Here is a 52,383-nt window from a genome sequence, read left to right as displayed (position 1 = left end):
AAGACCTTCCTTTCCGCCATCGCCCTCGCCGCAACCGTCCTGTTCTGGCTTTGACGATCAATGAGTCTGGAGCCTAGGGCCTGGACAGGCAAGTGCGACACCAAGTGGAGCACAAGGCCCATGAAACTGTCCGCCTGCCGCTCGCCCTCTCGGCATGGCGTCTATTGCTTCCGCTGGCCGCTTCCCCGGTCTGAACAACGCCCGCGCACAACCTCCGGGTTTCCTGTGACGGGCCTCCGGTCGGGACGATTGTCTCGGCGGCATCCGTGAACTCAAAGCGGGCGGATTTCATGTGGTGGCGATAGACCACACCCCGCGCTTGGCCGTTCTGGCCTTGAGCGGTTGATCCCGGGCATGGCGCCGGTGATCGGAAGCCTGCGGATGTCAGCCTGGCCGGACTTCGAGAACCGACCCAGGCCCGTAGATTTCCGGCGGCAAGGCCGAAGGTCGGGGGCAGCGCCCCCTATGCGGTTCAGTCCCTGAGCGTCGCCAGCGCTTCGGCAAGGTCGAGCGCCCCGTCATAAAGTGCGCGCCCCGAGATTGCCCCGGCAATCACGCCGGTCCCCCGCAGCGCGACCAGATCGGCCAGCGACGACACCCCGCCCGAGGCGATTACCGGGATCGACACGGCGCGGGCCAGTGCTTCGGTGGCGGCGATGTTCGGGCCCTCCATCGCGCCGTCGCGGTCGATATCGGTGTAGATGATCGCCGCAACCCCGGCATCCTCGAAGGCGCGGGCCAGATCGGTTGCCATCATATCGGTTTCCTCGGCCCAGCCGCGGGTGGCAACGCGGCCCTGGCGCGCGTCGATGCCGACCGCCACGCGGCCCGGAAAGGCGCGCGCCGCCTCGTGCACCAGCGCGGGGTTTTCGACCGCGACGGTGCCGAGGATCACCCGCCTGACGCCGCGCGACAGCCAGCTTTCGATCGTGGCCATGTCGCGGATGCCGCCGCCAAGCTGGGCAGGCACGCTGATCGCCGCCAGGATCGCCTCGACCGCGGCGGCGTTGACCGGGCGTCCGGCAAAGGCGCCGTTCAGGTCGACCAGATGCAGCCATTCGCAGCCCGCCTGCTGGAAGGCCAGCGCCTGCGCGGCCGGGTCGTTGCCGAAGACGGTGGCCTTGTCCATCTCGCCGCGCAACAGCCGCACGCATTGGCCGTCCTTCAGGTCGATGGCGGGGTAGAGGATCATGGGCAGGCTCCGGGTGCTGTTGCGGCTGGCGCGCCGGTTATGCCCGAAAGCGGGCGGAATGCAACGCAGCCCGCTATCGCTCGATCCGGACGGTCTGGCGCAGCGCGCCGGTTCCGGCGTCGAAGATCAGGATGCGGTCATCCGCGGTGACCACCGCCACCCAGTCGCGCCCGCGGGTAAAGGCCGTGGCGGTCGCGCCCTCGGGCATGCTGAGCGCTTCGGGCAGCGGCAGCGAGCCGCCCCCCGGCATGCGGATGACAAACAACGCGACGATGACTAGAAAGCCTGCGATCATCGTCACCAGAAGCAGGGTGACCAGCACGCGCAGGAGTTTCAGGTTCGGGGGCAGGGCCTCCGGCCTTGGGGAATCGTTCATGTCCACGCCCATTTCCACGCCGCGGCGGCTGACGGTCATCATCGGACCGAACCCGCCCGACCGCCTTGATAAGGCGCTGGTCCGCGATACGCCAGAGGCCGAGGGGCTGACCCGCTCGCGTCTGGCCAAGCTGATCGCCGCGGGGGGCGTTGCGCGGCGCGGCGAGCCGCTGACCGAGCCGCGCGCGCGGGTGGCCGAGGGCGACGAGATCGAGATCGCCTTTGCCGAACCGGCCGAGGTGGCGACCGCGCCGCAGGCGATCCCGCTCAGCATCGTCCATGAGGATGACGAGTTGGTGGTGATCGACAAGCCCGCGGGCATGGTGGTTCATCCCGCGCCCGGTGCGCCCTCGGGCACGCTGGTCAACGCGCTTCTGGCCCATTGCGGCGACAGCCTGTCGGGGATCGGCGGCGAAAAGCGGCCGGGCATCGTGCACCGGATCGACAAGGAGACAAGCGGCCTGCTGGTCGTGGCCAAGACCGACCGGGCGCATGCCGCGCTGGCCGCGCAATTCGCGGCCCACAGCGTCGAGCGGCAATATTGCGCCATCGTCTTCGGGCTGCCCGATGCGGGCGATCCGCGGCTGCATGGCCTTGCCGGGCTGTCCTTCGAGCCGGGCGGGGTGCTGCGGATCGCCACCAGGATCGGCCGCCATCCCACCGACCGCCAGCGTCAGGCGGTGCTGGCCTCGGGCGGGCGGCATGCGGTCACGCGGGTTCGGGTGGTCGAGGCTTTCGGCCAGCCGCCGGCCGCCGCACTGGTGGAATGCTGGCTGGAAACCGGCCGCACCCATCAAATCCGGGTGCATCTGGCCCATGCCGGGCATGGTCTGATCGGCGATCCGGTCTATGGCGGGCGGCGGCGCCTGTCCGAGCGGGCGGTGGGGGCGGCGGCCGTCGAGGCGGCGGCGGCATTTCCGCGCCAGGCGCTGCATGCCGCGACGCTGGGCTTCGTGCATCCGGCCACCGGCGAGACGCTGCGCTTCTCGTCGCCGCTGCCCGATGACATGGTCCGGCTGCTTGCGACGCTGCGAGGCTGAAACATCCGCGCAAACCTGCGTGATCCGCTGACATCTTTACCGGATCTTTACCCGTTTTCGCCGGAATCCGGTCCATTCTGCGTGCAAGGCAAGTCGGGAAGTGAATCGGCGTAACTTGAACCGAACGGTTCATTTCCTAGATCGAAAAGATAAGCACGAGGGAGCAACAGGGATAATCATGAGCACATATGCCAACCTTCCCGCCCCGTCTCCGGAGCAGGGGCTGAACCGCTATCTTCAGGAGATCCGCAAGTTTCCGCTGCTGGAACCCGAAGAGGAATACATGCTGGCCAAGCGCTGGGTCGACCATCAGGATGCCGAGGCGGCGCATCGCATGGTGACCAGCCACCTGCGGCTTGCGGCCAAGATCGCCATGGGCTATCGCGGCTACGGGCTGCCGCAGGCCGAGGTGATCTCCGAGGCGAATGTGGGCCTGATGCAGGCGGTCAAGCGGTTCGATCCCGAAAAGGGCTTTCGCCTTGCGACCTATGCGATGTGGTGGATCCGCGCCGCTATCCAGGAATACATCCTTCGGTCCTGGAGCCTTGTGAAACTGGGCACGACAAGCGCGCAGAAGAAGCTGTTCTTCAACCTGCGCAAGGCCAAGGCGCGAATCGGTGCCCTGGAGGAGGGCGACCTGCGCCCCGAGAATGTGGCGCGAATCGCCCATGACCTGAACGTGACCGAGGAAGAGGTCATTGCCATGAACCGCCGCCTGTCGGGCGGCGATGCCTCGCTGAACGCGATGGTGGGCAGCGATGGCGATACCTCGACCGAGTGGCAGGACTGGCTTGAGGACGAGGATGCCGACCAGGCCCAGGCCTATGCCGAGCGCGACGAGCTGGAAAGCCGCCGGGCGCTTCTGGTGCAGGCGATGGACGTTCTGAACGAGCGCGAAAAGGACATCCTGCTGCAACGGCGGTTGCAGGACCAGCCGGTGACGCTGGAGGATCTGTCCGCCGTCTATGATGTCAGCCGCGAGCGCATCCGCCAGATCGAGGTGCGGGCCTTCGAGAAATTGCAGAAGCGGATGACCGATCTGGCGCGCGAAAAGGGCATGCTGACGCCGGTCTGACCGAACAAAACGCCTAAAATTCGTCTCAGTTCGATAGCAAATCGGCCAGAATCCACAACTAGAGCGAATGCACGTGGGGCGTGTGTTCGTTTATATGTGGTGGATGGTATGAGTAACGATCTGGCCGGGTTTCTGTCGGCGCTTGAGGATGCGGCCCGCAGGGGCGCATTCGACGAGTTCGAGACGCTTGTCATACGGGCCGAGGCGGCAATTACCGCGCTGACGCCCGATCTGGCACGCGAGGCGGGCGCGGCGCGGCGCACGATTTCCGCGCTGCGCGGGGAACTGGTCCGCAGCCCGGGTTTCATCGACGAAAGCGCGCGGCTCAGCGCGGCGCTGGCCGCGGCCGAGGGGATGGGCGACACCCTGCAAGCCCACCGCCTGTCCGAGGCGCTTTACCGGCGCGGCAAGGCGATCATGGCGACGCTGCGCCTCCCCGAAGACGATGCAGCGCCGCTGGATGAACCCACCCGCGCGCTGTTCGCGGCGATCGAGGCGGGCGATATCGAGCGGGTGCGCGCCTGCCTTGCCGGAACCGATATCGACGCCCGGCAGGGGCCGTTGCAGGAAACCGCGCTTTATCATGCGCTGTCGGTCGAGGGGCGCTCCCCCGCGATGGTCGCGTTCCTGCTGTCCGAAGGGGCCGATCCGAACGCGGGTATGGAGGGCGGCTATCGCCCGCTGCATGCCATAGCGGCCTATCCCTGGGGCGGGGAGGCGCCATCGACCTCGGCCCGGCTTGCGCAGATGCTGGTCGAGGCGGGCGGCGATATCGAGGCGCGGACCGAAAGCTGGGGCTGGACGCCGCTGCATCGCGCCATTCTCGAAGGCTCTGACGACGAGCTTGAGGCGCTGTTGCAGGCGGGGGCCGATCCCAACATTCCCTTCGATGACCGTTCCGAGCCGTGGTTTACCCCCGGTCGTCTGCCGCTTCAGATTGCTGGACATGATACGGGCCGGGTGCGGCTTTTGCTCGACTACGGTGCCGATCCGCGCAAGACCGATGCCCTGGGCGAGGACACGGCCAGCTATCTGCGCATGCTGATCGACGAGCATCTGGCCCGCCGCGCCGAGGAAGACGCCCATCGCGCGGGGCTGGAACGCTCGCTGGCGCTGGTGCGCGACTGGCCGGCGCGGTCCTGACGCCGGTCAGGGCAGCACCGCCAGCCACAGCCACGCGGTCAGGATAGAGGCGGCCGTTCCCATCAGCACCGAGGACGCCGCGACCCGCCGCGCCGCGCCATACATGTTGGCAAAGATATAGGCGTTGACGCCGGGCGCCATCGCGGCGGTCACCACGGCCGAACGGAACTGCCCGGTCTCAAGTTGCAGCTGCGTGCCCAGCATCCAGACCACGGCGGGGTGGATCACCAGCGAGATCGCGCAGGCATAGGCGATCACGCGCAGATCGCCCTCGGGCCGGTAGCGGTAAAGAACGCCGCCCAGCCCGAACAGCGCCGCCGGAAGGGCGGCGCGGATCATCAGATCCAGCGCATCCGTCAGCACGCCGGGCAGCGCCAGTCCGGTCAGGTTCACCACCAGCCCCAGCGCGATCCCGATCACCAGCGCGTTGCGGAACATCGCCTTGAGGATCGCGCCCGCGGTGCCCAGGACGCCCGCGCCGCGATTGCGCACGATCTCCATCGCGGTCAGCCCCAGCCCGTAGCAAAAGGGCGAATGCATCGCGATGATCGCATAGTTCGGCGCCAGCGCATCCGCGCCATAGGCCCGTTCGGTGATCGGCAGGCCCAGCAGCAGCGAATTGGAAAAGAGCCCGACAAAGCCGATGGCGACGCTGTCTTCCCAGCTTCGGCGGAACAGGAGCCGCGCGCCGAACAATCCCAGAAAGAACCCGATGGTCGCCCCGGCATAGAAGCTCGACAACAGCCGCCAGTCGAATTCCTGCCCCAGATCCAGCGTCGAGACGGCGCGAAACAGCAGGCAGGGAATGGCGAAGTTCTGGGTGAACTTCATCAGCCCGTCGACGCCCGCCTCGGAGAACAGCCCGCGCCAAACCGCGACATAGCCGAAGCCCAGAACCAGAAAGACCGGCAGGATGACATCGAGCAGCGCCTGCATCAGACCGGCAGGCTCAGCACCATCCCGTCATGGGCGGGGGTGACATGGGCGGGCGTCTCGGCCGCCACCGTCTCGTAATCGAGGTCGATATGCATGTTGGTCAGCACCGCGCGCGCGGGCGCCAGGCGTGCGATCCAGTCAAGCGTGCGCTCCAGATGGAAATGCGTGGGATGCGGCGTCCGTCGCAGCGCGTCGATCACGAGGATATCGAGCCCCTGAAGCATCGGCAGGCTTTCGGCATAGATCTCGGCCACATCGGGCAGATAGGCCAGCCCCTCGATGCGAAAGCCCAGCGCGTCGATGGCACCGTGATTGACCCGGAACGGCATCAGCGTCACCCGCCCGCCCGCGCCGTCCACATGCACCGGCCCGTCGATCGTGTGCATGGTCAGGATCGGCGGATAGGGCGAGCCCTCGGGTTGGGTGAAGGCATAGCCGAAACGGGCATAAAGCGCGTCCTGCGTCGCGCCATCGGCCCAGACCGCCAGCCGCTTGCGGGTGTTGAACACGATCTGGCGCAGATCGTCGATGCCATGGACATGATCGGCATGGGAATGGGTATAGACCACCGCATCCAGTTCGCCGATCCCCGCGCGCAGAAGCTGGATGCGCAGGTCGGGCGAGGTGTCGATCAGCACCCGCGTCACGCCCTCGGGGGTTTCGCGCTCGACCAGCATCGAACAGCGCAGCCGCCGGTTGCGCGGGTTGTCGGGGTCGCAGGCGCCCCATTGCCCGCCCAGCCGCGGCACGCCGCCCGACGAGCCGCAACCCAGAATGGTGAACCTGAGCGCGCCGCTCACGCGGCCTCCTGCCAACGGGCGGCCTTCCAGAACAGCCGGTCGAAATTCGCCTGCGTCTGCGCGGCAAAGGCGGCGTAGTCCAGGCCGAAAAGCTCTGCGCCGACCCGGGCGGTATGGACGGTATAGGCCGGTTCGTTGCGTCGCCCGCGATGGGGCGGGGGGGCCAGATAGGGGGCGTCGGTTTCCAGAAGGATCCGGTCCAGCGGGGCGGCGGCAAAGATCTCGCGCAGCTCCTGCGATTTCGGGAAGGCCGCAATCCCCGACATCGACAGGTAGAACCCCAGATCGAGCGCCGTGCGGGCCAGATCAGCGCTGGAACTGAAGCAATGCATCACGCAGCCATAGGCGCGTTCGCGACAGGTTTCGGTCAGGATGCGGGCCATGTCCGCATCGGCGTCGCGCGCATGAACGATCAGCGGCAGCCCGGTTTCCTGCGCCGCGGCGATATGGATGCGCAGGCTGTCCTGCTGCACCGCCGCGCTGTCGGCGGTGTAGTGATAGTCAAGCCCCGTCTCGCCGATGCCCACCAGCTTCGGATGCCGCGCCAGCGCGATCAGTTCGTCCAGCGTGGCCAGCGGTTCCTCGGCCGCGCTCATCGGATGGGTGCCCGCGACATAGAAGACGGGGGCATAGGCTTCGGCGATGCCGCGCACCTGCGGCTCGTTCCTGAGGCGCGTGCAGATCGTGACCATCCGCGTCACCCCGGCAGCAACCGCCCGGCCCACGACAAGATCAAGCTCGTGGCCGAAATCGGGGAAATCCAGGTGGCAATGGCTGTCGGTGATCTGGGGGGTGGTTTGGGTCATCTCGCCTCAGGCGGCCAGCCGGCCGGCGGTCTCGTCCATTCTGAGAACCGTATCGAGGATGAGCGAGGCGGGGTCAAGGTTGACGGCCCGGCCCTGGCGCGCGCGCGCGGTCAGGATCTGCGCCGCCTCGGACCAGGCGCGGGCGGCGGCGGGGCCGGGGGCAAGGCGTGCCAGCATCGCCGCCTCGCCCCTTGCGGCCTCGGGCGGCGGTCTGCCGGTCGCGCCGGTGCGTGCCAGCCGGGCCAGCATCAGGTCGATCAGCCGCAGCGTCAGGTCGAACCGCGCCTCGGCGGCCCGGCCTGCGGCAGATTCGGCCAGCCGGATCGCGCGGGGGCGGTCCAGCCGCGGATGGTCGGCGAACAGCGCGACAAGCTCTGCATAAAGCGCAAGCCCGTCAAGCCGGGCCAGCCGGATCGCCTCGCCCACCGATCCGCCCGAGAGTTCCGCCAGGGCCGCGGGATCGCCCGGCACCTCCTGTCCCGCTGCGGCCAGAGCCTCGGCCATCGCGGCGGGGGAGAGGGGGGCAAGCCGCAATTCGCGGCAGCGCGAGCGGATCGTCGGCAATAGCCGCGCGGGCTGGTGGCTGACCAGCAGAAGCGTCGCGTTGGCGGGCGGTTCCTCGAGCAGCTTCAACAGCGCGTTCGCGGCGTTCGGGTTCATCTCGTCGGCCGCGTCCACGATCACCACGCGCCGCCCGCCCTCGGCCGCCGACATCCCGAAGAAGCCGCGCAAGCGGCGCACCTCGTCCACGGTGATGACGGTCTTCAGCCGCTTCTTGTCGTCATCCCAGCCGCGCCGGATCAGCATCAGCCCCGGTTCGGACAGCGCCGAAATCCGCCGCGCGACCGGATGATCGGGGGCGATGTCCAGCCGGTCGGGGGCAGGGGGGGCGTCGGCGAACAGCCCGCCGCCCGCATCCGCGGGCTTGCCCAGCAGAAACCGCGCAATCGCCCAGGCCAGCGTCGCCTTGCCCACCCCGCGCGGCCCGGTCAGCAGCCAGCCATGATGCATCCGCCCGCCCGTGAAGGCGTCAAGGAAGGCCGCCTCGGCCGCGCCTTGCCCGATCACCCGGGCGGTTTCGCGCGGATGGGGGGCGCCCTCGACGCGGTCGGGTTCGGGGATCGCCTCGTCGCTCATGCCAGCGCCGCCTGGGTCAGCGCGGCAATCTCGGCGGCGATGGCATCGGCCTCGCGGGTTGCGTCGATCACCCGGCAGCGCGTGGCGAATTCCTGTGCCAGATCCAGAAACCCCGCCCGCATCCGCACCTGCATCGCCTCGCCGAAATCCTCGAACCGTTCCTCGGTGCCGTTGCGCCCCCGCGCGCGCGCCAGCCCGATGCCCGGATCCATGTCCAGCACGAAGGTCAGATCCGGTTCGCGTCCGATCATCAGCGCGTGCAGCCTGTCCACGACCACGCGCAGATCGCCCCGGGTGATGCCCTGATAGACACGGGTGGAATCGGCGTAGCGGTCGCAGATCACCACCTTGCCCGCCGCCAGCGCCGGTTGAATCGTCTTTTCCAGATGGTCGCGCCGCGCGGCGGTGAACAACAAGATCTCGGTCTCGGCCGACCAGCGGTCGGGGTCGCCTTCGAGCACCAGCCGCCGGATGTCCTCGGCGCCGGGGCTGCCGCCGGGTTCGCGCGTCAGCACCACCTCGCGGCCCTGCGCGCGCAGATCGTCTGCCAGCCGCCGCGCCTGGGTGGACTTGCCCGAGCCGTCGATACCCTCGAAGGTGATGAACCGCGCGGCCCCGCCCATGTCAGAGGCCCGTGGCCTCCCGCCCGAGCCCGATCAGAACCTCGGTCGCGGTTCTCAGCCGCGGCACGAAGCCGCCGCGCCCGACAGAGCGTTCGGCCACCAGCGGCACGCGCATCGGTTCCATGTCGGGGCGCGCGATGACCAGTTCGCCCAGTTCCTGCCCGGCCTCGATCGGGGCGAGGATGGGCGTGCGATAGATCACCTCGGCCTCGAGCGCGCCCTGGGCCAGAGCGGGCAGCAGGATTTTCAGGTCATCCGGCGCGACCAGACCGACGCGCTCGATCTCGCCCATCCAGACCCGTGCCGCGGCCACCTGCTCGCCCTTGCGCAGGATCTCGCGCTGGACGAACTGGCGAAAGGCCCAGTTCACGATCCGCTCGCCTTCCTCGGCGCGCTGCGCCTCGGTTTCGAGCCCGGTGATGACGAAGATCACCCGCCGCCCGTCCTGCACCGCCGAGCCGACAAGCCCGAAGCCTGCCTCGCGGGTGTGTCCGGTCTTGAGTCCGTCCGCCCCGATCCCCAGCCGCAGCAGCGGGTTGCGGTTGAACCGGTTCTGCGGCGAGCGCCCGTCGAAGGCATATTCCTGTTCGGCGAAATAGCCGTAATATTCGGGGAATTCCTCGATCAGACGTTCGGCGATGATGCCCAGATCGCGCATGCTCATCCGCTGGTTCGGATGCGGCCAGCCGGTGGAATTGGCAAAGGTCGAGCTGGTCATCCCCAGCGCGCGGGCGCGTTCGGTCATCAGGCGCGCAAACGCCTCCTCGGTGCCCGCCAGCCCCTCGGCGGCCACGACGCAGGCATCGTTGCCCGATTGCACGATGATGCCGCGGATCAGTTCCTCGACCGTGGGCCGGTCGCGGTCATTCAGAAACATCGTCGAGCCGCCGATCGCCATGGCGCGCGACGACACCGAGAACCGCGTCTCGAGCGTGATGCGCCCGTCGCGCAGCGCCTCGAACAGCATGTTCAGCGTCATCAGCTTGGCCATCGAGGCGGGCGGCATCGACTCGTCCGCATTCTTGGCCAGCAGCACCGTGTTGGTGGCCGGATCGAAGACATAGGCCGCGGTCGCGCGCGTCTCGAACGCGGCGCGGGCGGGGCCGCCCAGAAGCAGCGCCCCGATCAGCGCCAGCCCGGCCAGCGCGGTCATCCTTCCGGATCGCAGAAAGCTCTGTCCCATGGTCCGCTGCGCCTCACTTCGTGACGGTATAGGCATCTGTGTAGCCGAGCCCCTTGACCGTCTCAAGCAGCGCGGCCTGTTCGTCACGGCTTTGCGAAGGGCCGACAAGAACGCGATAGCGGCTGGACTCGGCGCGTTTCAGTTCGCGGATCGAGGGCAGGATACCGGCCTCGCGCAGTTTGCCGGCGGTCTCGCGGGCATTGTCCTCGATCGTGAAGATGCCGACCTGGATGAAGGGCCGGTCCAGCCTGGACGCGGCCGGGGCAGGGGACGGCACGGGGGCGGCTGCGGCCCGGACGGCGGCGGCCTCGCCGGGGATCGCCAGGGTTCCGGCCGGGGGCGCGGCCACATCCCCGGGCGCCATGGCCGGGGCGCGGGGGGCGGCTTCGGCATTCGCGCGATCCGGGCGGCGCGCCGGGGGCCGCGACTCGGTCCCGCCCGAAATCTTGCTGTCTGCTGCGGGCGCTGCCGCGGCGGGGGCGGCCGACGGGGCCTGCGGGCGGCGCAGCACCACCACGCGCAGCGCCGTCGGCTTACCCGCCAGCAGGTCAAGCGCGGCCGCGGCGTCCGAGGAGACCTGCAACCGCGGACCCGGCATGTCACGCTCGCGCCGGAACAGCGCGGCGGTCACGGATTTGCCGTTCTCGGTATTGCGCACGATCACCCGTTCGGGGCCGGGGGCGTCGGGATGAGCCACCCAGACGCCGCCCAGCGAGGGCCGCCCGTCCCAGAGCCCGGGTTCAGCCACCGCAAAGACCTCGGGCGCCTCGACTTCGCCCCCGACACTTGCGACTGCGGCCGTCCCGGCCTCCGGCGCCGGCTCCTGCAATGTTGCAAAGGGTCCGCTGCCATCCTGGCACCCCGCGACAAGCGCCGCCATGCCCAATGCCAGGGCAAGCCGCCCGATCCGGTATCCCGCCATGCCTTGCCCCCTGTTCGCGCGGGTGTCCCGCGTCATGTGATTTTCTGCCGCTCTCCGGTCCGCGCCCTGTGGCCAGAACGCCCGGACCGGCTCGCGCTGCCTGTGATGCGCATGATAGCTCCTGGACGGGCGCATGGAAAGATGCCCACCCCGACGCGCGCGAATTTCAGCCCGCACCCACCACCCAGACGGGTTGCCCCGGATCAGCCGACACTGGACCGCGCAACCGGCCTGTTGTAAAAACAAGGGTCGGCCGTTCGCGAGGCCCGGCTGCGGATGTTTGCTACCAAGACCACATGCCGCGACCGCTGGCGGCAGGTGATCAACGAGGCAGACCGGATTCCTGTGAAGCACCTCCTGACCTTGCAGGAGGGCGTGTCCGAGGCACAGTTCCGCGAGATGACGCAGGCCAATGTGCAGCTTGTGGCGCCCGAGCCCCTGATTGCCAAGTTCCCCGCCAGCATCCGAACGAGTATTGTGACGCTTGAGAGCTTCTTGGGCGATCTGCGGCTTCTGGTGCCGGGCGCGGCGTGACGACTTTGAGGAGAAAGTTAGAATGGCTGAAAGCAACGCAATCCGACGCCTTCGGCTTCGCCTCACCGATGCTCGCAGACTAATCGAAATTCATGAAGAATGCACAGGCAACGCCCGGGGGCGTCGGCATGGCTATGACGCCTTGAACCGAAGCGCGGTAATCTTGGCCGTTGCCGCTTGGGAGGGCTTCTCCGAAGATTCCTTAGATCGTGCAGTTGCCGAAATTGCTCGACGAGCGGAAGGCCCCGAGACTCTGCCGGATCGGGTTTGGCAAGCCATGCTCGCGCATCTCCACGAAAAGCACACTTGGAGCAAGCTCAACGACACGGCGAAATCGTCTCTGTGGAAGCTGGCCGGTGAAGGTTGGCGCTTGCAGTTCATCGACTACAGCAAGGCTAAGATCGCCGCGCTAAACACGCCCAACCACGGCAACCTACGAAAGGCGTATTCCTCTCTTGTCGGTCTTGAGAATTTTTCTGCTCAGTGGGGGGCAAGAAGGTGGTCGGAGGCTGATTACATCGCAAAGCTGGATGACCTGCTAAACCTTCGGCACCGCATCGCGCACGGTGTCATCGGTGAAGAAACCGTAGGGAAAAGCAAGGCTCGTGCCGGTGTTGGCCTCATTGAACGATTGGCGGGAAAGACGGATGAAGTTGTGACGGCACACCTTGCGGCGATGAAGCTGCGACCCGTGCGGATACGTCAGCGGGTGGCACCGTGAACGGAAGAGGGGTTCACCTCACCGGGCAGGCGATTTCCGTCACGGTGATGACTCAGTGATGATTTCGGCCAGAACGAGAAAAGCCCCCTTGCGGGGGCTTGCTCGTAATCCTCTGGTTTTACAGGGGATTTCTGGCTCCGGCGGTAGGGATCGAACCTACGACCAATTGATTAACAGTCAACTGCTCTACCGCTGAGCTACGCCGGAACACGGGGGCCGTATAGCAAGACGATTCCGCGCCGTCCAGAGGGATTGCGCGAGAAAATTGCCTCTCGGTCAGAGCCGGTGCCAGAGTGCCGTGGCGGTGATCTGGCCTTCGGGTTCTGCCAGGGATTTGTCTGCCATCTCAATGAGATGGGCGAGGACGTTTCGGGTGGCGGCGGGCAGGAGGGCGGGGGGGGTGTCGGTGTAGACCGCGCGGGCGAGGGCCTGGGCGGTTGCGGGGCCGGCGGCCAGCGCCTCGGATATGCGGGCGGCGCGCATCTGCCGGTGGGCGGTCAGTTCGGCGATCCGGGCCGGGCCATCCGCCACCGGCGCGCCATGGCCGGGAAACAGCACCCGTTCGGGCCGCCCGGCCAGCAGATCGAGCGAGGCCATGAAGGCGGCAAGGTCGCCATCGGGGGGCGAGACCATGGAACTGGCCCAGCCCATCACGTGATCGCCGGTGAACAGCGCATCCTCCCAGGCAAGGCAGAGGTGGTTGCCCATGTGGCCGGGCGTGTGAAGCGCCTCGATCTGCCAGCCGTCGCCTGCGATCCGATCGCCATGGCCAAGCCTGATGTCCGGCACGAACCCGGCATCCACGCCTTCGCCCCCGCCAAGCCCCGACAGCGCGGCCAGATCGGTGCGCTGACCGGCCGCGCTGTCTCCGAAGGCCAGCACCGGTGCGCCTGTTGCCCGGGCCAGCGGCCGGGCCAGCGCGGAATGGTCCAGATGAGAATGGGTGACCAGAATATGGCCGATCGTCTCGCCGGGATCGAGCACGGCCAGCAGCGCGGCCAGATGCGCCGGATCGGCGGGGCCGGGGTCGATCACCGCCACCCGGCCCTCGCCGAGGATATAGCTGTTCGTTCCACGAAAGGTCATCGGCGAGGGGTTGGGCGCCAGCACGCGGCGCAGGCCGGGGCGCAGGCGGTCGCAGGCGCCGGGCGGCGGGGCGAAGGCGTCGGTGTCCATTTCTGGCATCCCTCTGTGCGGTCTTCCTAAGCGGGCGCGGGGCCGCTAAGGCTTTAGCATGTGGCGGGCCTCGATCAAACGGATGCTGCCGCGGGGGCTTTATGGCCGGGCCGCGCTGATCCTGCTGGTGCCGGTCGTCACGCTGCAACTGGTGGTTTCGGTTGTCTTCATCCAGCGCCATTTTGCGGATGTCACCCGGCAGATGTCGCGCGCCATCGTGCTGGAACTGGCCTTTCTGACGGAACTGGTCGACGCGGCGCCCGATCACGAAGCGGCGCTGGCGCGGGCGCGCGCGGTGGGTGGGCCACTGGCGCTGTCGGTCGCGTTTCCCGAGGCGGTGCCCGAGGGCGAGACGCGACTTTTCTATGACCTGTCGGGCAAGTCGGTCACCGCGACCCTGGCCGAAGGGCTGCCCGGCTTCCGCGGCATCGACCTTGCGGGCAACACGCGGCTGGTGCGGGTCGGAATCGAGACGGAGCACGGGCCGATGGAGGTCGAGTTCGACCGCCGCCGGGTGTCGGCCTCGAATCCGCACCAGTTGCTGGTGCTGATGGTGGTCACGGGCGTTCTGATGACGCTGATCGCGGCGCTGTTCCTGCGCAACCAGTTGCGCCCGATCACCCGGCTGGCCGCCGCGGCCGAGGCGTTCGGCAAGGGGCGGGCGATGCCCTATCGGCCCGCGGGCGCGACCGAGGTGCGGGCGGCGGGCCGGGCCTTTCTGGACATGCGCGCGCGCATCGAGCGGCAGATCGAACAGCGCACGCTGATGCTGTCGGGGGTCAGCCACGATCTGCGCACGCCGCTGACCCGGCTCAAGCTGGAACTGTCCATGGCCGAGGAGACGCCCGAAACCGAGGCGATGCTGCGCGATCTGGCCGATATGGAGCGGATGATCGACACCTTCCTCGATTTCGCCCGCTCAGAGGTGCTGGACGATCCCCAGCCCTGCGATCCGGCGGAACTGGTGATGCGGGTGGCCGAGCGGGCGCAGGGTCTGGGCGGGCCGGTCGAGATCGGAGATCTGCCCCGGGACGAACAGGTTCTTCTGCGTCCGCAGGCGGTCGAGCGGGCCTTGCAGAACCTTGTGAACAACGCGCTGCGCTATGGCGGCATGGCGGCGCTGGGGCTGTCGGTCGGCCCGGGGCAGGTGGTCTTTTCGGTCGAGGATGACGGGCCCGGCATCCCGGCGGATCGGCGCGACAAGGCGGTGCAGCCGTTCCAGCGGCTGGATCCGGCGCGGGGTCAGGACAAGGGCGGCGGGGTCGGGCTTGGACTGTCCATCGCCGCCGACATCGCGCGCGGGCATGGCGGAGAGTTGCGGCTGGGGCAAAGCACGCGGCTGGGCGGGCTGAAGGCAGAACTGGTGCTGGCGCGCTAATCAGATGCGCCGCCGCAGGGGGGGCGGCGGCGCAGGGGGCAGGGCGCTGACGCCCCGCCCGGGATCAGGCCCGGATCACGCCGCGCGGGCGCGACGGCGCAGACCCGCCAGCAGCAGCAGGCCCGAGCCGAACAGCCACGCACCCGCAGGCAGCGGCACCGGCGCCAGGTCCTGGCCAAGACCGGTGGCCTGCGCGATCACGCGGTAGACGCCGGTGTTGTCGATATAGGCACCGGTGTCGTTGTGGCCGGTGAACTGCACAAGGCCCGGATCGGTGCCGATGATCTGGCTCAGGAACAGATCGGCCCCCGCGCCATGCGCCCACATCAGCGTGTTCTCGTTGGTGTGGGTGCCATAGTGCCAGCGAACCCCCGGCAGGTTGCCCGCGCCGTTGTTCTGGATCGGCTGGAACGCGATGGTGTTGGAGTTCGGGCCCATCGGCATGGCGTTGCCATGGTCGGTCAGCACGATCATCAGGGTTTCTTCCCAGGACGAGAAGGTGTTCACCCACTCGACCGCCGCCGCGACCGAGCGGTTGAAATCAATCTGCTCCTCGATGATGCGGGCGGTGTGGTTGGCATGGGCTGCCCAGTCGACCGCGCCGCCCTCGATCATCACGAAGAAGCCGTTGTCGTTCTTGCCCAGATGGTTCAGCGCGCCCAGCGTCATGGTTTCCAGCGTGGGCACATTGGTGTTCTGCGCCACCTCGAAGGCGTTGGCCGGGGTGTTCAGGCCGCTGCGGTTGTATTGCAGCGTGTCGGCAACCTGGGCCAGGCCGAAAAGCCGGCCGTCGATCACCAGATCGCCCGAGGCCAGCGCCTCGAACTGCTCTTTCGTCTGGATCAGCGACATCCCCGCGCTGCCATCGTTCAGCGCGTTCCAGACGCTTGCGGGCGTGTAGCCGCCGCCAGAGCCGGTCTCGTTGGCATAGTACGGGTTGGCGCGCAGCTGGCCGTTCGAATCGTAAAGCGGGTGGCCGCCGCCCATGATCAGGTCCAGCGTGCCTTCGAACACCATCTGCTTGGCGATCTCGCCATAGCTGTTGCGGCTGATGTTCTGCGCGCCAAAGGCCGCGGGGGTGGCGTGGGAATAGGGAACGCTGGACACCACGCCCACGGCCTTGCCGAGCTCTTCCTTGAGCTGCTGCGTGATGAAGCCCAGCGGCTGGCCGAAATCGTCGAAATCGACGGCGTTGTTGTAGGATTTCTCGCCGGTGGCCAGCGCCGTGCCCGCCGCTGCGCTGTCGGTGTAGTCGCGCTTGATGTAGTCGTAACCCGCGAAATGGCTGGTGCGGCCGCCGTAGCTGCCGCTGATCGGGGTGGTGTCCCAGGCCTTGTCGGGATCGTAGAACACCTTTTGCTCGCCCGAGTATTGCGGCGTGCTGGCGGTGTTCAGCGGCGTGGTGATCATGCCCAGCTTGACGTCGAAGCTGTCATAGGCCTGCTGGCCCTTTTCACCGTATTCCCAGTAGCTGGCCATGTCCCAGGTGCCCCAGGAGGCGCCGTCGGAGATGAACAGGATCACGTTCTTGGCGGTGTCGACCGTGGCTGCGGGGGCGGCGATCGGGGCGGCAAGCGGCACACAGACCGAGGCCGCAAGCAGCGCGCGGCGGGAGATGTGGAACGACATTCTGTCCTCGTCGATATGTTTGCGAAAGGGTGAGCGGTCAGGCCGAACAGGGCACGGCCCGAGCACGCGCAGACCATCGTCGCGGCGTGTAAAGGTTTCTCGGAATGCGTGTGACGGTTATGCGAAACTCCGCCGGAGCCCCGCTGAACCCAACGGATAGCGCGTGCCCGATTGTCGCAGGCATCATCTGGCAGGGCGCGCCGCCTAGCCGACGGAACCCGCCCCGGACGAAGCACCGCCAGATCGCGTCAGAAAGGGGCTCGATTCGTGGCGGAATCGTGTGCCGGTTTCCCGCTTGCCTGCAATCGTGGCAGATCGTGGAAAATGGCGCCGAACCGGAAACGGATCGAACCCGGTCCCCCGGCCAGCGAAGCGCGCCCCCGGCGCTGCCCAAGGCGGGGAAGGACGGAAACAATCCGGGGGTCGCATCGGTCCGAAGCGAGATCAATTCCCCGCCAGGGCCGTGAATGTTGACGAACCCGGAACGACATCCGCCAGGGTTGGGCGCGCAGCGGAAACGGCCGCAACCAGCATATCCCGCGCCCGCTCATGGCGCCGCCGGGCTTCTGCCCCCTTGTTGCCGCGTCCTTGCCCGATTTCCCTTTGGCGCGGCGGGGGGCGGACGTAATCTGATCGTGCCAAGCCGGGGGCATTGGCGAAGGGCCAATAGGGGTGGCCGCACGAGAGGGCCGGGAGACCGTGCCGCGTTCGGACCGTGTATTTCCACGGGTTTCGGCGCGGGTGAAGACGCGGTATCCCGGCCGATTTCGACCGGATCGGACGGATCCGCGGGCCGCGTGAGGGATCGGCCCACAATGTCGCACCCCGCTGGACAGCCGGGGCGGCTTGCGGGCAGTTTGGCGTCAGGGCCACGCGCGCATTAAGGGGATTGCGATGACCGACGAGACGGAGATCTGGCATCTGATGCCGGTGGCGATCCTTGCTATCCTCTGGAATCTTGCGGGCTGCGCGGATTATGTGCTGACGCAATACGGCGTTGCGCCCTATCTTCAGATCCTGACCCAGAGCAATGCCGACTACTTCACCTCGCTGCCCTCGGTGCTGGACGGATCCTGGGCGATAGCGGTCTGGGGCGGGCTTCTGGGCTCTATCCTTCTGTTCCTGCGCTCGGGTGCGGCGCCCGTGGTGCTGGGGATCGCGGCGCTGGCCATGCTGGGCTCGGCGGGCTGGCTGATCCTGTTCGCCGCGCCGCCGCTTGCCGCCGTGTCGGGCGCGTTCGGGGTTGCGATGATCTCGGGGGCGGCGGGGGTGGCGATGCTGTTCTTCCTCTATGCCCGCCGGATGCGGATCGCCGGGGCGCTGGGATAGCGCGGCGGGGCGCGCTCAGCGCCCTGTCCGGGCACGCCAGTCGGCCCAGTCCTCGGGCGTGTCCAGATCGGTCAGCGCGCGCTCGCCGCTCAGGGGCAGAAGCTGAACGGCTTCGCCTGCAAGCACCGCCCGCCCGCCCGCATCGCCCTGCACCCGGGCCAGCATGGCGAACAGCCGGGACGGGAAGATCACCGGATGGCCCGCCGCGCCGCCCGACGTGCAGGCGCGCAGCGCATGATCCGGGGCTGCGTGAAATGCCGCGCGCAGCATGGCCAGATCCTCGGTCGTGATCTCTGGCATGTCGGGCAGCATCACCATCAGCCCGGACGCGCCCGCCGCCTGCGCCGCCGCCGCCCCCGCGCGGAGCGAGGCCGCCATCCCCTCGGCAGCGTCGATCCATGCGATGCGGGCGGCCAGCCCCGCCAGCGCCGATGCGCGCGCCGTGCCCGCGCCCCTGGGCAGCGTCACCAGAACCGGCGCCCCGGTGGCCAGCGCGGCCATCGCCTGACGGCGCAACAGCGCCACGCCATCGACCGGTTCCAGCAGCTTGTCGCGCCCGCGCATCCGGGCCGAGGCGCCCGCGGCCGGCAGCAGGATCAGCAGCTCTGCCAATCCCGCCCCCGCCCGTCAGCGTTCGGGGATCAGCCCGCGCGGGCTGAAGCGCAGCACCAGAAGCAGGATCACCCCCATGGTCAGCAGCCGCATATGCGCCACGCTGTCCATCAGATGCGCCCGCAGGGCCGAGTCGGCGGCCATGCCGCTGGTCATCACCTCCATCAGGAAGGCACCAAAGGGTTCGACCTGCACCCACAGGAACCAGATCAGGAAGCCGCCCAGAACCGCACCGAAATTGTTGCCCGAACCACCGACGATCACCATCACCCACACAAGGAAGGTGAAGCGCAGCGGCTGATAACTGGCGGGCGTCAACTGACTGTCGAGCGTGATCATCATGGCGCCCGCAAGCCCGCAGACCGCCGAGCCGAGGATGAAGATTTGCAGATGCCGCGCCTTGACATCCTTGCCCATCGCCTCGGCCGCCACCTCGTTGTCGCGGATCGCGCGCATCATCCGTCCCCAGGGCGACCGCAGCGCCATCTGGCTGAGCCAGATCAGCGCGATCAGCACCGCCGCGAACAGCCCTGCGTAAAGCAGTTTGACATAAAGCGTCGAGGCGGTGACCGGATCAAGACCCAGGCCCGCAGCCCGTTCGACAAAGCCCGGATCGGCCTGCAACTCGACCTCATAGGGGACGGGGCGGGGGATGCCGATGACGTTCTTGACGCCGCGGGTCAGCCATTCCTCGTTCTTCAGGACCGCGATCACGATCTCGGCGATGCCCAGCGTCGCAATCGCCAGATAGTCCGAGCGCAGCCCCAGCGCGGTCTTGCCGATCACCCAGGCCGCGCCCGCGGCCAGCAGCGCGCCCACCGGCCAGCCGAACAGCACCGGCAGCCCCAGCCCGCCCAGATAGCCCGTGGCGGCCGGGTTCACCGCCTCGATCGCGGCCACGGCAGGGTCAAAGACCGCGCGGAAGACGAAGAAGCCCGCAACCAGCCAGACCACCAGCGCCACCCCGCGCAGCGCGCCCCGCGCCATCCGCCGCCAGAGCTGGATCGCACCGACGATCACGCCCAGCCCGATGGCCAGGGCGAACAGAACCTGCATCCCGCCCGCGGACCAGGCCGCCCCCACCGGCGGCATCGAGACAAGGACCACGCCCAGCCCGCCCAGCGCCACGAACCCCATGACGCCGACATTGAACAGGCCCGCATAGCCCCATTGCATGTTCACCCCAAGCGCCATGATGGCCGAGATCAGCCCCATGTTCAGGATGTTCAGCGCCGCGTTCCAGCTTTGCAGATAGCCGGTGCCGACGATCAGCAGGGCAACCAGCGCGAAAAGGGCCATGTCTCTGGGCTTCATACCGATTTCCCCCGGAAAATCCCCGTCGGACGGAACAACAGAACGATCACCAGGATCACGAAGCTGACCGCGAACTTGTATTCGGTCGACAGCAATTGCACGAGCCCGTCAGGCGCCATGCCGTCAGGCAGCAGATAGGTCAGCACCTTCTTCCAGGCATAGGTGATCGTCACCTCGGAAAACGCGATCAGGAAACCGCCCGCAATGGCGCCCAGCGGATTGCCCAGCCCGCCCACGATGGCCGCCGCAAAGATCGGCAGCAGCAACTGGAAATAGGTGAATGCCTTGAACGACTTGTCCAGCCCGTACAGAACGCCGGCCGTGGTCGCCAGCGCCGCCACGATGATCCAGGTGATCGCCACGACCCGTTCGGGATTGATGCCCGACAGCAGCGCCAGATCCTCGTTGTCGGAAAAGGCGCGCATCGACTTGCCGGTGCGCGTGCGGTTGAGAAACCAGAACAGCAGCGCAACGACCACCACCGCGGTCACGATGGTGATGGCCTGCGAGGTGCGGATCGCCAGCCCCTCGGCCAGCCCGGTCATCTCGCGGAACGTGCGCGCGTCGATCAGGAAACGCACCCCGTCGTCAAAGCGATGATCGTCCGGGCCGATGATGAAGCGGACCAGCCCGTTGAGGATGAACATCACCCCCATCGACACGATGACCAGGATCACCGGCTTGGCCTTCTGCTCGCGATAGAAGCGATAGACCACCCGATCCGTGCCCAACAACAGCAGGGCGGTGACCGCGATCCCCACGGGCAGCGCCAGAAGCGCGGTCGGCAAGGGCGAGAGCGAAATCCCGTAGGATTGCAATCCCCATGTCGCGAGGATCGTCACCATGGTTCCGAACGCCATCGTGTCGCCATGCGCGAAGTTCGAGAAGCGCAGGATCCCGTAGATCAGCGTCACACCCAGCGCGCCCAGCGCCAGTTGCGCGCCATAGGCGGTTGCGGGGATCAGCACGAAATTGGCAAGGGCCACAAGGGCGTTCAGGACATCCATCACTCGCAGGTTCCGAGATAGCTGACAACTTGCGGCCCTTGGGCCATGTGCAGGGTATAGCGGGCGGCGCCATCGGTGACGACCAGATAGGACCGGACGGCGTCATTGCCCCCCTGAAGGAACAGCGTGTCGCCGCCCAATGTGCCGAAGGCGTCGACCTTGCCCGCGGCCGAATACAGCACGACCCGCGCCAGCTTGACGCCCGCGCCCATCCCGCCGCCGCGCCCATCCACCGCCAGCGTGAAGCCGGTCGCCGTGCAGGGCTCTGCCTCGCGGCATTCCCGGTCGAAACGGCACTCCAGCGCGAAATCGTTCTCGTTCGGCTCCTGCGCGGCAAGGGGCAGGGGCAGGCCCAGCACCGACAACAGGGCCGCAAGCGCGAGGGTGCGGCGGTTCAGCATGACTGTTCTCCCAGACAGGCCGGCCGGCGGGGCCGGGCGTTGATCGGCGAACCGCCATCGGATCGGAGGGGGCGGTTCATTGGCGCGGCTCGCAGCGGCCATGGATCGTGATCGCGACCGCGGTTGACGGCGCCTCGGCACCATCGAGCGGCACCAGGCTGTGCCGGGTCAGAACGAAGCTGAGATCGTCGAACACCGTCATGGCGCCTGCGCCCTGTCCGGGCTCCAGCGCACCGCCCGCCGCCTGCACCAGCACGCCCGGCGCATCCTCCAGTCGGCGGAACTCGAAGAACCGCTCGCCCTCGGCGGTGGTCAGGATCAGCTTGTCCCCGGCCTTGCGCGGCAGCTCCATCGCATAGCCCAGCCCGACCGCATCGCAGACGCTGTCCAGCCGTGTCACGCAGGCAAGGTCCGCCACGCAGTCCAGAAGCCGCGGCGCGGCTTGGGCCGGAACCGCAGCAACGGCCGCCAATGCCATGACAAGAAGGGCATTTCCCATCTCAGCCCCCCAGAAAGGTGCGGCGCACCTCGGGGTCGGCCAGAAGCGCCTTGCCGGTATCGGTATAGGCATTGCGCCCCTGCACCAGCACATAGCCCTTGTCCGCGATCTCCAGCGCCTGGCGGGCATTCTGCTCGACCATCAGGATGGAAATGCCGGTGCGCGCCACCTCGATGATCCGGTCGAACAATTCGTCCATCACGATCGGGGAAACCCCCGCCGTGGGCTCGTCCAGCATCAGCACCGAGGGTTTCGTCATCAGCGCGCGGCCTACCGCGACCTGCTGGCGCTGGCCGCCCGACAGTTCGCCCGCGGCCTGGCGGCGCTTTTCCTTGAGGATCGGGAAAAGGTGATAGACCTCCTCGATCGTGCCCGAAATGTCGTCGCGGCGCAGGAAGGCGCCCATTTCCAGGTTTTCCTCGACACTCATCGAGGTGAAGATGTTGCTGGTCTGCGGTACGAAGGCCATGCCCTTGGCCACGCGGGCTTGCGGCGTCAGGCGGGTGATGTCCTCGCCGTTCAGCCGCACCGCGCCCGAATGGACGTTCAGCATCCCGAACACCGCCTTCATCGCGGTCGACTTGCCCGCGCCGTTCGGGCCGACGATCACCGCGATCTCGCCCTTCTCGACTGCCACGGTGCAGCCATGCAGGATATCCGCGCCGCCATAGCCGCCGATCATCCGGTCGCCGATCAGGAAAGGTTCAGCCATCCGCGCGTGCCCCGTCCTTCTTCTTGGCAAAAATACTCAATTCCGCCCTTTCCGCCCGCGCGCCCCCGCTCAGGCCGTGCCTTCCGCCTTCAGCTTGTTCTTCAGCCCGGTGCCCAGATAGGCCTCGATCACCGCCTCGTTCTGCATGATCTCGTCGGCCTTGCCCTTGGCCAGCACCTTGCCCTCGGCCATCACGATCACCGGATCGCAAAGCCGGCCGATGAAATCCATGTCATGCTCGATCACGCAAAAGGTGTAGCCGCGTTCCTTGTTCAGCCGCACGATGGCATCGCCGATCGTGTTCAGAAGCGTGCGGTTCACGCCCGCGCCCACCTCGTCGAGGAACACCACCTTGGCGTCCACCATCATCGTGCGGCCAAGTTCCAGCAGCTTCTTCTGCCCGCCCGACAGGTTGCCCGCCCTTTCGTCGGCCAGGTGGTCGATGGTCAGGAAATCCAGCACCTCGTCGGCCTTCGCGGCCAGCGCGCGTTCCTCGGCCGCCACGCGGCCGCGCCCGAACCAGGCGTTCCAGATCGTTTCGCCCGACTGGCCCGCGGGCACCATCATCAGGTTCTCGCGCACCGTCATCGAGCTGAATTCATGCGCGATCTGAAAGGTGCGCAGCAGCCCCTTGTGGAACAGCTCGTGCGGCTTCAGCCCGGTGATGTCCTCGCCCGCCATCGTGACCTTGCCCGAGGTAGGCGGCAGAACGCCCGCGATCACGTTGAACAGCGTGGACTTGCCCGCGCCATTCGGCCCGATCAACCCGGTGATCGAGCCTGTGGCGATCTCGATCGAGGCGCCGTCCACCGCGTGGAAGCCGCCGAAATGCTTGTGCAGGTTCTCTACCCGGATCACGTTCCCATCCCCCGCGTTCTGGCGCGCGTGATTAGCGCAAGGCGGCGGCCCGGAAAAGCCCCGGGCCGCCTGTCCTTTTGGCCAGTCGCCGTGCCGCGCCTCAGCGGAAGCGGTCGGTGACGAACGCGCCGTCGGTGATCGTGTATTCGCGGAAATTGCCCGCGCTTTCGCCCGGCCCGATCAGGTCGACATCGATCGCGCCGACATAGTCGATCTGCTCGCCCGCCGCGAGAAGCTCAAGCGCCTTGCCCAGTTCGCCGGGATAGATCTTCTCGCCCGGTTCGTTGGCAATCTCCATGATCCGGTCCTTGAAATCGGCCGATGCGGTCGAGCCTGCGGCATGCATCGCCAGAAGGATCAGCGCCGCCGCGTCATAGCTTTCGGCCACATAGGACGAGGTGCCGTCGAAGCCTGCCGCGGCCGCCATTTCCTGGATCGTCGCCGCGCCGGGGCTGTCGGTGCCGGGCACGGTGCCGAACGAGCCGTTCAGCTCGGGGCCGATCGCCGCGATCAGCGACTCGCCATACATCCCGTCGGGCAGGAAGAAGGTTTCGAACGCGCCAGTGTCGATCGAGGCCTGGATGATGCCGCGCCCGCCCTGGTCGACATAGCCCGCGACCACCAGCATGTCGCCGCCCGCAGAGGCCAGCGCCGCAACCTCGGCCGAATAGTCGGACTTGCCGTCGTCATGCGCGGCAACGATGGTCACGGTGCCGCCCGCAGCCTGGAACGCGGCCTGGATCGAATCCGCCAGCCCCTTGCCGTAATCGTTGTTGGTATAGGAAATCGCGACCGAGTTCATGCCGCGTTCCTTCAGCACCTCGGCGATCACCTCGCCCTGACGCGCGTCGGAGGGCGCGGTGCGGAAGAACAGCCCGTCATCCTCGGCGCTCGACAGAGCGGGCGAGGTCGAGGAGGGCGAGATCATCACGATGCCGTTGGGCCGCGCCACGTTCTGAAGGATCGCGCCCGACACACCCGAACAATCGGCCCCGACGATGGCATGCACCTTGTCCGAGGTCACCAGACGCTCGGCGGTGGCGGTGGCAGCGGCGGCGTCCACACAGGTCGAGTCGCCGCGGACCGGGGTTACGGTCGCGCCGTTCATGAAGGTTCCGGCGGCATTGATCTCGGCAATCGCCAGTTCCGCGCCGCCCGCCATGGCCGGGGTGATCGATTCGAGCGGCCCGGTGAAGCCGAAGATGATGCCGATCTTCACCTCGTCGGCCGACGCCGTCCCGGCAAGGGCCAGCGTGGCCGCGCTGGCCAGAAGCAGTTTTTTCATTGTTGAACTCCCGTGTTGGAATGAAATCCGGGGGGCAGACTAGTGGCGCCCGTATCAAAAGGGAAGGGAAACCGCGCCGCATCCGGGCTTGGCATGGCGCCTCTGCGCCCTAGGTTTCCGCACATGCAACAGTCTGTTTCCCGACCGATCCGGCGCCTTGGCGCGCTTGTCCTTGGCATCGGCCTGCTGGCCACGCATGCCCCCGATCCCGCCCGCGCGCTGGAAAGTTCCGCCGGGACGCTGCGCATCGAGACAATCGCCACCGGGCTGACCGAGCCCTGGGCCATCGGCTTTCTGCCCGATGGCAGCGTGCTGGTGACCGAGCGGGGCGGGCGACTTGTGCGGATCGCCGGGGGTGAGGTGGCCGAGGTCGCGGGTCTGCCGGATGTGGCGGCCGTGGGGCAGGGCGGGCTGCTTGATCTGATGGTGCCGCGCGATTTCGCCGAAAGCCGCGAGATCTTCCTGTCCTATGCCCGGGCGCAGGGGCGGGGCGAGGGCACGGCGCTGGGGGTCGGGCGGCTGTCGGAGGACGGCACGCGGCTGGAGGGGTTTCGCGAGATCTTTGCGATGGCGCCCGGGGCGCGAGGCGGGCGGCATTTCGGATCGCGCATTGTCGAGGGGCCGGAAGGGCATCTGTTCCTGACCATCGGCGACCGCGGCGAGGATCGCAGCGCGCAGGATCTGGGGCGCCACGAGGGTTCGGTCCTGCGGTTGAACCGCGATGGCACGGTGCCCGGCGACAACCCGTTTGCGGGGCAGCCGGGCGCGCGGCCCGAGATCTGGTCCTATGGCCACCGCAACCCGCAGGGCGCGGCGCTGGATCTGGAGGGGCGGCTGTGGATCAACGAGCATGGCGCGCGGGGCGGCGACGAGGTGAACCTGATCGAGAAGGGGGCCAATTTCGGCTGGCCGGTGATTTCCTACGGGCGGCATTATTCGGGGCTGAAGATCGGCGAGGGGACGGCGAAGCCGGGGATGGAACAGCCCCGGCACTACTGGGATCCCTCGATCGCGCCCTCGGGGCTGGCGATCTATTCCGGCGCGCTCTGGCCGCAATGGCGGGGGCATCTGTTCTCGGGCAGCCTGAATTCCGGTTTCCTGTCGCGGCTCGACCCCGATTCCGGGTTCGCCGAGGAACGGCTGGAAGCACCCCAGACCGGCCGGCTGCGCGATGTGCGCGAAGGGCCCGACGGCGCGATCTGGTTCCTGTCGGTGACGAACGGGGCGCTTTACCGGCTTCTGCCCGAGACCGGGCAATAGCCGGGCGCCTCGGCCCGGTCGGTCATCGTGTAGTCGCGGGTGATCGCGAAGACGCGGATCTCGTCGGCACCCGGGGCCATGCCCTCGGCAAGCGCCTGCGCCGCCGCGCCCCCGGACGCCTCTGCCAGCGTGACGAAGCGGCCCGGCCGGGTGACGCTTTCATAACCGCGCCCGATTGCCGCCGGGGCGGGGCCATAGGCGGCGACAAGCCAGCGCGCCGCGCCCTCGGGCGAATGGACTGCCTGGGGGCCGACGCGGATGCGGTAGCTTTCGAAATGCAGCCTTTGCCCGGCCCATTGGCTGGCGCGGTGCGCGATGTCGCGCCGCCAGGCGGTGATCGCCGCCTCGTCGGCCCAGAACTGATGCGAAAGAAGCGCCTCCGGGTCGTCGAGCGGGCGGAAGCGTTCGAGATAGATCAGCCCGCGATGGCGCGCGAGGATCGGCCGCAGCCGGTCGACATGGGCGAAATAGGCGTCCATATGGCCCGGTTTCGGGCGGACATCGAAGAACAGGCACTGCATCGCTGGCGCGGCCCCTGGGGGTGGCATCGGGGCAAGACTGGCCGGGACGGGGAACACTGGCAAGGGGGAAGCGCATCGGTCGTGCTGTCCGGTGCAAGGGGGCGCTCCCGCCCCCGTCCAGCGCAGGGCGCAGGCGCCCCGCTTGTCTGGGGTTGGGCGTGGCCGCGCGCGGGCGCGCGGTGCCTCCGGCGGGGATATTTGGGGCCAGAAGAAGATGCGCGGTCAATCCGCAGGGCCGCCCCGGCTGCCGCGTTCGCGGTAGGGGGTGGTGGCATAATGCGCGCGGTAGCATTTCGAGAAATGGCTGGGCGAGGCGAAGCCGCAGGCGAGCGCAACGTTGATCACGCTCATGTCGGTTTGCAGCAGCAGGTTGCGCGCCTTGGCGAGCCGCATTTCCATGTAATAGCGTTTGGGACTGCGGCCGAGATAACGGCGGAACAGCCGTTCGAGCTGGCGCGTGCTCATGCCCACATCCTGGGCAAGCGTCGCGGGCGAGATCGGCTCCTCGAGATTGCGCTCCATCGCGTTGATGACCTGGGAAAGCTTGGGGTGGCGCACGCCGATCCGTGTGGGGATCGACAGCCGCTGGGTGTCCCGGTCGGTGCGGATCGAGGAATAGATCAGTTGATCGGCCACGGCATTGGCCAGATCGGGGCCATGCGCCTCGGCGATCATGGTCAGCGCGAGGTCGATGGACGCGGTGCCGCCCGCCGTGGTCATCCGGTTGCCGTCGATCACGAAGACGGATTTCGTCAGCTCGATCTCGGGGAAATCCTCGGCGAAGCCGTCCCGGTTTTCCCAGTGAATCGTCGCGCGGTGGTCGTCGAGCAGCCCCGCACGCGCCAGCGCATGGGCCGCGGTGCAGAGCCCGGCAATGATGCGGCCCGAGCGCGCCTCGCGCCTGAGCCAGCTGACGAGCCGCTTGGTGGTTGCCGCCTGCACGTCGATGCCGCCGCAGACCAGAACGGTTTCGTCCCGCCCCAGCGCGTCGAGATCCATGTCGAGCGCGATCCGCGCGCCGTTGGAACAGGTGGCCCATTCGCCGCCCTCGCCGGCCAGCCGCCAGCGGTAGAGCGTTCTGCCGGACATGCGGTTGGCGATGCGGAAGGGTTCGATGGCGCTGGCGAAGCTGATCATGGTGAAGCGGTCGAGCAGCACGAAAACGAGATCCTGCGGACGCATTCCCTCCGCCGTACCCCTGATCAGGCCGCTGTCCCGGGTGCCTGCCGTCACCGTCTCCTCCGCGCTCTGCCGGACCAGCGAAAGCAGGTTTGCCCGAACGGATCAAGTATGCGCGCGGGGAATTGATGGTGGCGGCAGCGCGCGCTTGCCCCTATAAGCGCCACGGAATGCGAAAGACCTGCGGAGCGAATGAGATGACGACCTGGCAGAAATCCGACTGGCGGTCCCGTCCCCGGGTGCAGATGCCCGACTATCAGGATCGGGCGTCGCTCGATGCGGTCGAGACGCAGCTGGCCAAATATCCGCCGCTGGTCTTTGCGGGCGAGGCGCGCAACCTGACCGCCAAGTTGGGCCAGGCCGCGCGGGGCGAGGCGTTCCTGTTGCAGGGCGGCGATTGCGCCGAAAGCTTCTCGGAGTTCTCGGCCGACACGATCCGCGACACGTTCAAGGTGCTGTTGCAGATGGCGGTGGTGCTGACCTATGGCGCCAAGCTGCCAGTGATCAAGGTCGGCCGGATGGCGGGGCAGTTCGCCAAGCCGCGCTCGGCGCCGACCGAGACCATGGGCGGGGTCGAACTGCCCGCCTATCGCGGCGACATCATCAACGGTTTCGAGTTCACGCCAGAGGCGCGCATCCCCGATCCGGCGCGCATGTTGCAGGCCTATACGCAGGCCGCGGCGTCATTGAACCTGTTGCGCGCCTTCTCGAAGGGGGGCTTTGCCGATATTCACCGGGTTCATGCCTGGACGCTGGGCTTTACCGACCGGGACGAGGCCGAGAAATACCGCGACATGGCCAACCGCATTTCGGACACGCTGGCCTTCATGACCGCGGCGGGCGTGAACGGCGACACGATGAACGGGCTGTCGACGGTCGATTTCTTCACCTCGCACGAGGCGCTGCTGCTGGAATACGAGGAGGCCTTGTGCCGGGTCGATTCCACGTCGGGCAACTGGATCGCGGGGTCCGGGCACATGCTCTGGATCGGCGACCGCACGCGGCAGGTGGATGGCGCGCATGTCGAGTTCTGCCGTGGGGTGATGAACCCCGTCGGGCTGAAATGCGGGCCGAGCATCAGCGATGACGATCTGAAGGTGCTGATCGACAAGCTGAACCCGAAGAACGTGGCCGGGCGGTTGACGCTGATCGCGCGGTTCGGGGCGGGGAGTGTGGGCGACCATCTGCCGCGGCTGATCCGCGTGGTGCGCGAGATGGGGGCGCAGGTGGTCTGGACCTGCGATCCGATGCATGGCAACACCATCAAGTCGGCCTCGGGCTACAAGACGCGGCCCTTCGACTCGGTGCTGCGCGAGGTGCAGGAATTCTTTGCCGTCCATGCCGCCGAGGGCACGATCCCGGGCGGGGTGCATGTCGAGATGACCGGCAAGGACGTGACCGAATGCACCGGGGGCGTGCGCGCCGTGACCGACGAGGATCTGTCCTCGCGCTATCACACCGCCTGCGATCCGCGGCTCAATGCGTCTCAGGCGCTGGAACTGGCCTTCCTCGTGGCCGAGGAACTGTCGGCGCGGACAGGCGACAGCGCGGCGGCTGCGGCGGTTTGACCCACATGAAGAAGGCGGGATAACCGTCTTCTTTCACGTTGTTTTCGTGTTCAGGCAGGGCCGGGGGCTCAGACCCGGGCCGACAACCCGCCCTCGATCACCCGCAGCGCCGGGCGACCGGTTGCCGTGGTCTCGGGGCGGTCCACCTCGCCCGCGCCCAGGATGCGGAAGCGGCGCGGCGCGCGGCCGGGCTTGCCGACCGTGGCAAAGGCGCCCAGCATCCGGCGCGGCGCCCCGGCCTCGTCGCGCAGCGGCAGAAGCACCATGCCGCCATAAAGCGCGGGCTGGCCGAAGCGGGGCGGCGCGAACAGGCTGATCCTGACCGGCCGGGTCATGCCCGCCAGCGACTCCGAGATCAGTTGTTCGAGATGGGGGCGGGAATCGGGCAGGATCAGGGCGGAAAGCGGCATCCCGCGCATGTCCATGCCCATCACGTCGCTCAGATGCTGGCCGGTCAGCCGCAACCGCAGGTGGCGGGGCGTGATCGCTTCGGCCACGAAGCAATTCGACAGCGCCCGGGAAAAGCCGCGCGGGTCCAGTTCGGCCCGGCTCGGAATGTAGCCGTTCGCCTCGACCTGCCTGCGCCAGTAGGATTCGATCTCGTCCAGCGCGGACAGGCCGCCCCCCGCACGATACCCCGCCAGCGCGATCACCGCGGCTCTCAGGCTTTTCTCGTTCTCCGACATCTCGTTACCCCGGTCACACCTGTCCCGGCTGTCCGTTGGCACAATCTGCGGGCGTTGTGGGCGCCTGTGGGAAGTGCTACTGCGGATCAACCCCTCATGGGCCAAACATTGCCACAAAAAAGCCACGAGTCAGAGGGATGTCTTTGCCAATGGTTAACAGGGATGCCTAATTCGATGACCGCCTTCGCCGCGCGCGGCGGGCAGGGGCACGGCCATGGCTGGACCTGGGAATTGCGCGGCGTCAACGGCAAGGGGCTTGACCTGCGGCTGCGGCTGCCCGACTGGCTGCCCGGGCTGGAACAGTCGGCGCGGGCGGCGGTGCAGGGGCGCATCGCGCGGGGCAGCCTGACGCTGGGGCTGAAGCTGGTGCGCGAGACCGGCGGGGCGGGGGCGGCGGTGCTGGACCCGCAGGCACTGGACGCGGCCATCGTGATGCTCAAGCAGGTCGAGGCGGCGGCGGCCGAACATAACCTGCGGCTTGCCGTGCCCAGCGCGGCCGAAATCCTGGCGCTGCGCGGCGTGACCGACAACACGCTGCCCGAGGCCGCGACCGACGCGCTGACCGCCGCGCTGCTGGCCGATCTGGACGCGCTGATCGACGATTTCGCCGCGATGCGCGCCAGCGAGGGCGAGGCGCTGGAGGCGCTGTTGCGCGATCACCTTGTCCAGATCGCCGAACTGGTCGAGGCCGCGACCGAGGCCGCCGAGGCCCGGCGCGCGCAGATGGCCGAGACGCTGCGCACCAATCTTGCCCGCGTGCTGGAGAATTCCGAAGGCGCCGATCCGGCCCGCGTGGCCCAGGAACTGGCGATGATCGCGGTCAAGGCCGATATCCGCGAGGAACTGGACCGGCTGGCTGCCCATGTCGCGGCGGCGCGCGCGCTGCTGGCCGCGGGCGGACCCATCGGCCGCAAGCTCGATTTCCTGATGCAGGAATTCAACCGCGAGGCCAACACGCTCTGTTCCAAGTCGCAGTCCACGCCGCTGACCCGCATCGGGCTTGACCTCAAGCATGTGATCGACCAGATGCGCGAGCAGGTTCAGAACGTGGAGTAGGCGATGGCTGCGCGGCGGGGGCTACTGATCATCCTGTCCTCGCCCTCGGGCGCGGGCAAGTCGACGCTGGCGCGGCGGCTGCGCGACTGGGACCGGGATATCGTGTTCTCGGTCTCGGCCACGACGCGCCCGCCCCGGCCGGGCGAGGTGGACGGGCAGGATTATCATTTCCAGACCGAACCCGCCTTCAAGGCCGAGGTTGCCCGCGGCGCGATGCTGGAACATGCCTATGTCTTCGGCAATTTCTACGGCTCGCCCGAGGCGCCGGTGCGCGCCGCCATCGAGGCCGGGCGCGATGTGCTGTTCGATATCGACTGGCAGGGCGCCCAGCAGATCCGCAACTCGGCCCTGGGCCAGCACACGCTGTCGATCTTCCTTCTGCCGCCGTCCATCGCGGAGCTGCGCCGCCGGCTTGTCGCGCGGGGCCAGGACAATGCCGAGACCATCGCGAAACGGATGCAGAAAAGCTGGGACGAGATCAGCCATTGGGACGGCTATGATTTCGTGCTGGTCAACGACGATCTGGACGCGACCGAGGAAAAGCTGAAGACGATCCTGACCGCAACCCGCCTGCGCCGCAGCCAGCAGCCGGACCTGACGGCCCATGTCCGCGCGCTTCAGGCCGAATTCGAGGCCCTGCCATGACGCTTTACGCCCTTGACGGCATTCTGCCGACGCTTCCCGAAGATGGCGATTTCTGGGTCGCCCCCGACGCCAACGTGATTGGCAAGGTGATCCTGGGGCAGGGCGTGTCGGTCTGGTTCGGCGCCACGCTGAGGGGCGACAACGAACCGATCACCATCGGGGCAGGGACCAACATTCAGGAAAACACGGTCTGCCACACCGATATGGGCTTTCCGCTGGTCATCGGTTCGGGCTGCACCATCGGCCACAAGGCGATGCTGCATGGCTGCACCATCGGCAACAACAGCCTGATCGGCATGGGCGCCACGGTGCTGAACGGCGCGGTGATCGGCGACAATTGCCTGATCGGGGCCTGCGCGCTGGTCACCGAGGGCAAGGAAATTCCCGATGGCAGCCTGGTGATGGGCAGCCCCGCCAAGGTCGTGCGCCAGCTTGACACCGCCGCGATCGAGGGGCTGCGCAGATCCGCGCTGAACTATCAGGCCGCGATGCGCCGCTTCCGCGCCGGGCTGATGCCTGCGGGATAACCGTTCAGATCCGGGCGCGCGGGACCAGTTCGACCGTCAGACCCGGGCAGAGCTGTTCGATCTCTTGGCGGATCACGTTCGGCGCGGGCAGGGCGGGCGTGACCACGATGAAGCGTCCGCGATAGCCCGCGCTGGACAGTTGCGCGGCCAGGTCCAGCGCATCGAACTGCGCGTTCACCAGCGGCGCCACCACATAATCGACCCAGGGCACGCAGGACAGCGCAGCGTTCACCAGCGCATAGGGCACTGTTTCGCAGCGTGCAGCCGCGAAGGGCATGCAATGCTCTGGCCGGTCATCGTCCTGAAACCCCACAAGCAGGGCCATGGACGACATGATCGGTCGACTGATTGTCGCGCCAAGGCCGAGGTGGGGGTGCTCCATCCATGCCGCTCCGTTGTATGACGCCAAGGCGTTCCTTTGATCAATTCCAGGTTGTCAACCTGCCTTTTCAGGCAGGTCTACATTGTCCGTATAGGGTCATTCCGACGCACTGGCAAACCCAGATCACAATGCGACTTGATTGACGTTGCGCTCTGTTCCGGTAGGTGGGCATCTCAGACCCATGCGGAGCCCGACCATGACTGCCGACCTCGCCCCTTCGATCATCGCAGGCGTGCCGTTTCCGGTCCTGCTGATCGACAGTAGCGAGCGCGTGCTGGCGATGAATCTGCTTGCCACGAATCTGTTCGGACCGGCCGGCACGGGGCGGCATTACATCACCGTTTTGCGACAACCGGCGCTGCTGGATTGCGTCGAGGAGGCGTTGCGGCTGCGTCAGGCGCGCAAGGTACGCTATCTGACCACCGAGGTCGCGCGCGAGGTCACCTATGAGGTTGTTGCAAGCCCGCTTGGCCCCGATGGCTCCGAGGGGGTTGTGGTGGTCTTTACCGACATCACCGAGCGCGAGCAGATGGGCCAGATCCGGCGCGATTTCGTGGCCAATGTCAGCCACGAACTTAAGACGCCGCTGACCGCGCTGATGGGTTTCATCGAGACGCTGCAAGGCCCGGCGCGGGACGATGCGGCGGCGCGGGCGCGGTTTCTCGAGATCATGGGGCGCGAGGCGAAGCGGATGAACCGGCTGGTCAGCGACCTTCTGTCGCTCAGCCGGGTCGAGGCCGAAGAACGCATGCGCCCGGGCGCGCGGGTGGATGTCGCCGCGCTGTTGCGCAGTTCGGTCCAGACGCTGCGCCCGCTTGCCACCGATTCGGGTGTAGAGATGCAGCTTGAAGGGGCCGATGCGCCGGTGCATGTGCTGGGTGATTCGGATCAGTTGACGCAGGTGTTCCACAACCTGATCGAGAACGGCATCAAGTATGGCGCCTCGGGCGGCAGTCTGGTGGTGCGGATGACCCGAAGCGAGCGCGAACTTGCGTTTCGCGGGCCGGGCCTGCGGATCGACGTGATCGACCGCGGCGAGGGCTTCGACCCGGTGCATATCCCGCGGCTGACCGAACGGTTCTATCGCGTCGACAGCCACCGCTCGCGCGAGATGGGCGGCACCGGGCTGGGGCTGGCCATCGTCAAGCATATCGTGAACCGCCATCGCGGCCGGTTCCGCATCGAAAGCGTCGAGGGTCAGGGCAGCACATTCACGGTCTTTCTGCCGGAAAGTTGAGCCGGTGCCCCGCGGCGGCGTCTCAGGCATGCGGGCGCAACGGTTCCATCAACTCGTCGACCGCGGCCAGGATCTCGGCGCGCACGATGGCGACGGGCGTCAAGTGATGCACGTCGATATCGTCGTGCGCAGCATCGTGCGCATTCCTGCATCCGGCGCAATCGCCGCGGCAGGGCCTTGCGGTTTCGGGGCTTCGGGCCATGGACCCCATGACAGGTCTCCTTGATCGGCGCACCGCATGGCAGCATGCACGATCATGGTTTCGAATCTTTTAACGAATGTCGCCGGATTCGGACGATGCCGTTGATGCGGCCAGCCGCTGCGGATGAAATCGCTCTTGTTCCTGCCGGTCGGTGACGGTATTGGTCTTGCCGTTGCGGGTGTAGCTCAATGGTAGAGCGAGAGCTTCCCAAGCTCCAGACGAGGGTTCGATTCCCTTCACCCGCTCCATCCCAGCCAATCCTTGAACCGATCAGCGCCGTTGGGGCGAGAGGCGTCTGCATTTCGGCCATGGCCTTAAGTCCGATAATCAATATTATGTAAAAATCATAGCCATGACCGAACCCGTTCAGACCACGGCCTTTTCCAGAACCGGCCGGTTCGCGAACAGACGTTCCGGCGCCAGATCGGACAGATCGAGGCTGCGATATCCCCCGTGCAGGATCAGTTCCGCGATGCCGCGCCCGACTGCCGGTGCCTGTTGCAGGCCGTGCCCGGAAAACCCGTTCATCACGAACAGATTGTCGAGCCCCGGCCAGCGGCCGATGATGGCGTTCTGGTCGAAGCGGTTGAAGGCGTAATGGCCCGCCCAGGCGCGCAGCACCTTGACCGCGGCAAAACCCGGGCAGCGGCGGTACAGCCGTTCCCAGATGACATCCTCGAACAGATGCCAGTCGGGTTCGAAATCATCCGGATCGGCCGGGCCGTCCGTATCGGGCACGGTCGCGGTGATCCAGTGCGCCCCCTCGGGACGCAGGTAATAGCCCAGATGATCCACCATCAGCGGCGCGCGCGGCGCGTGAACCTCGGGCGCGTCGATCACGAAAACCGTTCTCTTGCGTGGCTCTACGGGCATGTCCTCATGCGCCATCCGCATCAGTTCGGCCGCGCGCGGACCGGCGGCGTTCACCACCGCGCCCGCCGTGATCCGCGCACCCGAGTCCAGGTGAACCGCCGCGATCCTTGCGCCATCACGCGCGAGTCCGCTGACCCGGCCGGTGACGAAGCGCACGCCCGCGCGCCGGGCGGCGCCGCGGAATGCGGCCAATAGTCCCATATTGTCGAACCAGCCCTCGTTGCGCGGCCCGAAACTGGCCAGCACCACATCCGCGCAATCGAGATGGGGAAAGCGCGCGGCAAGTTCGGCCGCGCCAAGCAATTCGGTCGCGGTGCCTTCGGCCAGTTGCATCGCCTGCGCGTTCCGCATCGCCTGGGCCGCGGTTTCGCTGCCGGCGAGGAACAGATAGCCATTCTCGGTGAAACCAAGATCGGGCACCATAGGTTCCGGCCCGGTTTCGAGGGCTATATTCCTTATGAAGTCAATTCCGTAGCGCGAAATCCTCACGTTCACCGGATTGGTGAATTGCTGCCGGATCGAGGCGACCGACAGCGCCGTTGAAGACCGCGCAAAGCTTGGGTCGGCCTCGATCACGACGATCCGCAGCGCAGGCCCGCCCAGTCGCGACAGCCAGAATGCCGCCGCCGCCCCCATCACCGCGCCGCCGATGATCGCGATATCCGCCTGCTCGTCCATGCCCTGCTCCGATTGTTGCCGTCCGCCTCTGTAGCGTGCCGACCGGGGGGCGGAAAGCGCGGCCTCTCGACACGCGAAGGGGCGTGACGTATGGAATCCGGATAAACCGGGGCCGATCGGCCCGCGGAATGGCGGTGTTGTAACCTGTGCGGGCTTGTGACACCCCTGTTCTTCATGGGAGTGCCATGCCGCTTGAGCATCTCAAGGCCATCGTCGCGGCAAGGAGCGTGGAAGAGCTCTGGGCGCTGCACACCCAAAGGATGGCAGCCTATGGGTTTGACCGGCTGATCTATGGCTTTACCCGCTTTCGAACGGCCAATTCCCTGGGCGACAAGGATGATTTCATCGTGCTTTCGAACATTGGCCCGGCCTATGTCCGTGCCATGGTCGACAAGGAAATGTATCGCGACGCGCCGATGGTGCGCTGGGCGGTCGAGAACGAGGGCGTGTGCAGTTGGCGCGAACTGGGCGAACGCCGGGCGCGCGGCGAACTGTCCGCGGCCGAGCAAAAGGTGATGGAGTTCAACCGCGCCATGGGGGTTATCGCGGGCTATACCATAGCGTTCCGGGGCATATCGGTGCGCGCCAAGGGGGCGATCGGTCTGGTGGTACGCGCGGGGCTGACCCAGGAGGATGCGGACGGAATCTGGTCCGAGCACGGGGCCGACATCCTGCTGCTGAACGAGCTGATGCACCTGAAGCTTCAGAACCTGCCCAACCTTTCGACCCGCCCGCCGCTGACCCAGCGCCAGCGCGAGGTTCTGGAATGGGTGGGCGATGGCAAGACCGCGCAGGACATCGCGACGATCCTGGGCGTGACGGCGGCCACTGTCGAAAAGCACCTGCGCCTTGCGCGCGAGGCGCTGAATGTCGAAACGACGGCGCAGGCGGTGCTAAAGGCGTGGTTCCAGAACCAGATTTACAGCGGCCCAACCTGACTCCCGCGATTCGAGTGCGCCGGAACCGAGGCTGCACTTGCAGCGAGTAAGGATTCCCTGACTTCCTTTGCCGCCGGTTAACTGGCAAGAATTCGCTTGTTCCGTGAGTGGTGGCCTTGGGCCAAGGAACTTAAGGGCCGACGCAACCTCGCGATTACGAAGGTGCGGTGGTCCACCGGGAAACCGGAACCAGCACGGTGCGGCCCTTTCTTGGCCGTGCCGTGCAATAAGCCTCGCGCGATACGAGTTGCCTGGGGAACGGTAGGAAGTGGCGGTCGGGACGTCCAAGGGGTTGGCGTTCCGGCCGCTTTCGTGTTTGCGATCTGTCGTTGCGCCGCCTGCCCCGCCCGCCCGGACAGCAGACGGAAAAAGGGCGGCCCGGACATGGTCCGAACCGCCCCCGTTCTGTCAGGCAGCACGGCCGAAGCCGGGCGGCGATCAGGCGCCTTGAGCGGCCTTCGCGACTTCGGCCGCGAAATCCTCTTCGACCTTCTCGATGCCTTCGCCGACCTCGAGCCGGACAAAGCCGGTGATCGTGGCGCCAGCGGCCTGCGCCGCGGCCTCGACCGTCAGATCGGGGTTGATGACGAAGGCCTGGCCCAGAAGCGTCGATTCCGCGATGAACTTCTTCATCCGGCCGGGGATGATGTTGTTCTCGATCACCGCCTCGGGCTTGGGCTTGGCAGAGGTGGCGTTTTCTTCCAGCGCCTTGGCGGTCTGGACGGCACGCTCCTTCTCGATCACGGCCGGGTCCATGTCGGCCTCGGACAGCGCGGCCGGGTTCGCCGCAGCGACATGCATCGCCACCTGACGGCCGAACGCCTCGTTGCCGCCGGTCATCGCGACCAGAACGCCGATCTTGCCCATGCCGTCGGCCGCGACGTTGTGGATGTAGCTGACGACCGTCTCGCCCTCGATCGCCGCCATCCGGCGCAGCGTCATGTTCTCGCCGATGGTGGCGATCTTGTCGGTCAGCGTGTCGGCGACAGACTTGCCGCCCAGATCGGCCGCCATCAGCGCGTCCAGATCGCCCGCTTTCAGCGCCGCCTGGGCGATGCCCGCGACCATCGCCTGGAACTCGGCGTTCTTGGCGACGAAATCGGTTTCCGAGTTCACCTCGACCGCAACGCCCTTGGCCCCCTCGACCACGACAGCCACCAGACCCTCGGCCGCGGTGCGGCCCGATTTCTTGGCGGCCTTGGCCAGACCCTTGGTACGCAGCCAGTCGATGGCCGCTTCCATGTCGCCATCGGTTTCGGTCAGCGCCTTCTTGGCGTCCATCATGCCTGCGCCGGTCTTGTCGCGCAGCTCCTTCACCATTGCAGCGGTGATAGCCATTGTTCGGCTCTCCTCGATTACGGATAGATCATCCGGACGCGGCCATATCCGCGCCCGGTGTCAGGTCTGTGACGGCCGCGGCTCAGGCGTCGGCCGGCTCGGCCTCGGTCAGTTCTTCGACGGGCGCCTCGTCCAGCGCGCCGATATCGACGCCGGCGGCATCCATCTGCGCCGACATGCCGACCAGCGCGGCCCGGGCAGCCAGATCGCAGTAAAGCTGGATCGCGCGCGCGGCGTCGTCATTGCCGGGGATCACGTAATCCACGCCCGAGGGCGAGCAGTTGGTGTCGACCACGGCCACGACCGGGATGCCGAGCTTCTTGGCCTCGAGGATGGCCAGGTCTTCCTTGTTCACGTCGATGATGAACAGCAGATCCGGCAGACCGCCCATCTCGCGGATGCCGCCGAGCGAGGCTTGCAGCTTGGCCTGCTCGCGCTCCATGCCCAGGCGTTCCTTCTTGGTCAGCCCTTCGGCGCCGGTGGCCATCAACTCGTCGATCTCGTTCAGACGCTTGATCGACTGGGACACGGTCTTCCAGTTGGTCAGCGTGCCGCCGAGCCAGCGGTGGTTCATGTAGTACTGCGCGCATTTCTCGGCCGCATCGGCAATCGGCTTCTGCGCCTGACGCTTGGTGCCGACGAACAGGATGCGCCCGCCCTTGGCCACGGTGTCGCGGATCACGGTCAGCGCGGTTTCCAGCATCGGGACCGTCTGCGTGAGGTCGAGAATGTGGATGCCGTTGCGGTCGCCATAGATGTATTCGGCCATGCGCGGGTTCCAGCGCTGGGTCTGGTGGCCGAAGTGAACGCCAGCTTCAAGAAGCTGACGCATGGAGAAGTCGGGAAGCGCCATATGCCTTTTCCTTTCCGGTTTGCGCCTGGGCGGGGCACAAGGGCTGTTGCCCAACCGGCGGACCGCAAGCGGGATGTCTGCCCGCAAGGGCCCAGCCCCGCCTGTCGAAGTGGCGCGCGCTTAGCGCGTTTTGCCCGCGCATGCAAGCCCCGCCTGCGCGCCAGCCCGCGCGGGAAAGCGCCGGAGACCGGACCGCGCTATTGCAGAGCGACCCGCCCGATCCTAGCTATGACCGGCAATCGGGGCGCCAGCGATGTTCGAGAAAGACGACCAGCACCAGCACGACCCGCAGGACGGGCAGCAACGCCATATCGGGCGCTCCCTTTTCGCGCGGCTCAGGAACAACTTTCTTGCCGGTCTGGTGGTGATCGCGCCGGTCGGGCTTACGGTCTGGCTGATCTGGACGGTGACCGGCTGGATCGACGGCTTCGTGCTGCCGCTGGTGCCCAACCAGTTCAAGCCCGAGCAGTATATCGGCATCGACATTCGCGGCCTTGGCGTCATCTTCTTCCTGCTGTTCACGCTGGTCGTGGGCTGGACCGCCAAGGGCCTGATCGGCCGGTCCTTCATCGGCTGGGGCGAGCGTCTGGTAGGCCGGATGCCGATCATCCGCTCGATCTATAACGGGCTCAAGCAGATCGCCGAGACCGTCTTTGCCCAGACCGAGACCAGTTTCGACCGCGCCGTGCTGGTGGAATATCCGCGCAAGGGCATATGGGCGGTCGCCTTCGTCTCGACCCGCGCGCGGGGCGAGATCAACCGCCGCATCCCGCGCGATGACCAGATGCTGGCGGTCTTCCTGCCAACGACGCCGAACCCGACCTCGGGCTTTCTGCTGTTCGTGCCGCAAAGCGACGTGATCGAACTGGAAATGTCTGTCGAGGAGGCCGCCAAGCTGATCATTTCGGCCGGGCTGGTCTCGCCCGACGAAAAGCCCCTGCCCGCCCCCGAACCGCTGGCGGAAATCGCGCAGCGCCAGAAGATCGGTGCGTGATCCCGCGTGACCGGCGCCGCGATCACCGGATTTGCCACGTCGCTTTCGCTGATCCTTGCGATCGGGGCGCAGAATGCCTTTGTGCTGCGTCAGGGGCTGATGCAGAGCCATGTCTTTGCGCTCTGCCTGTTCTGCGCGGTCTCGGATGCGGCGCTGATCGCGGCGGGGGTGGCGGGGTTCGGCCGGATCTCGGCGGCGGCGCCCTGGCTGCCTGTGGCGATGACGCTGGGCGGGGCGTGTTTTCTGGTGGTCTATGGCGCGCTCAGGCTGCGCGCGGCGATCCGGGGCGGGCACGGGCTGGCGGCGGCGGGCAATGGCGGATCGGTCTGGGCGGTGCTGGGCACGGCCGCCGCGCTGACCTGGCTGAACCCGCATGTCTATCTGGACACGCTGGCGCTGATCGGGGCGGTCTCGACCCGCTTCGCGCCCGGCGATGAACGGCTTGCCTTCGGGATCGGCGCGGTGGCGGCGTCTTTCGCCTTTTTCTTCACGCTCGGCTACGGGGCGCGGCTGCTGGCCCCGCTGATGGCCAGCGCGCGCGCCTGGCGGTTGCTCGATCTGGGGATCGCGCTGGTGATGTGGACGATTGCGGCCGGGCTGATCGCGGGGCTCTGATCCCTTGGTCGGTCAATTCGCGCTTTCGGCGGTGGCGCTGCCGAATTCGCGCAGCAGCACGTCGATATTCTGGCGGATCGCGCCTTCGCGGGCGATGCGCAGCCGGTCGACCCCCTGAACCGCCTGCGCAATGGTGGCGGTATAGCCCGAGGTCACGCGCCGCTCCTGAAGCGGGCGGCCCGACACATCGCGCAAGAGATACTGCACCGTCAGCACGACCTTGGTGGTCGATGTCTCGCTGGGCGGCTGGTCGACTTGCAACACCGTCGCCTCAAGCGTCCTGATCCCGCCCGGCGACAGGATCCCGGCCTGACGCAGCGCGTTTTCCAGCGCCGCGCGGAAGGTGCCATCCGACAGTTCCGGCGCCCAGCCCGGCAACGCGCCGCCGCCCGGCTGCACCACCGCGCCGATCATGCCGCTATGGGCGCTGCCCATCGACACCGGCACGATGCCCGATGGCACCGGCCCAGATGGCGCCCTGTTCTGGACGCAGCCGCCAAGGGCTGCCGCCATCGCCAGCACCGCCACCGCGCGGCCCATCCGTCCGGTCATTTCCGCTCTCCTCTCAAGGCGCCCTGCCTGTCCTGCCCTGCCCAGCTTGGCCGGGCGCGCGCCGATCCGCAAGGTGCCACCGCGCCGCGATCCGCGCTTGACGCAGCCCCCCGCCCCGCCGAACCTGCGCAGCATGATGAAAGACCGCCCCCTGCCCCGCATTGTGGCCGCATGACCCGGCTTGTCGTGGATATCGGCGGCACCAACACCCGCGCCGCGCTGGCCGAGGGGCCGCGCATCGTCGAGGACAGCGTCCGGCGCTACCGCAACGATGGCTTTGCGGGGCTGTCCGCAGTCCTGATGCGCTATCTGGCCGAGGCGGGCAGCCCCCAGATCGACGGCGCCTGCGCGGCGCTGGCCGGGCCGGTGCAGGCCGGGCGGGGGCGGCTGACCAATCTGGACTGGTTGATCGACGAGGCCGAGATCGCGCGTGTTACCGGCGCGGACCGGGTACGGCTGTTGAACGATCTTCAGGCACAGGGCCATGCGCTGGACCAGCTTGCGCCCGTGGCGCTGGTTCCGGTGCTGGATGGCCCGCGCGCGCCGGGCGGCGTGCGGCTGGTGATCGGGCTGGGGACCGGGGTCAATGTCACCGTCGTTCACCGCACCGGCACGGGCACGCTGGTCACCGCGAACGAGGCCGGCCATGTCAGCCTGCCCGTGGCATGCGAGGATGACCTGTCGCTGGCCCGCTTTGCCGCCGGCGAGGATGGCTTTGCCGCGGTCGAGGATGTGCTGGCCGGGCGCGGGCTGGCAACGCTTCATGCCTGGGTGACAAGCCGGACAGGCCCGCCGCAGCGGATCGAGGGGTCCGAGATCATCGCCGCCGCACCGGGCGATCCCGCTGCCGAAGAGGCGCTGCGGACCTACGCCACGATGCTGGGCCGGGTTGCGGGCGACCTTGCGCTGCACCATCTGCCCTATGGCGGCATCTACCTGATCGGAGGCGTCGCCCGCGCGATGACCCCGCATCTGGCGCGGCTGGGTCTGGCCGACAGCTTCCGCGCCAAGGGCCGGTTCTCGGGGCTGATGGAGAGTTTCGCGATCGCCACTATCACCGACGATTTCGCCGCGCTCAGGGGCTGTGCGGCGCATCTGGCCGAAACCGCGTGAGACGAGGAACTGCCTTTCGCTGCCCGCCGCAATCGGCCAAAAGACCGCAAACGCAAGGACAAGGGACCACAAGGGCCATGAAGATCGACGGAACCCATTACCGCTCCATCTGGCGCGAGGCCGACGGCACGGTGAAGATCATCGACCAGCGCTGGCTGCCGCATGAGCTTCGGATCGTAAGCCTATGCAGCCGCAAGGACTTTGCCGACGCGATCCGCGACATGTGGGTGCGCGGCGCGCCGCTGATCGGGGCGACGGCAGCCTATGGCGTGGCGGTGCAGATGGCCGAGGATCCCTCGGACGCTTCGCTCTCGGAAACCTACGAGGTGCTGCACGAGACGCGGCCCACCGCGATCAACCTGCGCTGGGCACTGGATGAAATGACCCGGCTGTTGAAACCGCTATCCCCTGCCGACCGCGCCGAGGCGGCGTTCCGGCGCGCGGCCGAAATCTGCGATGAGGATGTCGAAATCAACCGCCGGATCGGGGTGAACGGCCTTGCGCTGATCCGCGAGATCGCCGCGCGCAAGGGCGGCGGGCGCGTGAACGTGCTGACCCATTGCAATGCGGGCTGGCTGGCCACGGTCGACTGGGGCACCGCCACCTCGCCGATCTATCACGCTCTCGAGGCGGGCATCGACGTGCATGTTTTCGTCGACGAGACCCGCCCACGCAACCAGGGTGCGCAACTGACCGCGTGGGAAATGCTGAACCACGGCGTCAGCCATGACCTGATCGTGGACAATGCCGGCGGGCATCTGATGCAGCATGGCGAGGTCGATCTGGTGATCGTCGGCACCGACCGGACCACCGCGCAGGGCGATGTCTGCAACAAGATCGGCACCTATCTGAAGGCACTGGCCGCGCATGACAATGGCGTGCCGTTCTATGTGGCGCTGCCCTCGCCCACCATCGACTGGACGGTGTGGGACGGGGTCAAGGAGATCCCCATCGAGGAGCGTGGCCAGGCCGAGGTGACCCATGTCCAGGGCCGGATGCCCGATGGCGCCATCGGGCAGGTGCTGATCTCGCCCCAGGGCACGCCCGCACGCAACCCCGCCTTCGATGTAACGCCCGCCCGCCTTGTGACCGGACTAATCACCGAACGCGGCGTCGCCCCGGCCACGGCCGAGGGGCTGGCGGCGATGTTCCCCGAACATGCGCGCGCCGCGGGATGATTGGCGGCCGGGGCCGGTCCGGCTGCGGATCGGCCCGCATGGTGCGCAGTTCGCCCTTGTCTTGCCCAAATCCTGCGTTAACCTATGCAAGACGTTGGCAAGTTTGGCATTTCCAAGATGAACCGCAGATCTTTCCTGCTCAGCACCATGACCGCCGGGCTGATCGGCGCCCCGGCGCTGGCCCAGGGCACGAAACCCGCCGCCCCGGAAACCGACCTGCTTGCCCCCCGGATCGTGCGCATCCGCAATGTTGAACCGGGCGAAGTCCATGTCGTTGCAAAGGAATTCGCGCTGTACTGGACCCTGCCCGAGGGCAAGGCGATCCGCTATCCGGTGGCGATCGGGCGTGACGGCCTTTACGATTCCGGCGTGTTCCGCATCGACGTCAAGAAGGAATGGCCATCGTGGCGGCCGACCGACGAGATGATCGCGCGCCAGCCGCATCTTTACAAGAAATACGAGGACGGGATGCCCGGCGGGCCCAACAATCCGCTGGGCGCGCGCGCGCTATACCTGTTCACCTTTGGCGGCGCGGACAGCATGCTGCGCATCCATGGCACCAATGATCTGGCCAGCATCGGACAACGCGCCTCGAATGGCTGCGTGCGGATGGTCAATTCCCATGTGATCCACCTTTACGAACAGGTGCCGCTGGGCAGCCGCGCGGTGCTGCACCCGGTCTGAGTCCGCCCGCAGGCTTGCGCCCCGCCCCGAAACCGTGTTCGCTTGGCTTCGGCAACCCGAGCGGGGCAGAGCCATGGACCAGATCGCGACCGGCCAGCCGCTGTCGGCCCGCCATCTTGCGGGAGAGGAGGATTTCGCGCTCGGCTTTGCGACCACGGCCGATCTGGACCCGCTGAGCGACTGGCCCGGTCAGGATCGCGCGCTCGAGGCGCTGCGGCTGGCGGCCGACACCGATCACGGCGATTTCAACCTCTATGTCCTTGGCACGCCCGGCACCGGACGGCACAGCGCCACCCGTCAGGTTCTGGCCGAGGCCGCTGCCCGGCGCCCGCCACCCCCCGACCGGGTCTATGTCAACCGCTTCGACGATCCGCGCCGGCCCATCGCCATCGAATTGCCGCCCGGTCGTGCGGTCGAGTTGCGCGACGCGCTGCGCAAGGTGGTGAACGATCTGGCCGACGACATCCCCGCGATCTTTGAGTCCGAGGATTACCAGACCCGCCGCCGCGCCATCGAGGACAGTTATTCCGAGCGGCACGAACAGGCGATGGGCGTGCTGGCGGATGCGGCGCGGGCGCGCGGCGTGGCGATCGTGCGCACGCCCATGGGCTTTGGCGTGGCGCCGCGCAAGGGCGACGAGATCCTGCCCCCCGACGAATACGAGAAACTGCCGCAGGCCGAACGAGAACGGATCGGCGCGGCCATCGACGCGGTGCGCGCCCAGCTTGAGGATGTGCTGAAGGACGTGCCGCGCGGGCTCAAGGCGCAGCGCGCCGAGGTCGAGGACCTGAACATCGCCATGGCGCGCGAAGGTGTCGATGCGGCACTGGCCGACGCCCTTGGCCGCTTTGCCGATCACCCGGCGGTCACCCGCCATCTTCAGGCGCTGCGCGAGGATCTGATCGACAATGCCGAACTGTTCCTGATCCGCGAGGACGGGGCGCAGGCGGGCGCCTTCCCGGTCGCGACCTCGCGCCATCACCTAAAGCCGCAATTCCGCCGCTACGCGGTCAATGTGATCGTCGGGCAGGATCCCGATCAGGCCAGCGGCGCGCCGGTGATCGAGGAAAGCCTGCCAACACTGGCCAACCTGATCGGGCGGATCGAATACGCCTCGGACCAGGGCACGCTGGTCACCAATTTCACCATGATCCGGCCCGGCGCGCTGCATCGTGCGAATGGCGGGTTCCTGATCCTCGACGCGATGCAGGTGCTGACCGAGCCGCTGGCCTGGGACGCGCTCAAGCGCAGCCTCAAGGCGGGCGAGGTGGCGATCTATTCCGCGGGGGAACGCTTCAGCCTGATCTCGACCGAGACGCTAGACCCCGACCCGATGCCGCTGAAACTGCGGGTGGTGCTGGTGGGCGACCGGCGTCTTTACTACCTGCTGGTCGAGCTTGACCCCGATTTCGGGCGGCTGTTCAAGCTTGAGGCCGATTTCGACGACCGGATGGAACGCAGCGCCGACAGCGCGCTGCTGCTGGCCCGGCTCATCGGCACCATGGCGCGCGACGACGGGCTGCGGCCGGTTGCGACGGATGGCGTGGCGCGGCTGCTGGCCGAAAGCCTGCGGCTGGCCGATGACGGCGAACGCTTCGGGCTGAACCTTGCCGCGCTGGGCGACATCCTGCGCGAGGCCGATCACATTGCACGCGCGGCAGCGGCGGACGCGATCGGGCGCGACGATGTCGAGGCCGCGATCGAAGCGGCGGACCGGCGCGCCGGACGGCTGCGCGAACGCAGCCAGGAGGCGATTTCGCGCGGCCTGTTGCTGATCGACACCGATGGCGCGCGGGTGGGTCAGGTCAACGCGCTGTCGGTGCTGGAAATCGGCAAGACCCGCTTCGGCCGGCCCGGCCGGGTCAGCGCGCGGGTCCGGATGGGCGCGGGCAAGCTGGTCGACATCGAGCGCGAGGCCGAACTGGGCGGGCCGATCCATTCCAAGGGCGTGATGATCCTGTCAGGCTATCTGGCGGGCAGTTACGCCCCCGATCTGCCCTTCTCGCTCTGGGCGAGCCTGGTCTTCGAGCAAAGCTATGGCGGGGTCGAGGGCGACAGCGCCTCGGCGGCCGAACTGTTTGCGCTGCTCTCGGCGCTGGCCGATCTGCCCATCGACCAGTCGCTGGCGGTGACCGGCTCGGTCAACCAGTTCGGCGAGGTGCAGGCCATCGGCGGGGTGAACGAGAAGGTCGAGGGATTCTTCGACACCTGCGCCGCGCGCGGGCTGACCGGGCGGCAGGGCGTGCTGATCCCGGTCTCGAACGTGCCGCATCTGGTGCTGCGCCCGCGGGTGCGTGCGGCGATGGAAGCGGGCCGTTTCCGGGTGATCCCGATTGCAACGGTGGACGAGGGCATCGCGCTTCTGACCGGACGACTGGCGGGGGTGCGGGGGGCCGATGGCAGCTTTCCGCCCGACAGCGTCAATGGCCGGGTCGAGGCGCGGCTGATAGCCTTTGCCGAGGCGCGGCGGCTTTTCGGCCAGAAACCGGGTGCGCCGGAGGCGGGCGGATGAGCCCGGCGCAGGGTTCCGCGCGGGTGATCCTGTCGGCCACCTGCCTGGCCGAGGCCGAGGCGGCGCTGCCGCTGGCCACGGGGCTGGCGGCCGAGGCGGGGGCGGCGCTGGCGGGCGTGCTGATCGAGGATGCCGACAATATCGCACTGGCGCTGGCAGGGGCGGCGCGCTTTGTCGATCCGGCGGGGCGCATGCTGACCGGACTTGACCCTGCGCGGATGGGCGCGGCCTATGCCCGTGATGCCGCCCGCTTCGAGCGGCTGCTGGCCAGGGCTGCGGCGGCTGCCGCGCTGAGCTGGAGCTTTCGCCACACGCAGGGGCGGCTGGCCGAGGCGCTGGCGGGCCTTGCCGCGCCCGGCGATCTTCTGGTGCTGCCCGCTGGCCCCTTGCGCGCCCCGCTGCGCGAGATCGTGCTGGCGGCGGGCGCGGATGCCGCACTTGCACCGCTGGCCGAGGCTGCCGCCACCCGCCTCTGCCGTCCGCTGCGCCGGATGGCCGTGCCGGATCTGGCGCGGCTTGGTGCGGGCAGCGTGCTGTTTTCGCGCTACGAGGCACCGGGGCTTGCCGCGCTGCTGGCCGGGACGCGCTGCATCCATGTGCTGCGCGCCTGATCCCCTGCCCCGGCGCGATCCGCTCAGTCCTACTCTGGCCCCAGATGGTCGGCACCAGAGATCCGCACCAGTCCCGGCAGATCGGCGATCTCGATTTCATAGGCATTCAGCAGCCGCAGGATGGCCTGCGATTCAAGTTCGTGCAGCGCGCGGCTGATCGATTCCGGCGTGGTCCCCAGGTAATGGGCAAGATCGGTCCGCCGGATCGGGATGCGCACCCGGACCGGTGCCTCGGCCGGACGCGGCCCGGACCCGCGCAGCGTGCGCCGCAACAGGATCACCAGGAACGAGGCTAGCCGCTCGATGATCTTGTGCCCGCCCATCAGCAGGATCCATTCCCGGGCGGAGTCGAGTTCGTCGAGCACATTGACCAGAAAGCGGCGCTCGATCTCGGGGCTGGCTTCGAGGATCCGCTCGAACGGGGCGCGCGGAAAGGCCAGCACCCGCGCCTCGGTCAGGGCGACGATGTCATAGGCGGCGGGGCCGTTGAACAGCCGTCCATAGATGTCATTGGGCACCAGAAGCCCGATGATGTGGGTGCGCCCGTCGGGCAGGCATTTCTGCATCCCCAGCGCACCGCCGATCAGATAGCCGATCTCGTCTGGCGGGCTACCCTCGGTGACGACCTCGGTGCCGCGGGGGATGTCGCGCAGCCGGGCGATCCCGCTCAGCGCGCGGATCTGGTCTTCGGGCAGGTTGTGCATGAGCCTGGCCAGAAGCCCGGCGAAACCGCCCGCAAGCGACGGTGACGGCAGATCGTCCGGTTCGCGGCTTGCCATGCGCTGCCCCCTTCCGTCACCCGTCTTGGCAGCGATGGCCGGGATCGCTGCTGCGGGAGTTCCCAATCTGGACGCATATTCATCGCATTGACCATCGTCAATGTTACCGCAGCGGCAATCGGCCATCCTTGGATATCGGCGCGAATCGGACGCCCCCGAAGGTGCGCCGGAAGGGGGGACAGCCAATGCTGAACGAACGGGCGACAGCGAACGAGCTATCACAAGGCGCCGCAGGGCTGGCCACAAGCGGCTTTTGCGCCGAGATCGGCGTGACCGCCTGTCGGCGGCTGGCCGAGACGGCACAGATCGAGACCGTTCCCGCGGACAAGGTGCTCTGGCATGATGACGCGCCGCAGACGGCCGTTGGAATCGTACTGACCGGCTATCTGCGGTTCCAGCGCTATAGCCGCGAGGGGCGGCGCCAGATCCTGAACCTGACGGTGCCGGGCGATCTTTTCGGACAGGAGACCGAGGGCCGCGCGGGCTATACCCTCGAAGCCGCCACCGAGGTCAGGCTGTGCCGCTTCGACCGGCGCAGCTTTGACCGGCTGGTGGCCGATGACGGCACGCTGCGCCGCGCGCTCTATCGCTTCAACGCGGGTCGGCTCGAGCGGCTGCGCTGGCTGACCTGGACCATCGGCGCGCTGCGTCCCGAGGAACGCATCGTCGCCTTTCTGCTGAACGCGCGCGGCTTCCTGCCCTATCGCCCCCTGCCCGACGGTGCCGGGCTGATCTCGCTGTCGGTCGGGCGGCGCGACATCGCCGATCTGCTGGCCACGTCGGTCGAGACGATCTGCCGGGTGTTCAAGGCGCTTGAACGCGACGGGCTGATCCGCCTGCTGGATGCGTCGCATATCCTGTTCCTCGATCTCGACGCATTGGCCGAACGCGCGGGACTGCCGCACGCGGCCGCGCCCGAGGATCCGGCGGATCCGATGACGCTCGTCAATGCCGCCCGCGGGGGCGAGCCGCTAGTCTCGATCCTGCCAGCATGGAGGGGCAGACGGCCGGATTGACAGCCGAACAGGCGTCCCTGGGGGTGGACTGAATCCGGGGGGGATCGTCATTGCGCCGGGCGCGCGGGAATTGACCTGTGCAGCGCCCTGGTGTTCCTCTCCATGCTGCGCACCTGCCCGATAGCGATCTGCGTGCCTTGCCCGATGCCGGTTTCAGACCGAGGACGCCCCCAATTCGCTTCGGGCGGCGCGGGCAAGGTCGGCTTCGGACAGATGCATCAGGCTGCGCGCGCGTTCGGCGGCCAGCGTTGCCGCCAGTCGGGCGGGCATCTGGCTGCGCAACTCGCACAGCAGGGCCGGGCTGGCAAAGACCGCCAGCCGCTCGAAATCCCCGGCAAGGCGATGGGCCTCCAGCAGATGCACCACCTGCCGGACGAAATCGCGCTGATCCGCCGCCACCGGATCGGCGTCATGGGTCAGCCCCTCCGCAGCGGCACGGTCCATCGCCGCCAGAAGATGCCGGTGACCGGCCCGCATCACAAGTTCGGCCGCCGCCCCGGCCGCCCCCGGTTCGCCAAGCCCGCGCAGGATGCGCGCCCGCGTCGGGTTCATCGCAAGAACCCAGGTTCGACCGTCTCCCATGCCAAGCCCCCCTGGCCGACCGAACGCATGTTCTGCCACGCCGCCGGGCGGCTGTAATTGATAGCCGTCAACCGGCCCGGCAGGCCCGGCGCCGTTGACGCCCGTCAATTCGGCCCGCGGCACGACGGTATAAACTGGAATTCTCGGCGGGAGGAGCATCCCGGCGCCAGAGACGTGGAGCGGTGGAATTCGACACCGGGAGGCGTTGACCGGCACCGGGGTTGCAAGGAGGACCGCGAGGGGGCGATCGCCCCTGACCGAACCGATTGCGTCCACCGATGGGGACACCGGGACGAGGTTCGGCAGGGGCGGTCACTTTCGAAACCCGTCCCTGCCCCGCAAGATCGCAGCAGCGCCCCGCCATTGCGCGATCACTCGGCCGCGGGTGCGCTGTCCGCCGGGGCGGCGGCTTGCTCGGGGCGGATCGCAAAGACGCCCAGTTCGGTCCGTGCAATGCGGCGCAGGATGCGGAAGATGTCGTCGAAGGTCTGGGTCAGTTCGATCTCGCGGGTATAGGTGTGCAACCGCCGCGGCGCATCGGCCCTGAGCCGGACGACCTCATGGGCGGCGGCTTCCTCCATCAGCCTGGAGAACCCTGCCTTCATCTCGCGCACGTCACGCGCCGCCCCCCCGTCCTGCGCCGTCAGCGCCAGCGCGATCCCGTCAAAGGCCCGCAGCACCTCGCGATGCAGCCGCCCGATCATTGCCGCGGTCTGCGGGCTGATCATCACGTTCTCCTCGATCCGCTTGCGCGCCGAGGTGACCAGCCCGATCGCGACAAGATCGGCGAGATGCTCCAGATCGTTGGCGATCCGCATCAACGCGATCAGCCGCGTCGACTGTTCCTCGGGCAAGCGGCGCAGGCCCGCCTCTCTCAGATAGCCGACGATCTCGCGGTGCAGCAGATCGACGGGACGATCCATCACCCGCAGACGGTCGATCTCGAACGGGCTGCCCGACACCACGGCGGGCACCGCCGCATCCAGCATCCGGCGCACCAGTTCGCACAGATGCACCACCTCCAGCCGCGCGGCATCCAGCGCGATGGCCGGAACATCCAGGAATTTCGGGTCCAGATGGCGCGGCACATGGACCGGCTCGACCGTTTCGGGCCGGTCGGGCAGCAGCCAGACCACCAACCGGCTGAGCTGCCCGGTGAAGCCCAGAAACAGGAATGCATTGGCGACGTTGAAGATCGTGTGCGCATTGGCCAGATGCCGCGGGGTCGAGGCACCCTCGGGCGCGGCAAGCTGGGACAGAAGCGCAAGCTGGTCGACAAAGCCGATCCACAACAGCACGCCCGCGACGTTGAAGATGACATGCACCATCGCCGCCCGCACCGCCTCGCGCGGCTGCCCGATCGAGGCCAGAAGCGCGGTCAGGCAGGTGCCGACATTGGCCCCCAGCGCGATCGCGATGGCGGTTTCCAGCCCGATCAGCCCCTGCCCCGTCAGCACGATCGCCAGCCCCGCCGTCAGCGCCGAGGCTTGCAACACCGCCGTCAGCGCCGCGCCCGCCAGCGCCGCCAGCAGCAGATTGTCGAGCGTTCCCAGCAGGTCCAGAAAGGCCGGAACATCGCGCAAGGGCGCCATCGCCGCCTTCATCGTCGCCATGCCGAAGAAGATCATCCCCATCCCCAGCACGATCCGCCCGATCTCGGCATGGCGGCTGCGCCGCGCCAGAAGCGAGCCGAAGAAGCCCACCGACAGCATCGGCAGCGCCAGCGCATCGACATTGAAGGCCAGTACCTGCGCGGTCAGCGTCGTGCCGATATTGGCGCCCAGGATGACCGCGACGCTCTGCGCCGAGGTCATCAGCCCGGCCGAGATGAACCCCACCAGCAGCACAGTCGTCACCGACGAGGACTGGATCAACGCGGTCACGACCGCCCCGGCAGTCAGCCCGGCAAAGCGGTTGCCGGTCATCCGCGCCAGGATCGTCTTCATCGACTCGCCCGCGACCTGCTTCAGCGCGCGGGTCATGATCTCCATCCCGAACAGGAACAGCGCAAGCCCCCCCACCAGCGTCGCCGCGATGGTGCCCGCCTGATCGACGCCCGGGCTCACCCCGCGGTTCCCCGCCCGCCGCAGCCGGGGGCCACGCCATGCGGGAGGATGCGGGTTTCGGACATCAAGGCCTCCGAAGGGACGCGGGGTGTCGGACAGCACCAGGGGGGCGGTCCTCGCGCGTCGGCTGGGGTGATTTCACACCGGTTTCGCACGCATGGCAACGGGATACCGGATGCGTGTGGCAAGGCGCAGGTGTCCGGCCACGGGCGATCCGGCGGATCAGAACACGCCGACGGGGATATGGGCAATCCAGAGCAGCAAGCGGAAATACCCGTCGAGAAACTCCAGGACCAGACCGCCGCCAAAGGCCCAGAGCCCGAACAGCGCCGCCACCAGAACGCCCAGCGGGATCGCCCAGACAAGCCCCAGCGCAAGCGCGGCCCGCACGGCAAGCCCGGGGCTTTCGGGCGCCCCCTCGATCCAGACTGCAACAGGACGGCGCAGGCGGCGCGGCCAGATGCCCTGAAGGCCGAGCAGACTGACCAGCAAGTGCAACGCGGTGGGCAGGATGGTCGAGAACAGCATCAGGAAAAGCCAGACATGGGCGCCCGGAGCCTCGCGCACAGCCGCAAACAGCACGCCCAGATCGAGCAGCGGCACACCCGCGAGCAGGTTCAGCCCATGGATCACGGCGACCAGCGTGGCACCGAGGGCAAGGAACAGGACGCAGGCAATGGCAAGGTCCAGCAGCGCCCAGAGGAAAGGCAGGCGCGAGCGGAGGCCACGGCGCAGGAGCGACAGGGTGACGGCATAGGACAGGACGTCGAACAGGGCGTTGATGAGGGGGAAGACGGCGAGGAAGAGGAAAAGGGTCCGCACAGTTTCAGAAACCACGCGCCAGTCTCCGAAATATCCGGCGAGAGAAGCGAACGCGATGCCCCCCAAGCTTACCGCCAGCACAGTCATCGCGGCCGTGCCTCGAAAACTGAGCATTTCCAAGACTAGGGTCAGGACCCATTGATATACTTGAGGCTGTCCGGCCTGCGTGATTCAAGCTCCCGAACTGACGGGGGTGGAGATGAGCAACCTTTTCTGGCTGACCGACGCG

Annotated in this window: 53 protein-coding genes, 2 tRNA genes and 1 pseudogene; 23 read left to right on the top strand and 33 right to left on the bottom strand. The window is 67.6% G+C overall.

The genetic code is table 11. From position 1 onward, the window contains the following. Positions 1-472: 472 nt before the first annotated feature. The gene (hisA, locus tag GH815_RS15285; RefSeq protein WP_153749628.1) at positions 473-1,192 is read right to left on the bottom strand and encodes a 1-(5-phosphoribosyl)-5-[(5-phosphoribosylamino)methylideneamino]imidazole-4-carboxamide isomerase; all 720 of its coding nucleotides are present in this window, start codon (positions 1,190-1,192) and stop codon (positions 473-475) included. Between the two features lie 73 nt (positions 1,193-1,265). Beyond that, entirely contained in the window at positions 1,266-1,568 is a 303-nt protein-coding gene (locus tag GH815_RS15280; protein ID WP_153749627.1) for a DUF6476 family protein, read from the bottom strand. Between GH815_RS15280 and GH815_RS15275 the strand changes: the two genes are divergently transcribed. The 3 genes from GH815_RS15275 (at position 1,567) to GH815_RS15265 (ending at position 4,825) form a co-directional block, all read left to right on the top strand. Beyond that, positions 1,567-2,607 carry an RluA family pseudouridine synthase gene (locus tag GH815_RS15275; protein WP_153749626.1) on the top strand — a complete coding sequence of 347 codons (1,041 nt, stop codon included), beginning with the start codon at positions 1,567-1,569 and terminating at the stop codon, positions 2,605-2,607. The genes GH815_RS15280 and GH815_RS15275 overlap by 2 nt on opposite strands. A gap of 178 nt (positions 2,608-2,785) precedes the next feature. After that, positions 2,786-3,682, top strand: coding sequence for an RNA polymerase sigma factor RpoH (gene rpoH, locus GH815_RS15270; protein ID WP_153749625.1), 897 nt, complete (start codon positions 2,786-2,788; stop codon positions 3,680-3,682). Between the two features lie 108 nt (positions 3,683-3,790). Further along, positions 3,791-4,825 (top strand): ankyrin repeat domain-containing protein, encoded by a 1,035-nt coding sequence (locus GH815_RS15265; RefSeq protein WP_153749624.1) that lies wholly within the window; start codon positions 3,791-3,793, stop codon positions 4,823-4,825. Positions 4,826-4,831: 6 nt separating this feature from the next. Here GH815_RS15265 and GH815_RS15260 read toward each other — a convergent pair whose 3' ends face one another. Genes GH815_RS15260 through GH815_RS19415 form a run of 7 tightly spaced genes read right to left on the bottom strand, consistent with a single transcriptional unit; the run spans position 4,832 to position 11,232 of the window. Further along, on the bottom strand, positions 4,832-5,761 hold the full coding sequence (locus tag GH815_RS15260; RefSeq protein ID WP_153749623.1) for an AEC family transporter: 930 nt from the start codon (positions 5,759-5,761) through the stop codon (positions 4,832-4,834). Next, complete coding sequence (locus tag GH815_RS15255) at positions 5,761-6,561, bottom strand: MBL fold metallo-hydrolase (protein ID WP_343030907.1); 801 nt, start codon at positions 6,559-6,561, stop codon at positions 5,761-5,763. The genes GH815_RS15260 and GH815_RS15255 overlap by 1 nt, the downstream gene beginning before the upstream one ends. Beyond that, entirely contained in the window at positions 6,558-7,367 is an 810-nt protein-coding gene (locus GH815_RS15250; RefSeq protein WP_153749621.1) for a TatD family hydrolase, read from the bottom strand. The genes GH815_RS15255 and GH815_RS15250 overlap by 4 nt, the downstream gene beginning before the upstream one ends. A gap of 6 nt (positions 7,368-7,373) precedes the next feature. Continuing rightward, positions 7,374-8,504 (bottom strand): DNA polymerase III subunit delta', encoded by a 1,131-nt coding sequence (locus tag GH815_RS15245; RefSeq protein WP_153749620.1) that lies wholly within the window; start codon positions 8,502-8,504, stop codon positions 7,374-7,376. Continuing rightward, on the bottom strand, positions 8,501-9,127 hold the full coding sequence (gene tmk, locus GH815_RS15240; protein WP_153749619.1) for a dTMP kinase: 627 nt from the start codon (positions 9,125-9,127) through the stop codon (positions 8,501-8,503). Before tmk ends, GH815_RS15245 begins: the two co-directional genes overlap by 4 nt. A gap of 1 nt (position 9,128) precedes the next feature. After that, positions 9,129-10,310: a D-alanyl-D-alanine carboxypeptidase family protein gene (locus GH815_RS15235; RefSeq protein ID WP_407072189.1), complete on the bottom strand. Its 1,182-nt coding sequence runs from the start codon at positions 10,308-10,310 to the stop codon at positions 9,129-9,131. Positions 10,311-10,323: 13 nt separating this feature from the next. After that, complete coding sequence (locus GH815_RS19415; protein WP_153749618.1) at positions 10,324-11,232, bottom strand: SPOR domain-containing protein; 909 nt, start codon at positions 11,230-11,232, stop codon at positions 10,324-10,326. A 267-nt stretch (positions 11,233-11,499) separates the two neighbouring features. Between GH815_RS19415 and GH815_RS15225 the strand changes: the two are divergent. Both GH815_RS15225 and GH815_RS15220 read left to right on the top strand, forming a co-directional pair. Further along, positions 11,500-11,766, top strand: a pseudogene (locus GH815_RS15225) (type II restriction endonuclease); the annotation flags it as partial. 22 nt (positions 11,767-11,788) lie between these two features. After that, the gene (locus tag GH815_RS15220; RefSeq protein WP_153749616.1) at positions 11,789-12,487 is read left to right on the top strand and encodes a HEPN domain-containing protein; all 699 of its coding nucleotides are present in this window, start codon (positions 11,789-11,791) and stop codon (positions 12,485-12,487) included. 132 nt (positions 12,488-12,619) lie between these two features. Here GH815_RS15220 and GH815_RS15215 read toward each other — a convergent pair. Beyond that, a tRNA-Asn gene (locus GH815_RS15215) sits at positions 12,620-12,694 on the bottom strand. A 69-nt stretch (positions 12,695-12,763) separates the two neighbouring features. Continuing rightward, on the bottom strand, positions 12,764-13,663 hold the full coding sequence (locus GH815_RS15210; RefSeq protein ID WP_153749615.1) for an MBL fold metallo-hydrolase: 900 nt from the start codon (positions 13,661-13,663) through the stop codon (positions 12,764-12,766). A gap of 58 nt (positions 13,664-13,721) precedes the next feature. Between GH815_RS15210 and GH815_RS15205 the strand changes: the two genes are divergently transcribed. Continuing rightward, a complete protein-coding gene (locus tag GH815_RS15205; RefSeq protein ID WP_153749614.1) occupies positions 13,722-15,041 on the top strand; it encodes an ATP-binding protein in 1,320 nt (439 codons plus the stop codon). A gap of 75 nt (positions 15,042-15,116) precedes the next feature. On the opposite strand, the gene GH815_RS15200 is transcribed toward GH815_RS15205, so the two are convergent. Then, positions 15,117-16,670: an alkaline phosphatase gene (locus GH815_RS15200; RefSeq protein ID WP_153749613.1), complete on the bottom strand. Its 1,554-nt coding sequence runs from the start codon at positions 16,668-16,670 to the stop codon at positions 15,117-15,119. A gap of 894 nt (positions 16,671-17,564) precedes the next feature. On the opposite strand from GH815_RS15200, the gene GH815_RS15195 reads away from it, so the two are divergent. Further along, complete coding sequence (locus tag GH815_RS15195) at positions 17,565-17,999, top strand: hypothetical protein (protein WP_153749612.1); 435 nt, start codon at positions 17,565-17,567, stop codon at positions 17,997-17,999. Positions 18,000-18,014: 15 nt separating this feature from the next. Here GH815_RS15195 and GH815_RS15190 read toward each other — a convergent pair whose 3' ends face one another. The 8 genes from GH815_RS15190 to GH815_RS15155 all read right to left on the bottom strand — a co-directional run bounded on the left by GH815_RS15190 (position 18,015) and on the right by GH815_RS15155 (position 24,687). Continuing rightward, on the bottom strand, positions 18,015-18,611 hold the full coding sequence (locus tag GH815_RS15190) for a nucleotidyltransferase family protein (RefSeq protein WP_153749611.1): 597 nt from the start codon (positions 18,609-18,611) through the stop codon (positions 18,015-18,017). Between the two features lie 15 nt (positions 18,612-18,626). Further along, on the bottom strand, positions 18,627-19,910 hold the full coding sequence (locus GH815_RS15185; protein ID WP_246176478.1) for a branched-chain amino acid ABC transporter permease: 1,284 nt from the start codon (positions 19,908-19,910) through the stop codon (positions 18,627-18,629). An 11-nt stretch (positions 19,911-19,921) separates the two neighbouring features. Continuing rightward, positions 19,922-20,932 (bottom strand): branched-chain amino acid ABC transporter permease, encoded by a 1,011-nt coding sequence (locus GH815_RS15180; protein ID WP_153749609.1) that lies wholly within the window; start codon positions 20,930-20,932, stop codon positions 19,922-19,924. Then, positions 20,932-21,333, bottom strand: a complete 402-nt coding sequence (locus GH815_RS15175) for a hypothetical protein (protein ID WP_153749608.1) — start codon at positions 21,331-21,333, stop codon at positions 20,932-20,934. Before GH815_RS15175 ends, GH815_RS15180 begins: the two co-directional genes overlap by 1 nt. Before the next feature lie 76 nt (positions 21,334-21,409). Next, positions 21,410-21,832 (bottom strand): hypothetical protein, encoded by a 423-nt coding sequence (locus GH815_RS15170; protein ID WP_153749607.1) that lies wholly within the window; start codon positions 21,830-21,832, stop codon positions 21,410-21,412. Between the two features lies 1 nt (position 21,833). Next, positions 21,834-22,544, bottom strand: a complete 711-nt coding sequence (locus tag GH815_RS15165; protein WP_153749606.1) for an ABC transporter ATP-binding protein — start codon at positions 22,542-22,544, stop codon at positions 21,834-21,836. Between the two features lie 69 nt (positions 22,545-22,613). After that, entirely contained in the window at positions 22,614-23,402 is a 789-nt protein-coding gene (locus GH815_RS15160; protein WP_343030905.1) for an ABC transporter ATP-binding protein, read from the bottom strand. A 100-nt stretch (positions 23,403-23,502) separates the two neighbouring features. Next, entirely contained in the window at positions 23,503-24,687 is a 1,185-nt protein-coding gene (locus GH815_RS15155; RefSeq protein ID WP_153749605.1) for an ABC transporter substrate-binding protein, read from the bottom strand. A 123-nt stretch (positions 24,688-24,810) separates the two neighbouring features. Between GH815_RS15155 and GH815_RS15150 the strand changes: the two genes are divergently transcribed. Next, complete coding sequence (locus tag GH815_RS15150; protein WP_153749604.1) at positions 24,811-25,947, top strand: PQQ-dependent sugar dehydrogenase; 1,137 nt, start codon at positions 24,811-24,813, stop codon at positions 25,945-25,947. Here the strand turns inward: GH815_RS15150 and GH815_RS15145 are convergent. After that, positions 25,917-26,468 carry an antibiotic biosynthesis monooxygenase family protein gene (locus tag GH815_RS15145; protein ID WP_170290366.1) on the bottom strand — a complete coding sequence of 184 codons (552 nt, stop codon included), beginning with the start codon at positions 26,466-26,468 and terminating at the stop codon, positions 25,917-25,919. The two genes, GH815_RS15150 and GH815_RS15145, sit on opposite strands and share 31 nt — an antisense overlap. A 222-nt stretch (positions 26,469-26,690) precedes the next feature. Further along, a complete protein-coding gene (locus GH815_RS15140) occupies positions 26,691-27,650 on the bottom strand; it encodes a GlxA family transcriptional regulator (protein ID WP_153749602.1) in 960 nt (319 codons plus the stop codon). A 194-nt stretch (positions 27,651-27,844) separates the two neighbouring features. Between GH815_RS15140 and GH815_RS15135 the strand changes: the two genes are divergently transcribed. After that, positions 27,845-29,215 carry a class II 3-deoxy-7-phosphoheptulonate synthase gene (locus GH815_RS15135; RefSeq protein WP_153749601.1) on the top strand — a complete coding sequence of 457 codons (1,371 nt, stop codon included), beginning with the start codon at positions 27,845-27,847 and terminating at the stop codon, positions 29,213-29,215. Positions 29,216-29,283: 68 nt separating this feature from the next. On the opposite strand, the gene GH815_RS15130 is transcribed toward GH815_RS15135, so the two are convergent. Continuing rightward, positions 29,284-29,901, bottom strand: coding sequence for a PAS domain-containing protein (locus GH815_RS15130; RefSeq protein WP_153749600.1), 618 nt, complete (start codon positions 29,899-29,901; stop codon positions 29,284-29,286). Between the two features lie 174 nt (positions 29,902-30,075). Here GH815_RS15130 and GH815_RS15125 point away from each other — a divergent pair, with 174 nt between their 5' ends. The 3 genes from GH815_RS15125 to GH815_RS15115 are packed head-to-tail and all read left to right on the top strand — an operon-like array spanning position 30,076 to position 32,129. Then, the gene (locus tag GH815_RS15125) at positions 30,076-30,957 is read left to right on the top strand and encodes a YicC/YloC family endoribonuclease (protein ID WP_246176476.1); all 882 of its coding nucleotides are present in this window, start codon (positions 30,076-30,078) and stop codon (positions 30,955-30,957) included. A gap of 3 nt (positions 30,958-30,960) precedes the next feature. Further along, complete coding sequence (gene gmk, locus GH815_RS15120; protein WP_153749598.1) at positions 30,961-31,602, top strand: guanylate kinase; 642 nt, start codon at positions 30,961-30,963, stop codon at positions 31,600-31,602. Beyond that, positions 31,599-32,129: a gamma carbonic anhydrase family protein gene (locus tag GH815_RS15115; protein WP_153749597.1), complete on the top strand. Its 531-nt coding sequence runs from the start codon at positions 31,599-31,601 to the stop codon at positions 32,127-32,129. Before gmk ends, GH815_RS15115 begins: the two co-directional genes overlap by 4 nt. A 4-nt stretch (positions 32,130-32,133) precedes the next feature. Here GH815_RS15115 and GH815_RS15110 read toward each other — a convergent pair whose 3' ends face one another. After that, positions 32,134-32,454, bottom strand: a complete 321-nt coding sequence (locus GH815_RS15110; RefSeq protein WP_153749596.1) for a hypothetical protein — start codon at positions 32,452-32,454, stop codon at positions 32,134-32,136. 253 nt (positions 32,455-32,707) lie between these two features. Here GH815_RS15110 and GH815_RS15105 point away from each other — a divergent pair, with 253 nt between their 5' ends. Beyond that, positions 32,708-33,748: an ATP-binding protein gene (locus GH815_RS15105; RefSeq protein WP_153749595.1), complete on the top strand. Its 1,041-nt coding sequence runs from the start codon at positions 32,708-32,710 to the stop codon at positions 33,746-33,748. A gap of 22 nt (positions 33,749-33,770) precedes the next feature. On the opposite strand, the gene GH815_RS15100 is transcribed toward GH815_RS15105, so the two are convergent. Next, positions 33,771-33,959 (bottom strand): hypothetical protein, encoded by a 189-nt coding sequence (locus GH815_RS15100; RefSeq protein WP_153749594.1) that lies wholly within the window; start codon positions 33,957-33,959, stop codon positions 33,771-33,773. A gap of 165 nt (positions 33,960-34,124) precedes the next feature. Here GH815_RS15100 and GH815_RS15095 point away from each other — a divergent pair. Continuing rightward, positions 34,125-34,198 (top strand) — tRNA-Gly (locus GH815_RS15095). A gap of 118 nt (positions 34,199-34,316) precedes the next feature. On the opposite strand, the gene GH815_RS15090 is transcribed toward GH815_RS15095, so the two are convergent. After that, complete coding sequence (locus GH815_RS15090) at positions 34,317-35,501, bottom strand: NAD(P)/FAD-dependent oxidoreductase (protein ID WP_153749593.1); 1,185 nt, start codon at positions 35,499-35,501, stop codon at positions 34,317-34,319. A 185-nt stretch (positions 35,502-35,686) separates the two neighbouring features. On the opposite strand from GH815_RS15090, the gene GH815_RS15085 reads away from it, so the two are divergent. Next, positions 35,687-36,439 carry a LuxR family transcriptional regulator gene (locus GH815_RS15085; protein ID WP_153749592.1) on the top strand — a complete coding sequence of 251 codons (753 nt, stop codon included), beginning with the start codon at positions 35,687-35,689 and terminating at the stop codon, positions 36,437-36,439. A gap of 438 nt (positions 36,440-36,877) precedes the next feature. Here GH815_RS15085 and tsf read toward each other — a convergent pair whose 3' ends face one another. Both tsf and rpsB read right to left on the bottom strand, forming a co-directional pair. After that, positions 36,878-37,777, bottom strand: coding sequence for a translation elongation factor Ts (gene tsf / locus GH815_RS15080; RefSeq protein ID WP_153749591.1), 900 nt, complete (start codon positions 37,775-37,777; stop codon positions 36,878-36,880). An 82-nt stretch (positions 37,778-37,859) separates the two neighbouring features. Further along, positions 37,860-38,630 carry a 30S ribosomal protein S2 gene (rpsB, locus tag GH815_RS15075; protein WP_153749590.1) on the bottom strand — a complete coding sequence of 257 codons (771 nt, stop codon included), beginning with the start codon at positions 38,628-38,630 and terminating at the stop codon, positions 37,860-37,862. 253 nt (positions 38,631-38,883) lie between these two features. Here rpsB and GH815_RS15070 point away from each other — a divergent pair, with 253 nt between their 5' ends. Then, positions 38,884-39,624 carry a DUF502 domain-containing protein gene (locus GH815_RS15070; protein WP_153749589.1) on the top strand — a complete coding sequence of 247 codons (741 nt, stop codon included), beginning with the start codon at positions 38,884-38,886 and terminating at the stop codon, positions 39,622-39,624. A gap of 6 nt (positions 39,625-39,630) precedes the next feature. Further along, a complete protein-coding gene (locus GH815_RS15065; RefSeq protein WP_343030903.1) occupies positions 39,631-40,239 on the top strand; it encodes a LysE/ArgO family amino acid transporter in 609 nt (202 codons plus the stop codon). Positions 40,240-40,251: 12 nt separating this feature from the next. On the opposite strand, the gene GH815_RS15060 is transcribed toward GH815_RS15065, so the two are convergent. Then, positions 40,252-40,791, bottom strand: a complete 540-nt coding sequence (locus tag GH815_RS15060) for a hypothetical protein (RefSeq protein WP_153749588.1) — start codon at positions 40,789-40,791, stop codon at positions 40,252-40,254. Positions 40,792-40,962: 171 nt separating this feature from the next. Between GH815_RS15060 and GH815_RS15055 the strand changes: the two genes are divergently transcribed. The 5 genes from GH815_RS15055 to GH815_RS15035 all read left to right on the top strand — a co-directional run bounded on the left by GH815_RS15055 (position 40,963) and on the right by GH815_RS15035 (position 46,889). Continuing rightward, positions 40,963-41,904, top strand: coding sequence for a glucokinase (locus tag GH815_RS15055; protein WP_153749587.1), 942 nt, complete (start codon positions 40,963-40,965; stop codon positions 41,902-41,904). Between the two features lie 77 nt (positions 41,905-41,981). Beyond that, complete coding sequence (gene mtnA, locus GH815_RS15050) at positions 41,982-43,082, top strand: S-methyl-5-thioribose-1-phosphate isomerase (RefSeq protein WP_153749586.1); 1,101 nt, start codon at positions 41,982-41,984, stop codon at positions 43,080-43,082. 117 nt (positions 43,083-43,199) lie between these two features. Continuing rightward, positions 43,200-43,766, top strand: a complete 567-nt coding sequence (locus GH815_RS15045; protein WP_153749585.1) for a L,D-transpeptidase — start codon at positions 43,200-43,202, stop codon at positions 43,764-43,766. 73 nt (positions 43,767-43,839) lie between these two features. Beyond that, positions 43,840-46,278 (top strand): Lon protease family protein, encoded by a 2,439-nt coding sequence (locus tag GH815_RS15040; RefSeq protein ID WP_153749584.1) that lies wholly within the window; start codon positions 43,840-43,842, stop codon positions 46,276-46,278. After that, a complete protein-coding gene (locus tag GH815_RS15035; RefSeq protein WP_153749583.1) occupies positions 46,275-46,889 on the top strand; it encodes a hypothetical protein in 615 nt (204 codons plus the stop codon). The genes GH815_RS15040 and GH815_RS15035 overlap by 4 nt, the downstream gene beginning before the upstream one ends. 29 nt (positions 46,890-46,918) lie before the next feature. On the opposite strand, the gene GH815_RS15030 is transcribed toward GH815_RS15035, so the two are convergent. Continuing rightward, positions 46,919-47,668 (bottom strand): Crp/Fnr family transcriptional regulator, encoded by a 750-nt coding sequence (locus tag GH815_RS15030; protein WP_170290365.1) that lies wholly within the window; start codon positions 47,666-47,668, stop codon positions 46,919-46,921. Between the two features lie 185 nt (positions 47,669-47,853). Between GH815_RS15030 and GH815_RS15025 the strand changes: the two genes are divergently transcribed. Next, complete coding sequence (locus tag GH815_RS15025) at positions 47,854-48,684, top strand: Crp/Fnr family transcriptional regulator (RefSeq protein ID WP_153749581.1); 831 nt, start codon at positions 47,854-47,856, stop codon at positions 48,682-48,684. A 153-nt stretch (positions 48,685-48,837) separates the two neighbouring features. On the opposite strand, the gene GH815_RS15020 is transcribed toward GH815_RS15025, so the two are convergent. The 3 genes from GH815_RS15020 to GH815_RS15010 all read right to left on the bottom strand — a co-directional run bounded on the left by GH815_RS15020 (position 48,838) and on the right by GH815_RS15010 (position 52,154). Beyond that, positions 48,838-49,266 carry a baeRF12 domain-containing protein gene (locus tag GH815_RS15020; RefSeq protein WP_281354797.1) on the bottom strand — a complete coding sequence of 143 codons (429 nt, stop codon included), beginning with the start codon at positions 49,264-49,266 and terminating at the stop codon, positions 48,838-48,840. A gap of 371 nt (positions 49,267-49,637) precedes the next feature. Beyond that, positions 49,638-51,332, bottom strand: a complete 1,695-nt coding sequence (locus GH815_RS15015; RefSeq protein ID WP_153749579.1) for a Na/Pi symporter — start codon at positions 51,330-51,332, stop codon at positions 49,638-49,640. 222 nt (positions 51,333-51,554) lie between these two features. Further along, positions 51,555-52,154 carry a hypothetical protein gene (locus GH815_RS15010; RefSeq protein ID WP_153749578.1) on the bottom strand — a complete coding sequence of 200 codons (600 nt, stop codon included), beginning with the start codon at positions 52,152-52,154 and terminating at the stop codon, positions 51,555-51,557. Between the last annotated feature and the right edge of the window lie 229 nt (positions 52,155-52,383).

Source organism: Rhodovulum strictum (assembly GCF_009649175.1).
Classification (GTDB): domain Bacteria; phylum Pseudomonadota; class Alphaproteobacteria; order Rhodobacterales; family Rhodobacteraceae; genus Rhodovulum; species Rhodovulum strictum.
Note: the sequence above shows the minus strand (reverse complement) of the source record. Positions and strands in the feature narration are given on the sequence as shown.

What these genes read in the sequence shown, in the direction of transcription:
- GH815_RS15220 (WP_153749616.1), top strand. Translation starts at nt 11,789, where the DNA reads ATGGCTGAAAGCAACGCAATCCGACGCCTTCGGCTTCGCCTCACCGAT.
- rpoH (WP_153749625.1), top strand. Translation starts at nt 2,786, where the DNA reads ATGAGCACATATGCCAACCTTCCCGCCCCGTCTCCGGAGCAGGGGCTG.
- GH815_RS15245 (WP_153749620.1), bottom strand. Translation starts at nt 8,504, where the DNA reads ATGAGCGACGAGGCGATCCCCGAACCCGACCGCGTCGAGGGCGCCCCC.
- tsf (WP_153749591.1), bottom strand. Translation starts at nt 37,777, where the DNA reads ATGGCTATCACCGCTGCAATGGTGAAGGAGCTGCGCGACAAGACCGGC.
- GH815_RS15150 (WP_153749604.1), top strand. Translation starts at nt 24,811, where the DNA reads ATGCAACAGTCTGTTTCCCGACCGATCCGGCGCCTTGGCGCGCTTGTC.
- GH815_RS15175 (WP_153749608.1), bottom strand. Translation starts at nt 21,333, where the DNA reads ATGCTGAACCGCCGCACCCTCGCGCTTGCGGCCCTGTTGTCGGTGCTG.
- GH815_RS15055 (WP_153749587.1), top strand. Translation starts at nt 40,963, where the DNA reads ATGACCCGGCTTGTCGTGGATATCGGCGGCACCAACACCCGCGCCGCG.
- GH815_RS15145 (WP_170290366.1), bottom strand. Translation starts at nt 26,468, where the DNA reads ATGCAGTGCCTGTTCTTCGATGTCCGCCCGAAACCGGGCCATATGGAC.
- GH815_RS15260 (WP_153749623.1), bottom strand. Translation starts at nt 5,761, where the DNA reads ATGCAGGCGCTGCTCGATGTCATCCTGCCGGTCTTTCTGGTTCTGGGC.
- GH815_RS15130 (WP_153749600.1), bottom strand. Translation starts at nt 29,901, where the DNA reads ATGTCGGAGAACGAGAAAAGCCTGAGAGCCGCGGTGATCGCGCTGGCG.
- GH815_RS15025 (WP_153749581.1), top strand. Translation starts at nt 47,854, where the DNA reads ATGCTGAACGAACGGGCGACAGCGAACGAGCTATCACAAGGCGCCGCA.
- gmk (WP_153749598.1), top strand. Translation starts at nt 30,961, where the DNA reads ATGGCTGCGCGGCGGGGGCTACTGATCATCCTGTCCTCGCCCTCGGGC.
- GH815_RS15205 (WP_153749614.1), top strand. Translation starts at nt 13,722, where the DNA reads ATGTGGCGGGCCTCGATCAAACGGATGCTGCCGCGGGGGCTTTATGGC.
- GH815_RS15105 (WP_153749595.1), top strand. Translation starts at nt 32,708, where the DNA reads ATGACTGCCGACCTCGCCCCTTCGATCATCGCAGGCGTGCCGTTTCCG.
- GH815_RS15030 (WP_170290365.1), bottom strand. Translation starts at nt 47,668, where the DNA reads ATGGCAAGCCGCGAACCGGACGATCTGCCGTCACCGTCGCTTGCGGGC.
- GH815_RS15250 (WP_153749621.1), bottom strand. Translation starts at nt 7,367, where the DNA reads ATGACCCAAACCACCCCCCAGATCACCGACAGCCATTGCCACCTGGAT.
- GH815_RS15090 (WP_153749593.1), bottom strand. Translation starts at nt 35,501, where the DNA reads ATGGACGAGCAGGCGGATATCGCGATCATCGGCGGCGCGGTGATGGGG.
- GH815_RS15070 (WP_153749589.1), top strand. Translation starts at nt 38,884, where the DNA reads ATGTTCGAGAAAGACGACCAGCACCAGCACGACCCGCAGGACGGGCAG.
- GH815_RS15115 (WP_153749597.1), top strand. Translation starts at nt 31,599, where the DNA reads ATGACGCTTTACGCCCTTGACGGCATTCTGCCGACGCTTCCCGAAGAT.
- mtnA (WP_153749586.1), top strand. Translation starts at nt 41,982, where the DNA reads ATGAAGATCGACGGAACCCATTACCGCTCCATCTGGCGCGAGGCCGAC.
- GH815_RS15185 (WP_246176478.1), bottom strand. Translation starts at nt 19,910, where the DNA reads ATGGCCCTTTTCGCGCTGGTTGCCCTGCTGATCGTCGGCACCGGCTAT.
- GH815_RS15045 (WP_153749585.1), top strand. Translation starts at nt 43,200, where the DNA reads ATGAACCGCAGATCTTTCCTGCTCAGCACCATGACCGCCGGGCTGATC.
- GH815_RS15195 (WP_153749612.1), top strand. Translation starts at nt 17,565, where the DNA reads ATGACCGACGAGACGGAGATCTGGCATCTGATGCCGGTGGCGATCCTT.
- GH815_RS15140 (WP_153749602.1), bottom strand. Translation starts at nt 27,650, where the DNA reads ATGCGTCCGCAGGATCTCGTTTTCGTGCTGCTCGACCGCTTCACCATG.
- GH815_RS15280 (WP_153749627.1), bottom strand. Translation starts at nt 1,568, where the DNA reads ATGAACGATTCCCCAAGGCCGGAGGCCCTGCCCCCGAACCTGAAACTC.
- GH815_RS15165 (WP_153749606.1), bottom strand. Translation starts at nt 22,544, where the DNA reads ATGGCTGAACCTTTCCTGATCGGCGACCGGATGATCGGCGGCTATGGC.
- GH815_RS15020 (WP_281354797.1), bottom strand. Translation starts at nt 49,266, where the DNA reads ATGGGAGACGGTCGAACCTGGGTTCTTGCGATGAACCCGACGCGGGCG.
- GH815_RS15210 (WP_153749615.1), bottom strand. Translation starts at nt 13,663, where the DNA reads ATGGACACCGACGCCTTCGCCCCGCCGCCCGGCGCCTGCGACCGCCTG.
- GH815_RS15035 (WP_153749583.1), top strand. Translation starts at nt 46,275, where the DNA reads ATGAGCCCGGCGCAGGGTTCCGCGCGGGTGATCCTGTCGGCCACCTGC.
- GH815_RS15125 (WP_246176476.1), top strand. Translation starts at nt 30,076, where the DNA reads ATGACCGCCTTCGCCGCGCGCGGCGGGCAGGGGCACGGCCATGGCTGG.
- GH815_RS15135 (WP_153749601.1), top strand. Translation starts at nt 27,845, where the DNA reads ATGACGACCTGGCAGAAATCCGACTGGCGGTCCCGTCCCCGGGTGCAG.
- GH815_RS15110 (WP_153749596.1), bottom strand. Translation starts at nt 32,454, where the DNA reads ATGGCCCTGCTTGTGGGGTTTCAGGACGATGACCGGCCAGAGCATTGC.
- GH815_RS15180 (WP_153749609.1), bottom strand. Translation starts at nt 20,932, where the DNA reads ATGGATGTCCTGAACGCCCTTGTGGCCCTTGCCAATTTCGTGCTGATC.
- GH815_RS15060 (WP_153749588.1), bottom strand. Translation starts at nt 40,791, where the DNA reads ATGACCGGACGGATGGGCCGCGCGGTGGCGGTGCTGGCGATGGCGGCA.
- GH815_RS15275 (WP_153749626.1), top strand. Translation starts at nt 1,567, where the DNA reads ATGTCCACGCCCATTTCCACGCCGCGGCGGCTGACGGTCATCATCGGA.
- GH815_RS15235 (WP_407072189.1), bottom strand. Translation starts at nt 10,310, where the DNA reads ATGGGACAGAGCTTTCTGCGATCCGGAAGGATGACCGCGCTGGCCGGG.
- hisA (WP_153749628.1), bottom strand. Translation starts at nt 1,192, where the DNA reads ATGATCCTCTACCCCGCCATCGACCTGAAGGACGGCCAATGCGTGCGG.
- GH815_RS15085 (WP_153749592.1), top strand. Translation starts at nt 35,687, where the DNA reads ATGCCGCTTGAGCATCTCAAGGCCATCGTCGCGGCAAGGAGCGTGGAA.
- rpsB (WP_153749590.1), bottom strand. Translation starts at nt 38,630, where the DNA reads ATGGCGCTTCCCGACTTCTCCATGCGTCAGCTTCTTGAAGCTGGCGTT.
- GH815_RS15170 (WP_153749607.1), bottom strand. Translation starts at nt 21,832, where the DNA reads ATGGGAAATGCCCTTCTTGTCATGGCATTGGCGGCCGTTGCTGCGGTT.
- GH815_RS15200 (WP_153749613.1), bottom strand. Translation starts at nt 16,670, where the DNA reads ATGTCGTTCCACATCTCCCGCCGCGCGCTGCTTGCGGCCTCGGTCTGT.
- GH815_RS15265 (WP_153749624.1), top strand. Translation starts at nt 3,791, where the DNA reads ATGAGTAACGATCTGGCCGGGTTTCTGTCGGCGCTTGAGGATGCGGCC.
- tmk (WP_153749619.1), bottom strand. Translation starts at nt 9,127, where the DNA reads ATGGGCGGGGCCGCGCGGTTCATCACCTTCGAGGGTATCGACGGCTCG.
- GH815_RS15155 (WP_153749605.1), bottom strand. Translation starts at nt 24,687, where the DNA reads ATGAAAAAACTGCTTCTGGCCAGCGCGGCCACGCTGGCCCTTGCCGGG.
- GH815_RS15040 (WP_153749584.1), top strand. Translation starts at nt 43,840, where the DNA reads ATGGACCAGATCGCGACCGGCCAGCCGCTGTCGGCCCGCCATCTTGCG.
- GH815_RS15100 (WP_153749594.1), bottom strand. Translation starts at nt 33,959, where the DNA reads ATGGGGTCCATGGCCCGAAGCCCCGAAACCGCAAGGCCCTGCCGCGGC.
- GH815_RS19415 (WP_153749618.1), bottom strand. Translation starts at nt 11,232, where the DNA reads ATGGCGGGATACCGGATCGGGCGGCTTGCCCTGGCATTGGGCATGGCG.